General features: G+C 70.3%; 54 protein-coding genes and 1 pseudogene (1 of these 55 cut by a window edge). 41 read left to right on the forward strand and 14 right to left on the reverse strand.

Going from position 1 to position 56,949, the window contains the following annotated elements:
- On the reverse strand, positions 1-1,268 hold a 1,268-nt coding region (locus ACH492_RS21105; protein WP_398989205.1), incomplete at its 3' end, for a HAMP domain-containing protein.
- Positions 1,269-1,498: 230 nt separating this feature from the next.
- Between ACH492_RS21105 and ACH492_RS21110 the strand changes: the two genes are divergently transcribed.
- On the forward strand, positions 1,499-3,460 hold the full coding sequence (locus ACH492_RS21110) for a SpoIIE family protein phosphatase (RefSeq protein ID WP_398989207.1): 1,962 nt from the start codon (positions 1,499-1,501) through the stop codon (positions 3,458-3,460).
- Between the two features lie 40 nt (positions 3,461-3,500).
- Entirely contained in the window at positions 3,501-4,733 is a 1,233-nt protein-coding gene (gene hemW, locus ACH492_RS21115) for a radical SAM family heme chaperone HemW (protein WP_398988698.1), read from the forward strand.
- Between the two features lie 368 nt (positions 4,734-5,101).
- On the opposite strand, the gene ACH492_RS21120 is transcribed toward hemW, so the two are convergent.
- The gene (locus ACH492_RS21120; RefSeq protein ID WP_398988700.1) at positions 5,102-5,911 is read right to left on the reverse strand and encodes a DUF3097 domain-containing protein; all 810 of its coding nucleotides are present in this window, start codon (positions 5,909-5,911) and stop codon (positions 5,102-5,104) included.
- A 10-nt stretch (positions 5,912-5,921) separates the two neighbouring features.
- The gene (locus ACH492_RS21125) at positions 5,922-6,644 is read right to left on the reverse strand and encodes an MBL fold metallo-hydrolase (protein ID WP_398988702.1); all 723 of its coding nucleotides are present in this window, start codon (positions 6,642-6,644) and stop codon (positions 5,922-5,924) included.
- A 165-nt stretch (positions 6,645-6,809) separates the two neighbouring features.
- Between ACH492_RS21125 and hrcA the strand changes: the two genes are divergently transcribed.
- The 9 genes from hrcA to ACH492_RS21170 all read left to right on the forward strand — a co-directional run bounded on the left by hrcA (position 6,810) and on the right by ACH492_RS21170 (position 17,346).
- On the forward strand, positions 6,810-7,835 hold the full coding sequence (hrcA, locus tag ACH492_RS21130) for a heat-inducible transcriptional repressor HrcA (RefSeq protein ID WP_398988704.1): 1,026 nt from the start codon (positions 6,810-6,812) through the stop codon (positions 7,833-7,835).
- Positions 7,836-8,972 carry a molecular chaperone DnaJ gene (gene dnaJ / locus ACH492_RS21135; protein ID WP_398988706.1) on the forward strand — a complete coding sequence of 379 codons (1,137 nt, stop codon included), beginning with the start codon at positions 7,836-7,838 and terminating at the stop codon, positions 8,970-8,972.
- A gap of 150 nt (positions 8,973-9,122) precedes the next feature.
- Positions 9,123-10,193, forward strand: coding sequence for a nitronate monooxygenase (locus tag ACH492_RS21140; RefSeq protein ID WP_398988708.1), 1,071 nt, complete (start codon positions 9,123-9,125; stop codon positions 10,191-10,193).
- Positions 10,193-10,936, forward strand: a complete 744-nt coding sequence (locus ACH492_RS21145; protein ID WP_398988710.1) for a 16S rRNA (uracil(1498)-N(3))-methyltransferase — start codon at positions 10,193-10,195, stop codon at positions 10,934-10,936. Before ACH492_RS21140 ends, ACH492_RS21145 begins: the two co-directional genes overlap by 1 nt.
- Before the next feature lie 248 nt (positions 10,937-11,184).
- Positions 11,185-11,712 carry a hypothetical protein gene (locus ACH492_RS21150; protein WP_398988712.1) on the forward strand — a complete coding sequence of 176 codons (528 nt, stop codon included), beginning with the start codon at positions 11,185-11,187 and terminating at the stop codon, positions 11,710-11,712.
- Positions 11,713-11,758: 46 nt separating this feature from the next.
- Positions 11,759-14,956: a S41 family peptidase gene (locus ACH492_RS21155; protein ID WP_398988714.1), complete on the forward strand. Its 3,198-nt coding sequence runs from the start codon at positions 11,759-11,761 to the stop codon at positions 14,954-14,956.
- Between the two features lie 88 nt (positions 14,957-15,044).
- Entirely contained in the window at positions 15,045-15,404 is a 360-nt protein-coding gene (locus ACH492_RS21160) for a histidine triad nucleotide-binding protein (protein ID WP_307665979.1), read from the forward strand.
- A gap of 15 nt (positions 15,405-15,419) precedes the next feature.
- Positions 15,420-16,328: a ribonuclease Z gene (locus ACH492_RS21165; RefSeq protein WP_398988716.1), complete on the forward strand. Its 909-nt coding sequence runs from the start codon at positions 15,420-15,422 to the stop codon at positions 16,326-16,328.
- A gap of 16 nt (positions 16,329-16,344) precedes the next feature.
- The gene (locus ACH492_RS21170) at positions 16,345-17,346 is read left to right on the forward strand and encodes an adenosine deaminase (RefSeq protein ID WP_398989209.1); all 1,002 of its coding nucleotides are present in this window, start codon (positions 16,345-16,347) and stop codon (positions 17,344-17,346) included.
- A gap of 160 nt (positions 17,347-17,506) precedes the next feature.
- On the opposite strand, the pseudogene ACH492_RS21175 reads toward ACH492_RS21170, so the two are convergent.
- A pseudogene (locus tag ACH492_RS21175) lies at positions 17,507-17,692 on the reverse strand (transposase); the annotation flags it as partial.
- A 364-nt stretch (positions 17,693-18,056) separates the two neighbouring features.
- Between ACH492_RS21175 and ACH492_RS21180 the strand changes: the two are divergent.
- The 20 genes from ACH492_RS21180 (at position 18,057) to ACH492_RS21275 (ending at position 37,981) form a co-directional block, all read left to right on the forward strand.
- A complete protein-coding gene (locus tag ACH492_RS21180) occupies positions 18,057-18,830 on the forward strand; it encodes an IclR family transcriptional regulator (RefSeq protein ID WP_398988718.1) in 774 nt (257 codons plus the stop codon).
- Positions 18,827-20,050, forward strand: coding sequence for a CaiB/BaiF CoA transferase family protein (locus ACH492_RS21185; protein ID WP_398988720.1), 1,224 nt, complete (start codon positions 18,827-18,829; stop codon positions 20,048-20,050). Before ACH492_RS21180 ends, ACH492_RS21185 begins: the two co-directional genes overlap by 4 nt.
- Positions 20,051-20,052: 2 nt before the next feature.
- Positions 20,053-20,889: a citryl-CoA lyase gene (locus ACH492_RS21190; protein WP_398988722.1), complete on the forward strand. Its 837-nt coding sequence runs from the start codon at positions 20,053-20,055 to the stop codon at positions 20,887-20,889.
- On the forward strand, positions 20,886-21,854 hold the full coding sequence (locus ACH492_RS21195; protein ID WP_398988724.1) for a cyclase family protein: 969 nt from the start codon (positions 20,886-20,888) through the stop codon (positions 21,852-21,854). The genes ACH492_RS21190 and ACH492_RS21195 overlap by 4 nt, the downstream gene beginning before the upstream one ends.
- A 530-nt stretch (positions 21,855-22,384) precedes the next feature.
- A complete protein-coding gene (locus ACH492_RS21200) occupies positions 22,385-23,182 on the forward strand; it encodes an amino acid ABC transporter ATP-binding protein (RefSeq protein ID WP_398988726.1) in 798 nt (265 codons plus the stop codon).
- Positions 23,183-23,270: 88 nt separating this feature from the next.
- Positions 23,271-24,155 (forward strand): glutamate ABC transporter substrate-binding protein, encoded by an 885-nt coding sequence (locus ACH492_RS21205; RefSeq protein WP_398988728.1) that lies wholly within the window; start codon positions 23,271-23,273, stop codon positions 24,153-24,155.
- A gap of 95 nt (positions 24,156-24,250) precedes the next feature.
- Positions 24,251-24,898, forward strand: coding sequence for an amino acid ABC transporter permease (locus tag ACH492_RS21210; protein WP_398988729.1), 648 nt, complete (start codon positions 24,251-24,253; stop codon positions 24,896-24,898).
- A complete protein-coding gene (locus ACH492_RS21215; RefSeq protein WP_398988731.1) occupies positions 24,895-25,707 on the forward strand; it encodes an amino acid ABC transporter permease in 813 nt (270 codons plus the stop codon). The genes ACH492_RS21210 and ACH492_RS21215 overlap by 4 nt, the downstream gene beginning before the upstream one ends.
- 573 nt (positions 25,708-26,280) lie before the next feature.
- Positions 26,281-27,585, forward strand: coding sequence for a glucarate dehydratase family protein (locus ACH492_RS21220; RefSeq protein WP_398988733.1), 1,305 nt, complete (start codon positions 26,281-26,283; stop codon positions 27,583-27,585).
- A gap of 142 nt (positions 27,586-27,727) precedes the next feature.
- A complete protein-coding gene (locus ACH492_RS21225) occupies positions 27,728-28,837 on the forward strand; it encodes a carbohydrate kinase family protein (protein ID WP_398988735.1) in 1,110 nt (369 codons plus the stop codon).
- A 140-nt stretch (positions 28,838-28,977) separates the two neighbouring features.
- Positions 28,978-30,003: a PhoH family protein gene (locus ACH492_RS21230; RefSeq protein ID WP_398988737.1), complete on the forward strand. Its 1,026-nt coding sequence runs from the start codon at positions 28,978-28,980 to the stop codon at positions 30,001-30,003.
- A 12-nt stretch (positions 30,004-30,015) separates the two neighbouring features.
- Entirely contained in the window at positions 30,016-30,513 is a 498-nt protein-coding gene (gene ybeY, locus ACH492_RS21235; protein ID WP_398988739.1) for an rRNA maturation RNase YbeY, read from the forward strand.
- Entirely contained in the window at positions 30,510-31,793 is a 1,284-nt protein-coding gene (locus tag ACH492_RS21240; protein ID WP_398988741.1) for a hemolysin family protein, read from the forward strand. Before ybeY ends, ACH492_RS21240 begins: the two co-directional genes overlap by 4 nt.
- Complete coding sequence (locus tag ACH492_RS21245; RefSeq protein WP_398988743.1) at positions 31,790-32,143, forward strand: MmcQ/YjbR family DNA-binding protein; 354 nt, start codon at positions 31,790-31,792, stop codon at positions 32,141-32,143. The genes ACH492_RS21240 and ACH492_RS21245 overlap by 4 nt, the downstream gene beginning before the upstream one ends.
- A 406-nt stretch (positions 32,144-32,549) precedes the next feature.
- The gene (locus ACH492_RS21250; protein ID WP_398988744.1) at positions 32,550-33,251 is read left to right on the forward strand and encodes a hypothetical protein; all 702 of its coding nucleotides are present in this window, start codon (positions 32,550-32,552) and stop codon (positions 33,249-33,251) included.
- An 84-nt stretch (positions 33,252-33,335) separates the two neighbouring features.
- Positions 33,336-33,689, forward strand: a complete 354-nt coding sequence (locus ACH492_RS21255) for a cytidine deaminase (protein WP_356227654.1) — start codon at positions 33,336-33,338, stop codon at positions 33,687-33,689.
- A 194-nt stretch (positions 33,690-33,883) separates the two neighbouring features.
- Positions 33,884-35,254 (forward strand): beta-xylosidase, encoded by a 1,371-nt coding sequence (locus ACH492_RS21260; protein ID WP_398988746.1) that lies wholly within the window; start codon positions 33,884-33,886, stop codon positions 35,252-35,254.
- A gap of 77 nt (positions 35,255-35,331) precedes the next feature.
- Positions 35,332-36,318, forward strand: coding sequence for a WxL protein peptidoglycan domain-containing protein (locus tag ACH492_RS21265; RefSeq protein WP_398988748.1), 987 nt, complete (start codon positions 35,332-35,334; stop codon positions 36,316-36,318).
- 20 nt (positions 36,319-36,338) lie between these two features.
- The gene (era, locus tag ACH492_RS21270; protein WP_398988750.1) at positions 36,339-37,280 is read left to right on the forward strand and encodes a GTPase Era; all 942 of its coding nucleotides are present in this window, start codon (positions 36,339-36,341) and stop codon (positions 37,278-37,280) included.
- A 68-nt stretch (positions 37,281-37,348) separates the two neighbouring features.
- Entirely contained in the window at positions 37,349-37,981 is a 633-nt protein-coding gene (locus tag ACH492_RS21275) for a TetR/AcrR family transcriptional regulator (RefSeq protein WP_398988752.1), read from the forward strand.
- Here the strand turns inward: ACH492_RS21275 and ACH492_RS21280 are convergent.
- Together ACH492_RS21280 and ACH492_RS21285 are read right to left on the reverse strand one after the other, a co-directional pair.
- The gene (locus ACH492_RS21280; protein WP_398988754.1) at positions 37,965-38,231 is read right to left on the reverse strand and encodes a protealysin inhibitor emfourin; all 267 of its coding nucleotides are present in this window, start codon (positions 38,229-38,231) and stop codon (positions 37,965-37,967) included. The two genes, ACH492_RS21275 and ACH492_RS21280, sit on opposite strands and share 17 nt — an antisense overlap.
- A 25-nt stretch (positions 38,232-38,256) precedes the next feature.
- Positions 38,257-39,324: a M4 family metallopeptidase gene (locus ACH492_RS21285; RefSeq protein ID WP_398988756.1), complete on the reverse strand. Its 1,068-nt coding sequence runs from the start codon at positions 39,322-39,324 to the stop codon at positions 38,257-38,259.
- A gap of 296 nt (positions 39,325-39,620) precedes the next feature.
- Between ACH492_RS21285 and leuA the strand changes: the two genes are divergently transcribed.
- From leuA to ACH492_RS21305, 4 genes are all read left to right on the forward strand, one after another.
- Positions 39,621-41,381: a 2-isopropylmalate synthase gene (gene leuA / locus ACH492_RS21290; protein ID WP_398988758.1), complete on the forward strand. Its 1,761-nt coding sequence runs from the start codon at positions 39,621-39,623 to the stop codon at positions 41,379-41,381.
- 442 nt (positions 41,382-41,823) lie between these two features.
- The gene (locus tag ACH492_RS21295; protein WP_398988760.1) at positions 41,824-42,516 is read left to right on the forward strand and encodes a TerB family tellurite resistance protein; all 693 of its coding nucleotides are present in this window, start codon (positions 41,824-41,826) and stop codon (positions 42,514-42,516) included.
- Positions 42,517-42,796: 280 nt separating this feature from the next.
- Positions 42,797-44,014 carry a sensor histidine kinase gene (locus ACH492_RS21300; RefSeq protein WP_398988762.1) on the forward strand — a complete coding sequence of 406 codons (1,218 nt, stop codon included), beginning with the start codon at positions 42,797-42,799 and terminating at the stop codon, positions 44,012-44,014.
- On the forward strand, positions 44,011-44,679 hold the full coding sequence (locus ACH492_RS21305; protein WP_398988764.1) for a response regulator: 669 nt from the start codon (positions 44,011-44,013) through the stop codon (positions 44,677-44,679). Before ACH492_RS21300 ends, ACH492_RS21305 begins: the two co-directional genes overlap by 4 nt.
- Positions 44,680-45,082: 403 nt before the next feature.
- Here the strand turns inward: ACH492_RS21305 and ACH492_RS21310 are convergent, their stop codons facing one another.
- On the reverse strand, positions 45,083-46,444 hold the full coding sequence (locus tag ACH492_RS21310) for an FAD-dependent oxidoreductase (RefSeq protein ID WP_398988766.1): 1,362 nt from the start codon (positions 46,442-46,444) through the stop codon (positions 45,083-45,085).
- Between the two features lie 307 nt (positions 46,445-46,751).
- Here ACH492_RS21310 and ACH492_RS21315 point away from each other — a divergent pair, with 307 nt between their 5' ends.
- Positions 46,752-47,594: a hypothetical protein gene (locus ACH492_RS21315; RefSeq protein WP_398988768.1), complete on the forward strand. Its 843-nt coding sequence runs from the start codon at positions 46,752-46,754 to the stop codon at positions 47,592-47,594.
- Here ACH492_RS21315 and ACH492_RS21320 read toward each other — a convergent pair.
- Both ACH492_RS21320 and ACH492_RS21325 read right to left on the reverse strand, forming a co-directional pair.
- Positions 47,545-47,814 carry a DUF397 domain-containing protein gene (locus ACH492_RS21320; RefSeq protein ID WP_398988769.1) on the reverse strand — a complete coding sequence of 90 codons (270 nt, stop codon included), beginning with the start codon at positions 47,812-47,814 and terminating at the stop codon, positions 47,545-47,547. The genes ACH492_RS21315 and ACH492_RS21320 overlap by 50 nt on opposite strands.
- Positions 47,796-48,629, reverse strand: coding sequence for a Scr1 family TA system antitoxin-like transcriptional regulator (locus ACH492_RS21325; protein WP_398988771.1), 834 nt, complete (start codon positions 48,627-48,629; stop codon positions 47,796-47,798). The genes ACH492_RS21320 and ACH492_RS21325 overlap by 19 nt, the downstream gene beginning before the upstream one ends.
- Positions 48,630-48,743: 114 nt before the next feature.
- On the opposite strand from ACH492_RS21325, the gene ACH492_RS21330 reads away from it, so the two are divergent.
- Together ACH492_RS21330 and ACH492_RS21335 are read left to right on the forward strand one after the other, a co-directional pair.
- Positions 48,744-48,986, forward strand: a complete 243-nt coding sequence (locus ACH492_RS21330) for a hypothetical protein (RefSeq protein ID WP_398988773.1) — start codon at positions 48,744-48,746, stop codon at positions 48,984-48,986.
- On the forward strand, positions 48,983-49,198 hold the full coding sequence (locus ACH492_RS21335; RefSeq protein WP_398988775.1) for a hypothetical protein: 216 nt from the start codon (positions 48,983-48,985) through the stop codon (positions 49,196-49,198). Before ACH492_RS21330 ends, ACH492_RS21335 begins: the two co-directional genes overlap by 4 nt.
- A gap of 48 nt (positions 49,199-49,246) precedes the next feature.
- Here ACH492_RS21335 and ACH492_RS21340 read toward each other — a convergent pair whose 3' ends face one another.
- Entirely contained in the window at positions 49,247-51,772 is a 2,526-nt protein-coding gene (locus ACH492_RS21340) for a SpoIIE family protein phosphatase (RefSeq protein WP_398988777.1), read from the reverse strand.
- A 132-nt stretch (positions 51,773-51,904) separates the two neighbouring features.
- Between ACH492_RS21340 and ACH492_RS21345 the strand changes: the two genes are divergently transcribed.
- From ACH492_RS21345 to ACH492_RS21355, 3 genes are all read left to right on the forward strand, one after another.
- A complete protein-coding gene (locus ACH492_RS21345) occupies positions 51,905-52,174 on the forward strand; it encodes a DUF1905 domain-containing protein (RefSeq protein WP_398988779.1) in 270 nt (89 codons plus the stop codon).
- Positions 52,175-52,354: 180 nt separating this feature from the next.
- Positions 52,355-53,101, forward strand: coding sequence for a DNA repair protein RecO (gene recO / locus ACH492_RS21350; protein WP_307663621.1), 747 nt, complete (start codon positions 52,355-52,357; stop codon positions 53,099-53,101).
- 22 nt (positions 53,102-53,123) lie between these two features.
- The gene (locus ACH492_RS21355; protein ID WP_356233466.1) at positions 53,124-53,969 is read left to right on the forward strand and encodes an isoprenyl transferase; all 846 of its coding nucleotides are present in this window, start codon (positions 53,124-53,126) and stop codon (positions 53,967-53,969) included.
- Between the two features lie 256 nt (positions 53,970-54,225).
- Here ACH492_RS21355 and ACH492_RS21360 read toward each other — a convergent pair whose 3' ends face one another.
- The 4 genes in view from ACH492_RS21360 to ACH492_RS21375 are tightly spaced (at most 55 nt apart) and all read right to left on the reverse strand, a layout consistent with a single transcriptional unit that may run on beyond the window.
- Positions 54,226-54,660 carry a Fur family transcriptional regulator gene (locus ACH492_RS21360; RefSeq protein WP_398988781.1) on the reverse strand — a complete coding sequence of 145 codons (435 nt, stop codon included), beginning with the start codon at positions 54,658-54,660 and terminating at the stop codon, positions 54,226-54,228.
- Between the two features lie 55 nt (positions 54,661-54,715).
- Complete coding sequence (locus ACH492_RS21365) at positions 54,716-55,609, reverse strand: metal ABC transporter permease (RefSeq protein ID WP_398988783.1); 894 nt, start codon at positions 55,607-55,609, stop codon at positions 54,716-54,718.
- A gap of 2 nt (positions 55,610-55,611) precedes the next feature.
- A complete protein-coding gene (locus tag ACH492_RS21370; protein WP_398989211.1) occupies positions 55,612-56,394 on the reverse strand; it encodes a metal ABC transporter ATP-binding protein in 783 nt (260 codons plus the stop codon).
- Positions 56,394-56,949: the 3' portion of a metal ABC transporter substrate-binding protein gene (locus ACH492_RS21375; protein WP_398988785.1), read on the reverse strand. Its footprint extends 455 nt past the window's final position; 556 of the gene's 1,011 nt are visible here — the last part of the coding sequence; its start codon lies beyond the right edge, outside the window; the stop codon is at positions 56,394-56,396. Before ACH492_RS21375 ends, ACH492_RS21370 begins: the two co-directional genes overlap by 1 nt.

Genomic DNA, 56,949 nt, shown 5'->3' on the forward strand with positions numbered 1-56,949 from the left:
ACGACTTCGCGGGCGACCCTTGTCACCTCGTCGGCGAAGGCGGACAGCTGGTCGACCATGGTGTTGATGGTCGACTTGAGTTCGAGGATCTCGCCCTTCGCCTCGACCGTGATCTTCTTGCCGAGGTCGCCCTGGGCGACGGCCGTCGACACGAGCGCGATGTTCCGGACCTGCGAGGTCAGGTTGTCGGCCATGAAGTTGACGTTCTCGGTCAGGTCCTTCCAGACGCCGGACACGCCGCGGACCTGGGCGCGGCCGCCGAGGTTGCCTTCCGTGCCGACTTCGCGGGCGACCCTTGTCACCTCGTCGGCGAAGGCGGACAGCTGGTCGACCATGGTGTTGATGGTCGACTTGAGTTCGAGGATCTCGCCCTGCGCGTCGACCGTGATCTTCTGCGACAGATCGCCGTTGGCGACGGCGGTGGTGACCTGCGCGATATTGCGGACCTGGGACGTCAGGTTGGACGCCATGAAGTTGACGTTGTCCGTGAGGTCCTTCCAGACCCCCGACACGCCGCGGACCTGGGCGCGGCCGCCCAACTGGCCTTCCGTACCGACTTCGCGGGCGACCCTCGTCACCTCGTCGGCGAAGGCCGAGAGCTGGTCCACCATCGTGTTCACGGTGAGCTTCAGCTCAAGGAGCTCGCCGGTCGCCTCGACCGTGACCGTACGGGTCAGATCGCCGCGCGCCACGGCGGTGGTCACCGCGGCGATGTCCCGCACCTGGGCCGTCAGACGGGACGCCATCGTATTGACGGCCTCTGTCACATCCCGCCAACTCCCGGACAGGCCCTGCACCTTGGCCCGGCCGCCGAGCCGCCCCTCGGTGCCGGCCTCGCGAGCGACTCGCGTCACCTCACTCGTGAAGAGCGAGAGCTGGTCGACCATTTTGTTGACCGCGCGGCCCAGCCGGCGCAGATCGCCGCGCAACTGGCGGTTGCCGTCGTGCAGATCGACCCGCTGGGTCAGATCGCCGCCCGCCACCGCGTCCAGCACCCGGGCGGCGTTCGCCGCGGGCACCACCAAGGCGTCGAGCAGCGCGTTCGTACTGTTCACGTCGGTGGTCCAGGCGCCCTGGCCGGGGCTCGCCGCCAGCCGGTCGTCCAGCCTGCCGTGCCGAACCACCTCTCGGCCTACGCGTGTCAGTTCGTCCGCGAAGTGCTTGTTGCGCACGGCGATCTGGTTGAACATCGTGGCCAGTTCCGCGGACATGCCTTCATGGGTTTCCGCCACCCGTATCCGGAAGTCGCCGTCCCGTAATGCCGTCATCGCGGCCAGCAGCGGGCGGAGCTCCGAGACACGGATCCAGGCGCCGTCCGTGGGCGGCTGGGCAGGCAGCCGGGAGTCCGGCTGGGCGGGAGACAACGCAATATCTTTGTTCATATCCGCCCACTTCGGTGACTCGACGCTTATGGGCAGGCTCAGTCTGTCACTCTGTCGGTGTCATAAGCGGCGCATTGCCAGAACCGACCAGGAGCCGCACAGTGGGGCCCATTCCGATGCAGCGCGACACCGGCCAGCGCTCAACTGCGTTGTACCCACTACGGGACGACGCACGGTCGATTTCCCGCACCAGCCTGCCCGGCAACCCGCTCGCGCCGTCCGCCGCGCGCCGTTTCGTGCGCGCCGCACTCGCCGACTGGACCAACCTCGGGCTGCTCGCCACCTGCGCCTTCTGCGGGGGCAGCGCAGGGCCCGCGGGCTGCCGGCCGGGAAACCACAGTACGGACCGGCTCGCGGACGACGCCGTGCTGATCGTCAACGAACTCGTCACCAACGCCGTCGTACACGCGGGCACCACCGTCGAACTCCTCTGCCGCCTCGAGGAGTCGGCCGAAAGTGAACCCGCCGCGCTGGTGATCGAGGTCTCCGACCACCACCCCGCAAGGGCCGTACGGAACCAAACGCACGACGCGGACCACACCGGCACTCCCGAGTACGGCCGCGGTCTCCACCTCGTCGGCGCGCTCGCCGAGCGCTGGGGCATCACCTATCTCGCAGCCCTCAAGACCGTCTGGGCCCGGCTCCCCGTCGACGGCTGGGACACCTGCCCGCTGCCCGGCGCCGAACCCGCGCTGCAGCGCGGGCTGCGCGCCGCGGAGATCCTCGCCCCCGCGCCGCGGCGCGCCGTCCGCGAGGACCGGTCCGATCAGGGCATGGCGAGCCGCGGGGCGCTCTCCTTCCTCGCCGAAGCCTCCGACCTGCTCGCCGGGCAGCTCGACGAGGACATGGTCGCGGCCCTCGCCGGGCAGCTGCTGGTGCCGCGGCTCGCCGACTGGTGCGCGATCTGGCTGGACGGCGAGGCCGGGCGCTCGGGCTGGGGGACGGGCGGCTCGGCAGGGATGGCACCACGGCTCGCCCGGGTCTGGCACAGCGACGAGTCCCGTATGGAGATGCTGCGCGAGGCCCTGGAAAAGGAACCTCCGCGGCTGCCAGAGACCTCGGGCAACGGACCTGTGCCTATCCCCTGGCCCCGCGACGGCGAGCCGGGCGCGGGCGAGGGCACGGCCGTCGCCTACCGCCTCGTCGCGGGCGGACGCGGCCTGGGCACGCTGCTCGTGGCACGCCAGGGCCTGGCGCGCGTGCCCGACGAAGTGACCGCACTGATCGAGGACTTCGCGCGGCGGGTCGCCCTGGCGATCAGCGCGGCCCGGCAGTACACCCGGCAGGCCACGATCAGCAAGGTCCTCCAGCGCGGGCTGCTGCCCGGCAAGGTCGGCGAGATCCCGGGCGTCGACCGGTTCCTGGTCTACGAGCCGAGTGACGACGGCGTCGCGGGCGGCGACTTCTACGACATCTTTCCGGCCGGCTCCGGCGGCCGCTGGTGCTTCATGCTCGGCGACGTCCAGGGCAGCGGGCCCGAGGCCGCCGTCGTCACCGGCCTCGCCCGGCCGTGGCTGCGGCTGCTCGCCCGCGAGGGATACCAGGTGGGCGAGGTGCTCGACCGGCTGAACAAACTGCTGCTCGACGACGCGATGGAGGCGGCGGAGGCGGCCGCCCTGATGGTCGCGGCGGCGGGCGGGCAGGGCGTGCCCGATGGGCCGCAGGCGCGCTTCCTGTCCCTGCTCTACGGCGAGCTGGTGCGCTCGCCGCAGGGTGGCGTGCGATGCACCCTCGCGAGCGCGGGTCATCCGCTGCCGCTGCTGCTGCGCCCCGACGGCCGGGTGCGTACGGCGGCGGAGCCGCAGGTGCTGCTCGGGGTCGTCGACGACGTGGCGTACCTGAGCCAGACCTTCGACCTGGAGCCGGGCGACACGCTGCTCTGCGTCACGGACGGGGTGACCGAGCGTCGCTCGGGGCCGCGGATGTTCGACGACGGCGACGGGCTCGAGCGGGTGCTCGCCGGGTGCGCGGGGCTCACCGCGCAGGGAGTCGCGGAGCGGATCAGGCAGGCGGTGTACGAGTTCGCGGAGACGCCTCCGGAGGACGATCTGGCGCTTCTGGTGCTCCAGGCGCAGTAGCCGTTCGGGGTGACGGCCACGGTGACGGACAATGGGGGGCATGCCTTCCGTACTGCCCGATGGTGAGCCCATGCCCGAGGACGGGGCGCTGCCCGCGTCCGCGCTCCAGGGCGCCGCGGACCGGCCGCTCGCCTTTTACCTGCATGTGCCGTACTGCGCGACGCGCTGCGGCTACTGCGACTTCAACACCTACACGGCGACCGAGCTGCGCGGCTCGGGCGGCGTGCTGGCCTCCCGCGACAACTACGCCGAGATGGTGGCGGAGGAGATCCGGCTGGCCCGCAAGGTGCTGGGCGACGACCCGCGGCAGGTGCGGACGGTGTTCGTCGGGGGCGGTACGCCGACGCTGCTGGCCGCGGGAGATCTCGTACGGATGCTGGATGCCGTACGGGACGAATTCGGGCTCGCCGACGACGCGGAGATCACCACCGAGGCGAACCCGGAGTCGGTGGATCCGGAGTATCTCGCCCAGCTGCGCGCCGGGGGCTTCAACCGGATCTCCTTCGGGATGCAGAGCGCGCGGCAGCACGTACTGAAGGTGCTGGACCGTACGCATACCCCGGGCCGTCCGGAGGCGTGCGTCGCGGAGGCGCGGGAGGCGGGCTTCGGCCACGTGAACCTCGACCTGATCTACGGCACGCCGGGGGAGAGCGACGACGACTGGCGCGCGTCCCTGGCGGCGGCGGTGGCAGCCGGGCCCGACCACATCTCGGCGTACGCGCTGATCGTGGAGGAGGGCACGCAGCTGGCGCGCCGCATCCGCCGGGGCGAGGTGCCGATGACCGACGACGACGTCCACGCGGACCGGTATCTGATCGCGGACTCGGCGCTGCGGGAGGCGGGCTTCGACTGGTACGAGGTCTCCAACTGGTCGACCTCCGAGGCCGGCCGGTGCCTGCACAACGAGCTGTACTGGCGCGGCGCGGACTGGTGGGGCGCCGGCCCCGGCGCGCACAGCCATGTGGGCGGGGTGCGCTGGTGGAACGTGAAGCACCCGGGCGCGTACGCGGCGGCGCTTGCCGACTCCCGCTCGCCGGGTGCCGGGCGCGAACTGCTCTCCCCGGAGGACCGCCGGGTGGAGCGCGTCCTGCTGGAACTCCGCCTGAGCGAGGGCTGCCCGCTGGACCTGCTGCGCGCGGACGGCCTGGCGGCAGCGGGTCGGGCGTTGTCGGACGGTCTGCTGGAGCCGGGGCCGTACGCCGAGGGGCGTGCGGTGCTGACGCTGCGGGGGCGGCTGCTGGCGGACGCGGTGGTGCGGGACCTGGTGGACTGACGGGGCGGGGTGCCCTGCGGGGCCCGTTCCCCGACCCGCCCCCTCCCGCAACCGGGGGCAAGTCCTCCAGACCCGCCCCCCACGCCCTGCGGGCGTGGGGGGACCCTCAGTACGCCCATCAAGGCGTGTCCTGGGTCTCCCCCAGACTTCGTCCGGGGGAGACCCCAACGGGCTTTGATTTCCGCCGGTCGGCCTGAAAATTCAGGCCGACCGGCGGAAATCAAGCCTCGCGGCGATTGAGGCGCGGTCCCGGACGCGAAATCCAGCCCCGTGGGGCCCCGGACGAAGTCTGGGGGAGATTGAGGCGCGGGGTCCGGGGCGGAGCCCCGGTTACGGGAAGGGGCGGGGTGGGGAAAGAACCCCCCCGCTCACACCCCCGGCGCCGTCACGAAGTCGATCAGCTCCTCCACCCGCCCCAGCAGCTCCGGCTCCAGGTCCTTGTACGACCGCACCCCCGACAGGATCCGCTGCCACGCCGCCCCCGTGTTCTCCGGCCAGCCCAGAGCACGGCAGACGCCCGTCTTCCAGTCCTCGCCGCGCGGGACCGCCGGCCAGGCGCGGATGCCCACCGAGGACGGCTTCACCGCCTCCCACACGTCGATGTACGGGTGGCCCACCACCAGGGCGTGGGCGCTGGAGATCTCGGACGCGATGCGGGACTCCTTCGAGCCCGGGACCAGGTGGTCCACCAGTACACCCAGGCGCGCGTCCGGGCCCGGGGCGAAGTCCGTGACGATCGCGGGGAGGTCGTCGATGCCCTCCAGGTACTCCACCACCACCCCCTCGATCCGCAGATCGTCGCCCCAGACCTTCTCGACGAGCTCGGCGTCGTGGCGGCCCTCCACGTAGATGCGCCCGGCGCGCGCGACCCGCGCGCGGGCGCCGGGGACCGCGAGGGAGCCCGAGGCCGTACGGACCGGGCGGGCCGCGGACGGCGACGTCGGGCGGACCAGGGTGACGACGCGGCCTTCCAGCAGGAAGCCCCGCGGGGCCAGCGGGAACACCCGGTGTTTGCCGAAGCGGTCCTCCAGGGTCACAGTCCCCGCCTCGCAGCCGATCACCGCGCCGCAGAAGCCCGTGCCGACCTCCTCCACGACCAGGTCCGGGTCGGCGGGGACCTCGGGAGCCGGCTGCTGCTTCTTCCAAGGTGGCGTCAGATCGGGGCTGTAGCTGCGCATTCGGCAGACGCTACGACACCCCGAAGCGCGCCGCCAGCACGTCGCGTTGGGCGCGTACGAACGCCGCGTCGACGACCGCCCCGTGCCCCGGCACGTACACCGCGTCCTCGCCTCCCAGGGACAGCAGCCGGTCCAGCGCCGCCGGCCAGCGGGACGGGATCGCGTCCGGGCCCGCCTGGGGTTCGCCCGACTCCTCCACCAGGTCGCCGCAGAACACCACCTCCGGGCTGCCCGGCACCAGGACCGCCAGATCGTGGCCCGAATGTCCTGGGCCCACATTCGCCAGCAGCACCTGGCGGCCGCCCAGCTCCAGCGTCCACTCCCCGCTCACCATGTGGTGCGGCACCACCAGCACGTCGACCGCCTGGGCCGCGTCGTCTTCGGCTACCCCGTGGCGTACCGCCGAGCCGCGGATCCCGTCCCGCTCCCGCTTCATCAGATCGGCCACACCGACCGCGCCGTACACCTGAGCCCCCGCGAATGCCGCCGTCCCCAGCACATGGTCGAAGTGGGGGTGGCTCAGTGCGATATGCGTCACCCGGCGGCCGCCCAGCAGCCCCTGCGCCTGGGTGCGGAGCTCGGCGCCCTCGCGGAGTGTGGAGCCCGTGTCGTACATGAGGACACCGCTGTCACCGGCGATCAGACCCACAGTCGCGTCCCAGACCGGCATCCGTCGGCGGCCCACCCCGTCGGCCAGCCGCTCCCAGCCGAACTCTTCCCAACTGACGTCCATACCGGGACGCTATCGGCAACGACCAGGGATGTCGCACGGTAGCGTGGTCGGCCGCCCTTGCTAGGGGCGTACCCCACGGCCGTACACTGGCACGGTGAAAGGCTGGCACTCGTATGCATCGAGTGCCAAGCAGTCGCCCAGGGACCACAGCTGGAGGTGTGCGCGGTGCTCAGTGAACGCAGACTCGAGGTGCTGCGCGCCATCGTCCAGGACTATGTCGGCACCGAGGAGCCCGTCGGTTCCAAGGCGCTCACCGAGCGTCATAAGCTCGGCGTCTCGCCGGCCACTGTCCGCAACGACATGGCGGTGCTGGAGGAGGAAGGGTTCATCGCCCAGCCGCACACCAGCGCCGGACGCATCCCGACCGACAAGGGCTACCGGCTCTTCGTCGACAAGCTGGCGGGCGTCAAGCCGCTGTCGTCGCCCGAGCGCCGCGCCATCCAGAACTTCCTGGACGGAGCCGTCGACCTCGACGACGTCGTGGGCCGTACGGTACGGCTGCTGGCGCAGCTGACCCGGCAGGTCGCCGTCGTCCAGTACCCCTCGCTGACCCGGTCCACCGTCCGGCACGTGGAGCTCCTCCCGCTCGCGCCCGCCCGGCTGATGCTGGTGCTGATCACGGACACCGGACGGGTCGAGCAGCGCATGATCGACTGCGCGGCGCCGTTCGGTGACACCTCGCTCGCGGACCTGCGGGCCCGGCTCAACAGCCGGGTCGTCGGGCGCCGCTTCGCGGATGTGCCGCAGCTGGTGCAGGACCTTCCCGATTCCTTCGAGGCGGAGGACCGCGGGACCGTCTCCACGGTGCTCTCGACCCTGCTCGAAACCCTGGTCGAGGAGACCGAGGAGCGTCTGGTGATCGGCGGCACCGCCAACCTGACGCGCTTCGGGCACGACTTCCCGTTGACGATCAGGCCGGTGCTGGAGGCGCTCGAGGAGCATGTGGTGCTCCTCAAGCTGCTCGGCGAGGCCAAGGAATCGGGCGGTATGGGCATGACCGTACGGATCGGTCACGAGAACGCCCATGAAGGCCTCAACTCCACGTCCGTGGTCGCGGTCGGCTACGGTTCGGGCGACGAGGCAGTTGCCAAACTCGGCGTGGTCGGACCGACCCGCATGGACTACCCCGGAACGATGGGAGCGGTACGCGCAGTGGCACGTTACGTCGGACAGATCCTGGCGGAGTCGTAAGTGGCCACGGACTACTACGCCGTACTCGGCGTGCGCCGCGACGCATCGCAGGACGAGATCAAGAAGGCCTTCCGCCGCCTTGCGCGCGAACTCCACCCGGATGTGAATCCGGACCCGAAGACGCAGGAGCGCTTCAAGGAGATCAACGCCGCCTACGAGGTGCTGTCGGACCCGCAGAAGAAGCAGGTCTACGACCTCGGCGGGGACCCGCTTTCGCAGGCGGGCGGCGGAGGCGCGGGCGGCTTCGGAGCCGGTGGCTTCGGGAACTTCTCGGACATCATGGACGCGTTCTTCGGTACGGCGTCGCAGCGCGGGCCGAGGTCGCGTACGCGGCGCGGCCAGGACGCGATGATCCGGCTGGAGATCGACCTCAACGAGGCGGCCTTCGGTACGACCAAGGACATCCAGGTCGACACGGCAGTCGTCTGCACGACGTGCTCGGGCGAGGGCGCGGCGCCGGGTACCTCGGCGCAGACCTGCGACATGTGCCGCGGCCGCGGTGAGGTCTCGCAGGTGACGCGGTCCTTCCTGGGCCAGGTCATGACGTCGCGGCCGTGCCCGCAGTGCCAGGGCTTCGGCACGGTCGTTCCGACGCCGTGCCCGGAGTGCGCCGGCGACGGCCGTATCCGGTCCCGTCGCACGCTGACCGTGAAGATCCCGGCCGGCGTCGACAACGGCACGCGCATCCAGCTCGCCGGTGAGGGCGAGGTCGGCCCCGGCGGCGGCCCCGCGGGTGATCTGTACGTCGAGATCCACGAGCTGCCGCACCCGGTCTTCCAGCGGCGCGGCGACGATCTGCACTGCACGGTGACCATCCCGATGACGGCGGCGGCGCTGGGCACGAAGTGCCCGCTGGAGACGCTGGACGGCATGGAGGACGTCGACATCCGCCCGGGCACGCAGTCGGGGCAGTCGATCCCGCTGCACGGGCGCGGCATCACGCACCTGCGGGGCGGGGGCCGCGGCGACCTGATCGTGCACGTCGAGGTGATGACCCCGTCGAAGCTGGACGCGGATCAGGAGCGGCTGCTGCGGGACCTGGCGAAGCTGCGCGGGGAGGAGCGGCCGACGGGCCAGTTCCAGCCGGGCCAGCAAGGCCTGTTCTCCCGCCTGAAGGACGCGTTCAACGGCCGGTAAACGGAGTCACCGGGCTCGCGGTTGCCGTGGGCCGGGGGACGTTCGTGGTTGCTGTCGGTGGCGGGTTTCGCGGGCGAGCCCCCAAGCTGCCCGGTTAACGAACGGAACGCCGGATTCGGTGGTGCGGGAGTGACATGGCACCATGCCTGCATGTCCTCCGCACTGGCCGATCTTTGCCGTTATCCGATCGTGCAGGCCCCCATGGCGGGCGGCGCATCCTGCCCGCAGCTCGCCGCCGCCGTGTCCGAAGCCGGTGGGCTCGGGTTCCTGGCTGCCGGGTACAAGACCGCGGACGGCATGTACCAGGAGATCAAACAGGTCCGCGGGCTCACCGGGCAGCCCTTCGGCGTCAATCTCTTCATGCCGCAGCCCAACACCGCCGACCCCGCCGCCGTCGAGGTCTACCGGCATCAGCTCGCCGGTGAGGCCGCCTGGTACGAGACACCGCTCGGCGACCCCGACTCCGGGCGGGACGACGGATACGAGGCGAAGCTCGCCATCCTCCTCGACGATCCGGTTCCCGTTGTCTCCTTCACCTTCGGCTGTCCGACCCGCGATGTGCTCGACACCTTCGCCAAGGCCGGGACCTTCACCGTCGTCACCGTCACCACGCCCGAAGAGGCGCAGGCCGCGCAGTGGGCCGGGGCGGATGCCGTGTGCGTGCAGGGCGTCGAGGCCGGCGGACACCAGGGCACGCACCGGGACGACCCCGCGACCGACGGCTCCGGCATCGGGCTGCTCTCGCTCGTCGCGCTGGTCCGCGAGTCCGTGCAGCTGCCTGTCATCGCCGCGGGCGGCCTGATGCGCGGCGGCCAGATCGCCGGCGTGCTCGCGGCCGGCGCGGTCGCGGCGCAGCTCGGGACGGCCTTCCTGGTCTGCCCCGAGTCCGGCGCCAACGCGCTGCACAAGCAGGCCATGACCAACCCGCTGTTCGTACGCACCGAACTCACCCGCGCCTTCTCCGGGCGGCCCGCCCGCGGTCTCGTCAACCGCTTCATGCGCGAGCACGGCCCGTACGCCCCCGCCGCCTACCCCCAGGTGCACCATCTGACGAGCCCTCTGCGCAAGGCCGCCGCCAAGGCGGGCGATCCCCAGGGGATGGCGCTCTGGGCCGGGCAGGGCCACAAGATGGCGCGCGACCTGTCGGCCGGCCGGCTTGTCGAGGTACTCGTCGCCGAACTGGACTCCGCGCGCGCCGCACTGGCCCTGGGCCGTTCCTGATGACCGCGCCCGTATTCGTCGTCGACTCCCTGGAGGGCGTGGGACCGGGTGCGGTCCTCACCCTGGACGGGCCCGAGGGGCGGCACGCCGTCTCCGTACGCCGACTGCAGTCCGGCGAGGACATCGTGCTCACGGACGGCCGCGGTCGCGGTGCCGCGGGCGTCGTCCTGCGGACCGAGGGCAAGGACCGGCTGATCGTCGAGCCGTTCGAATTCCCCACGGAGCCCGAGCCGACGCCCCGTATCACCGTCGTCCAGGCGCTCCCCAAGGGCGACCGCGGCGAACTCGCCGTCGAGACCATGACGGAGACCGGCGTCGACGCGGTCGTACCGTGGGCGGCCGCGCGTTGCATCACACAGTGGAAGGGCGAGCGGGGCGCCAAGGCGCTCGCCAGGTGGCGGGCGACGGCTCGCGAGGCGGGCAAGCAGTCTCGCAGGCTCCGCTTCCCCGAGGTCGCGGACGCAGCAACGACCAAGCAGGTTGCGGCACTTCTCGCCAAAGCCGATTTCGCGGCGGTCCTGCATGAGGAGGGGGCCGAGCCGCTGGCCACCGCGGAGCTGCCGGCGGAGGGGTCGATCGTACTGGTGGTGGGGCCCGAAGGGGGCGTGTCGCCGGAGGAGTTGGCGGCGTTCGCGGACGCGGGTGCGAAGCCGTACCGGCTCGGCCGCAGTGTGCTGCGTACGTCGACCGCGGGCACAGCGGCGACGGCGCTGCTGCTGGGCCGCACGGGCCGCTGGTCCTGACGCTCCGCCTGCGGCGGGCGTTCCCCTTCCCGCCCGTACGCCCTGGCGGGCGGGGGCCCCACTTTGGGGCTTCGCCCCAGACCACGTACGCCCGCTGGGGGTCCGCCACCCCGTACGCCCTTCGGGCGCTGGAGCGGGGTACGGGGCGGAGCCCCGGGTTCGCGCCCGCCCGAACCGTGTCGATGCGTGGCGGCAAGCGGTCTACCGCAGCCCGGGGCCGCAGTGGGAGCCTGCCCCTCATGAGGGCCATGAGACGAATACGCTACCCGCGCACCCTCGCCGCAATCGGCGCTGCCGGCACGGCAGTCGTGGGTGTCACGGCCTGTGAGCCGACAACCGGTGGACTGAGTTCCGTCGCCGTCGCGATCACCACCGACAAGACGGGGACCAGCACACTCGAACGCCTCGGCTTCGATGTGCGCTGGCTCAGCTGTACGGCGACGATCAACGGCGGCAAAGCCGGTACCGGAGCGACCAAGTCGCCCTCCCCGTCGCGCGGCGCCGCGGTCGACTGCCAGGGCGAGACCAACTCGGAACAGGACATCACGCTCAAGGGCAAGGTGACGGAGGAGCGTTCGGGAAAGTGCGTGCGCGGCGACCTGATCGCGAAGGTCGACCGCAAGGTCGTCTTCCAGGCCACCGTGCTCGGCAACTGCTCCGGCGCTCCCACCCGTTCCCCCACCCGTTTGCCCAGCCACTCGCCGAGCGGGACCCCGGGTGCCACCGCCACCGTCACCGTGACCGTCACCGCGACGCCCGATCCGCCGCGCAAGTGATCCGAAAGCCGTGACCGGGCGGCGGCCGCCTGCCTAGGGTGACGGTGTGACGCACCCTGCCTATCTCCGGTATCCGCATGTCCACGGCGAGTTGATCGCCTTCACCGCAGAGGACGACGTCTGGGTCGCCCCGCTGGACGGCGGCCGGGCCTGGCGCGTCAGCGCCGACAACGTTCCGGTGAATCACCCCAGGATCTCGCCCGACGGCACGCACATCGCCTGGTCGTCGCAGCTGGCCGGCGCGCCCGAGGTGCACCTCGCGCCCATCGACGGCGGGCCCGCGGACCGGCTGACGTACTGGGGCAGCGGAAGGACGTCCGTCCGCGGCTGGACCCCGGACGGCGAGGTTCTCGCGATCAGTACGTACGGCCAGGCCTCGCTGCGCCGCAGCTGGGCGCGGGCGGTGCCGCTCGACGGCGGGCCCGCGACCGTCCTGCCGTACGGGCCCGTGGGCGATGTGGCGTACGGGCCGCACACAGTGCTGCTCTCCGCCACCATGGGGCGCGAGGCCGCCGCCTGGAAGCGCTACCGGGGCGGTACGGCGGGCAAGTTGTGGATCGACCGGGCGGGCGACGGGGAGTTCGTACGCCTGCATGAGGAGCTCGACGGGAACATCGAGTACCCGCTGTGGGCGGGGGGCCGGATCGCCTTCCTCTCCGACCACGAGGGTGTGGGAGCGGTGTACTCGTCCCTGGCCGACGGGTCCGATCTGCGGCGGCACACCGGAGTTGACGGCTTTTACGCCCGCCACGCCGCCACCGACGGCACCCGGGTCGCCTACGCCTCGGCCGGTGAACTGTGGCTCCTCGACGACCTCGACGGCGCCGAGCCCCGCAGGCTCGACATCCGGCTCGGCGGCCAGCGCACCGATCTGCGGCCCCGCCCCGTCAAGGCCGACTACTACCTGGGCACCGCCACGCCCGACCACACGGGCCGCGGCAGCGCGGTGGAGATCCGTGGCGGCGTCCACTGGGTCACGCACCGGGAAGGGCCCGCGCGGGCGCTCGCCGTGGAGCCCGGCGTACGGGCGAGGCTGCCCCGCACCTTCCGGGTCGACGGCGAGGAGCACGTCGTCTGGGTCACCGACGCCGAGGGGGACGACGCCCTCGAATTCGCCCCGGCCACCGGCAAGGCGCCCGGCGCGACGCCGCGCAGACTCGGCGCGGGACGGCTCGGCCGGGTCCTGAGCCTGGCGGTCGCCCCCGACGGCAGCCGTGCCGCCGTCGCCTCGCACGACGGCCGCGTACTGCTCGTCGAACGCGAGTCGGGCGAGGTCCGCGAGGTCGACCGCAGCGAGCACGGCGAGGCCACGGGTCTGGCCTTCTCGCCGGACTCCGGCTGGCTCGCCTGGTCGCACGCGGGGCCCGACCCGCTGCGCCAGCTCAAGCTCGCCAACACCGCCGATCTCTCGGTGTCCGAGGCGACCCCGCTGCGCTTCTGCGACTTCCAGCCCGCTTTCACGCTCGACGGCAAGCACCTCGCGTTCCTCTCCGAGCGTGCCTTCGACCCGGTCTACGACACGCATGTCTTCGACCTCGCCTTCGTCGGCGGCTGCCGCCCGCACCTGATCACGCTCGCGGCCACGACGCCGTCGCCGTTCGGACCGCAGCGCCACGGGCGGGCCTTCGAGGCGGACAAGGACCAGCGGCAGCAGGACGGCGAGGAGAGCGGCGTCCCGGTCACCCGTATCGACCTCGAAGGACTCGCCGACCGGATAGTGCCGTTCCCCGTCGAGGCCGCCCGCTACTCCACGCTGCGCGCCGCCAAGGAGGGGCTGCTGTGGCTGCACCACCCGCTGCGCGGCGTCCTCGGCACGACCCGCGCCACGCCCGACGACCCGGGGCCCAAGACCGCGCTGGAGCGGTACGACCTGGACCAGCAGCAGATCGAGGAACTCTCCTCGGACGCCACGAACTTCCAGGTCAGCGGCGACGGAAAGCGGGTGCTGCTGTACACGGACGGCAAGCTCAAAGTGGTGCCGAGCGACCGCAGGGCCTCGCGCGACGAGGACAGCGACACCAACATCACCGTCGACCTCTCGCGCGTACGCGGCAGTGTCGACCCGGCTGCCGAGTGGCGGCAGATGTACGACGAGGCCGGCCGGCTGATGCGCGACAACTTCTGGCGCGCGGACCTCGGCGGCGTCGACTGGGACGGTGCACTCGACCGCTACCGCCCGGTGCTGAAGCGCGTGGCCACCCACGACGATCTGATGGACCTTCTGTGGGAGGTACAGGGCGAACTCGGCACCTCGCACGCCTACGTCACGCCGCGCTGGGGGTACGGGAACAGCTCGACGCGGCAGGGGCTGCTGGGCGCGGACATCTCCCGGGCGGCGGACGGCGCGTGGCGCATCGACCGCATCCTGCCGTCCGAGACGTCCGACCCGAAGGCCCACTCGCCCCTCGCCGCGCCGGGCGTCGCGGTGCGCGCGGGCGACGCGATCCTCGCGGTGGACGGCCGCCCGGTGGACCCCGTCGCCGGGCCGGGGCCGCTGCTGGTCGGCGCGGCGGGCAAGCCCGTCGAACTGACCATCTCCCCGGCGGGCGGCGGCGATCCGCGGCACGCGGTCGTCGTCCCGCTCGCCGACGAGGAGCCGCTGCGCTACCACGCGTGGGTGTCCGGCCGGCGTGCGTACGTCCACGAGAAGTCCGGTGGCCGGCTGGGCTATCTGCACGTCCCCGACATGCAGGCGCCGGGCTGGGCGCAGATCCACCGGGACCTGCGGGTCGAGGTGGCGCGCGAGGGACTGGTCGTGGACGTACGGGAGAACCGCGGCGGGCATACGTCCCAGCTCGTCGTGGAGAAACTGGCGCGCCGGATCGTGGGCTGGGACCTGCCGCGCGGGATGCAGCCCTTCAGCTACCCCCAGGACGCGCCGCGCGGCCCGGTCGTCGCGGTGGCGAACGAGTTCTCCGGCTCGGACGGCGACATCGTCAACGCGGCGATCAAGGCGCTGGGCATCGGCCCGGTGGTGGGCACGCGGACCTGGGGCGGCGTGGTGGGCATCGACAGCAGGTACTCACTGGTGGACGGGACGCTGGTGACGCAGCCCAAGTACGCGTTCTGGCTCGAGGGGTACGGCTGGGGCGTGGAGAACCATGGCGTGGACCCGGACGTGGAGGTGGTGATGTCTCCCCAGGACCACGCGTCGGGCCGTGATCCGCAACTGGACGAGGCGGTCCGGATGGCGCTGGCGGTGCTGACGGAGAACCCGGCGAAGTCGCCTCCGGAGCTCCCGTAGGCGGGCGGGTCGCCGTCCCACAGCACCACGAACCCGATCACTCGATACGATGCCGGTCGTAGTGGACTCACTCGAGGAGGACCCAGGCATGGCGGGAGAACCGCAGGCTGACTGCCTGTTCTGCAAGATCGTCGCGGGGGAGGTGCCGGCCACAGTCGTACGGGAGACCGAGACCGTCGTCGCCTTCCGCGACATCAACCCCCAGGCCCCCACCCACGTCCTGGTCATCCCCAGGGCGCACTACCGGGACGCCGCCACCCTCGCCGCCGCCGAGCCGCAGCTCGTCGCCGATCTGCTGCGGGAGGCCGGTGAGGTGGCGGCCGAGGAGAAGGTCGACGGCGCCGGGTACCGGATCGTCTTCAACACCGGTACCGGCGCGGGACAGACCGTCTTCCACGCCCACGCCCACCTGCTGGGCGGCCGCGGCCTCGAGTGGCCCCCCGGATGACGGAGCCGACTCACCTTGTCCGTACGTGAACTCGTCGTGCTCGGGACCGCCAGCCAGGTCCCGACGCGGCACCGCAACCACAACGGCTACCTGCTGCGCTGGGACGGCGAGGGCATCCTCTTCGACCCCGGTGAGGGCACCCAGCGCCAGATGCTGCGTGCCGGGGTCGCCGCGCACGACATCAACCGGATCTGCGTCACGCACTTCCACGGCGACCACTCACTCGGCCTGGCCGGGGTGATCCAGCGGATCAACCTCGACCGGGTCCCGCACGAGGTGTCCGCGCACTATCCGGCCGACGGGCAGCGCTACTTCGACCGGCTGCGGTACGCGACTGCCTACCGCGAGACGGTCGAGCTGATCGCGTCTCCGGTCGCCGCCGACGGCGTCCTGGCCGAGTCCGCGTCGTACACCATCGAGGCCCGCAGACTCTCGCACCCCGTCGAGTCGTACGGCTACCGCCTCGTCGAGCCGGACGGCCGCCGGATGCTGCCCGAGAAGCTCGCCGCGTACGGCATCAAGGGGCCGGACGTCGGCCGGCTCCAGCGCGAGGGCGAGGTGGGCGGCGTTCCGTTGAACGCGGTCAGCGAACTCCGCAAAGGGCAGCGCTTCGCCTTCGTCATGGACACCCGGCTCTGCGAAGGCGTGCACGCGCTCGCGGACGGCTGCGACATGCTCGTCATCGAGTCGACCTTCCTCGACGGGGACGAGCATCTCGCCGAGGACCACGGCCACTTGACCGCCGGGCAGGCGGCCCGGGCGGCCCGTGACGCGGGCGTGCGGCATCTGGTCCTGACGCACTTCTCGCAGCGGTACAACGAACCCGAGGAATTCGAGCGGCAGGCGCGGGCGGCCGGTTTCGAGGGGGAACTGACCGTCGCTCACGACCTGCTGCGTGTCCCTTTCCCCAAACGTCACCCGTAACCGAGACGAGAGCGTCGTGCCCCTCCCCAAGGCCGAACTGCACCTCCACATCGAAGGCACCCTCGAACCCGAGCTCGCCTTCGCGCTCGCCGCGCGCAACAACGTCGAGCTGCCGTACAAGGACACCGAAGAGCTGCGCCGCGCCTACCTCTTCGAGGATCTGCAGTCCTTCCTCGACGTCTACTACAGCCTGATGGCCGTCCTGCGCACCGAGGACGACTTCGCCGAGCTCACCGACGCCTATCTGGCGCGCGCCGCGGCCCAGGGCGTACGCCACGCGGAGATCTTCTTCGACCCGCAGGCGCACACCTCCCGTGGCGTCCCGGTCGCCACGGTGATCGAGGGCCTGGCCCGCGCGCTCGGCCGCAGCGAGGAGCGGCACGGCATCTCGACCCGGCTGATCATGTGCTTCCTGCGGGACGAGTCCGCCGAGTCGGCGATGGAGACGCTCCAGGCCGCGAAGCCGTATCTGCACCGGATTGCCGGGGTCGGCCTGGACTCGGCGGAGGTCGGGCACCCGCCGTCGAAATTCCGCGAGGTGTACGAGGCGGCTGCAGTGCTCGGCCTGCGCAAGGTCGCACACGTCGGCGAGGAGGGCCCGCCGGCGTACATCCGTGAGGCCCTGGACGTCCTCGGCGTGGAGCGCATCGACCACGGTCTGCGCTGCATGGAGGACCCGGAGCTGGTCGAGCGGCTCGCACGGGAGCGGATTCCGCTGACGCTGTGCCCGCTGTCGAACGTACGGCTGCGGGTCGTCGACACGCTGGAAGAGCACCCGCTGGCGCGGATGATGGACGCTGGCCTGCTGTGCACGGTCAACTCGGATGATCCCGCGTACTTCGGCGGCTACGTCGGGGACACGTTCCACGCGGTGCACGAGGCGCTGGGGCTGGGCGACGAGCAGCTGCGTGAGCTGGCGCGCAACTCGTTTGTGGCGTCGTTCCTGGAGGACGACGAGGAGCGGAGGGGGCGGTTGATCGCGGAGGTCGAGGCGTACGAGTTCGGCGGCGCGGAGTAGGCGGGGGCGGTGCGGTGCGCCTGCGGCGGGCCCACGCGGCGGAGCCGCAAGATCGGATACAGCCCCCACCCCGCCCCTTCCCGAACTGAGGGCAAGCCCCCAGACCCCGGTACGCCCTTCTGTGGTCCCCCCACGCCCTCCGGGCGTAGGGGGAGTGTCCTCAATCTCCGCCAGACTTCGTCGGGGGACCCCCAACGGGCTTGAATTCAGCCCGATGGGCCGGAACTTCAAGTCCGTCCGGGCGAAAATCACGCCTCGCCCGTGTTTTCGCGATCACACGGGCATCACGGGCGTCGGTCTTCGCCTCGTCGGGGTAGAGGTCGGCGATCCGCCGCATCGCCAGGCATCGGGTCCGCGCCGGGCTCCGGGCCCTTCCACCGCGCAGCGCCGTAGAGCGCCGTCCGATCAGACTCGCCTGTGGCGCGATGAGAAGTTCTGCCCCCGGAGAAGCGGGGCGTCAAAGGCGTCCCAGGGCGCCTGCACTTTCGGCTTCGCGATCACCGGCGAAGCCGTTTGAGGCCGCCTGCCACCCCCTACCCCCTCACAGTGTCATCTGATGGTACATTTGTTTCGCTAGACGGTACCGATGTTGCTGGATGCTACGTACCCGCCAGGCCGCCCGTACAAGCTGCGGACCGCCGGACACCGCCGGGTCCCCTGCTGAGGCAGGCTTGGCAGAAATTTGTGGCTCCGAGCGGGAGGAATGACCGATGCAGAACGCGGTTGGGGAGGGCGGCGCCGAGGGAGTGCGCAGCGTGTTGCGTGCTCTGGACCTGCTGGCGCTGTTCGATGACACGCACCGCTCGCGCAGCGTGCGGGAGCTGACCGACGCCACTGGTCTGGCCAAGTCCACCGTCGTCCGTCTGGTCGGCACGCTTGAGCAGAGCGGCCTGCTGTGGACTCGCGGAGACGGCCGGGTGACCCCCGGGCCCGGCTTGCTGCGCTGGGCCCGCCTCGCCCAGGACGCGTGGCAGCTGCCGCCCCAGGCGGTGGAGTGCCTGCGGCGGCTTTCGGTCGAATCCGGAGGCGAGTCGGCGCGCATTTACATTCGACAGGGCACGTCCAGGGTCTGTATCGCCCAGCACGAGGGCACTCAACAGCTGCGCCATGTGGTGCGCGTGGGTGAGGAAATGCCGCTGTGGACCGGCGCCTCTGGCCATGTTCTGCTCACGGCGGCCTCACCGCAGCAGCTCGATCGCACTGTAGCGGCCGCCGCGCTCGGCCCGGACTTCGGCGCCGTGCTGGTGGAGCGCGTACGCCGCGCGGAGGCCCAGGGCTGGGCGGTCAGTCACGGCGAGCGCGCGGAAGGCGTCTCGGCCGTGGCGGCACCGATCACCGACGCGAATGGCCAGGTCGTCGCCGCAGTCGGCCTGGGAGGCCCCACCTACCGCTTCACGGACGCGCGAGTCACCGCGTTCGTCCCTGTCCTGACCGAAGCCGCCAAGCGGCTCTCAGCCCTGCAATTCATCGGAGGAACTACGTGAGTGGACTTCCCCCCGCCGCAGCGGGGCTGCTCGCCGGCGTCCGCGTCCTCGACCTGACCAACGTGCTGGCCGGCCCCTTCGCCGCGTACCAACTGGCGCTGCTCGGCGCCGACGTGGTCAAGATCGAGATACCGGGCGTCGGCGACCTGGCCAGGCAGCTGGGCGCAGACCGGGAGCTGAACGAGGCCCGGCTGGGCACTTCGTTCCTGGCGCAGAACAGCGGAAAACGCTCGCTGACCGTCAATCTGAAGTCTGAGCGCGGCCGGGAAGTCCTTCTGCGCGCGGTCGAGCAGGCGGACGTGCTGGTCGAGAACTTCCGGCCCGGGGTCATGGACCGGCTCGGCGTGGGCTGGGACGTCCTCCACGGCGCGAACCCGCGACTGGTCTACTGCGCCATCTCCGGCTTCGGCCAGGACGGCCCCCTGCGCGACCGGCCCGCGTACGACCAGATCGTGCAGGGCCTTTCGGGAATGATGAGCGTCACCGGCACCCCTGGCACCGGTCCGCTACGCGCCGGTTATCCCGTCGCCGACACGCTCGGCGGGATGGCCGCCGCCTTCGCCATCGCCTCCGCGGTGGTGCACCGGGACCGTACGGGCGAGGGCGTGCGCCTGGACGTGTCGATGCTCGAGGCAGCGCTCACCGCCATGGGCTGGGTGGTCTCCAATCACCTGATCGCCGGGCAGCACCCGGTCCCCATGGGCAACGACAACTTCACCGCCGCCCCCTCGGGGACCTTCACGACCGCCGAGGGCATGCTGAACATCGCCGCCAACGAGCAGCGCCAGTTCACGGCCCTGTGCCAGGCTCTCGGCCGCCCCGAGCTCGCGGAGGACGAGCGCTTCGCAGAAAGATCCGCTCGCAAGACGCATCGCGCCGCCCTCACCGAGGAGCTGGAGAAGGCACTCGCCGAGCGCACGGCCGAGGAATGGGAGTGGCTGCTGGCCGAGGCCGGCGTACCGGCCGCCCGCGTGCTGACCGTGCCCGACGCGCTCCGCCAGGAGCAGATCGCCTTCCGCGGCTTCGTCCACAGCCCGCCCTTCCCTGGAGGCCACGAACGCTCACTGCGGGTGCTGGGCAGCCCGGCCACCGTCGGGGGCGTCGCTCTGGGGCCCCGTTCCGGACCGCCACTGCTCGGCGAGCACACCAACCAACTCCTCAGCGAGCTGGGATACGCCGCTGAGGAGATCAGCGCACTGCGTGAAGAGGGAGCCGTATGAGCATGGCAGCCTTCGATTCCGTCGAGGAGTACGAGGAGAGAGTCACCGGCTGGTGGCGCACCGGGATCAGCCGGATCCGTCCGGGCGAGATCCTGCTGCGCGGCTACCCCGTTGAGCAGGTGATCGGCGAGGTGTCCTTCGTCGAGGTGATCTGGCTGATGTTGCGCAGCAACCTGCCGACCCGCGCCGAGAGCCGCCTGCTGGAGGCCGCCCTGGTCGCCGCCGTCGACCACGGCCCGCAGGCGCCGTCCATCGCGGCCGCGCGCATGGCCGCCACCTGCGGCCTGGGCCTGAACAACGCCATGGCCACCGGCGTGAACCTGCTCGGCGACGTGCACGGCGGCGCCGGACAGCAGTGCATGGAGCTGCTGTCCGACCTGAACCGGGCCGGTACGGACGTGGAGGGCGCCGCCCGCGATGTCGTCGCCCGCTACCGCTTCGAGGGGCGCCGCATCCCCGGCTTCGGCCACCGCTTCCACCCACGCGATCCGCGCCGTGACCCCCTGCTCCGCCTGGTCGGAGAAGCCGTGGACGCCGGGGAGACGCCGGGCTGGGCGCTGAGCGCCGGCACCGCCCTGGAACGCGCCCTGGCCGAGGGCCGCAGCCACTCTGTCCCGATGAACATCGACGGCGCCACCGCCATCGTCTACAGCGAGCTCGGCTTCCCGCCCGAGCTGGGCCGCGGCCTGTTCGTGCTGTCCCGCAGCGTTGGCATCCTCGCCCACGCCTGGGAGGAGAAGTCCGGCGGTCGGCGCATCAAGGGCCCCATCCCCCGCCCGCTGCTTCCCGCCTACGACGGCGCCGCCCCCCGTGACCTAAAGCCCCGGGACACTGGATGACCGACCTGCCCGCCTACGCCGAGCTGCTGAGCCGCACCGACGCGCCGCCCGGGTCCAGTTGGGGCCTGTTCGGGGCCGGCGACCAGGTCGGAACGCTCAACCTGGCAGGCCCCGAGGAGACCAGGGCGTCGGCCGCCTGCGTCCGCACCGGCGAGGTCTTCACCCTGGACTACCCGCTCAACGCATTCGACCCCCCGCTCTCCCCGACCCGCAGCGTCCCCAAGCACCGCATGTTCAGCCGACACCCCGACCATCGCGACGATGTCATCGACGGCCTCTGCCCGCAGGCCGCCACCCATCTCGACGGCCTGCGGCACCGCCGCCATCACGTTCACGGCTTCTACAACGCCACTCCCGACGCCGAAGTCGCCGTCGACAGCGACTCCTTGGGCATCCAGCACTGGGCCGAACGCGGCATCGTCACCCGCGGCCTGGTTCTCGACGTCGCAGCTTCCCGCAACGCCGACGGTCATCCCATCGACCATGCTCGCGGTGAGCACCTGCGCGCCGCCGACCTGCAGTCCGTCCTCGACCACCAGGGCGAACAGCCCCGCCCCGGCGACGTACTCCTGCTGCACACCGGCTGGGCCTCCTGGTACCTCGGCGCCTGTCCGGCCGACCGGCAGCACATCCGTGCCGAACGCCGTTTCACCGGCCTCGACCAGAGCCACGAGGTCCTCGCATGGCTGTGGGACCATCGCTTCGCCGCCGTCGTTTCCGACACATACGCCCTTGAAGCGCTGCCCGCTCGCCCGGATTCACCGTTCGGCCGAGAGACCGATCACGGCATGATGCATCAACAGCTCATCGCCCTGCTCGGCTTCGCCCTCGGCGAGTTGTGGCGGCTCCGGTCGCTGGCCGCGGCCTGCACCCGGGACCGGCGCTGGACCTGCATGCTCACCGTCAAGCCCCTCAACCTGCACGGTGGCGTCGGCTCACCCGCGAACGCCATCGCCATTCGCTGACCAGCGCTCCGGAGCGGCGCCACGGCGCAGACCCGCACGCTGTGCCGCTGCCTTCCCCCTGCCGGACCGGCCAGGAGAGTTCGGCTCGTGCGCTGCCTCCTACTGGCCAGGAGCACGCCTGAAGCGCCGGGAGCCGCCCGTCCCGGCCCTCCGCGGCCGCGCTTTTCGTACACCTCGCACCGCCGCCACGCCCGCTTCCGCGCCCGCCGACGAGTGACTTGGCACCGCCTCCGTCGTGCTTCCCGTATGTGCGCCCTCCCCCGGAAGGGGAGCCCCTCCGAAGCCACCGGTGGGCGGCTTTGCAAGGGAACAGTGCCGTTGCCGCAACTGCGGGCGCAGCGAGAGGCGCGCAACCCCTTGCCAGCGATGTGCGGCAGACGTAGCATCCCGGCAGTTGTTGTGCTGCCTAGCGGAACGATTGGACCACCTGGTGGACCTACTAGGCAGGGAAGGTCCCCTCCGTATAGAGACGGCGCCGCGGGCGCCGCGCCCGAAACGGTCGAAATCGCAAAGAAGCGATGGAGGTTCCGATGAACAATACAAAACTGGTCAAGCCGGTCGAGCCGACGACAAAAGGTCAACAACGTACTGACGGCGAACTCGTCGTCCTGCGGGGGGTCGACAAGCATTTCGGCGCCCTGCACGTCCTGCGGGATGTGAACCTCACCGTCCGGCAGGGAGAGGTGGTCGTCGTCATCGGCCCCTCCGGGTCCGGCAAGTCCACACTGTGCCGGACGATCAACCGTCTGGAGACCATCGACGGCGGCACCATCACCCTGGACGGGCGCCTACTGCCGCAGGAAGGACGGGAACTCGCACGGCTGCGCTCCCGCGTCGGCATGGTCTTTCAGTCCTTCAATCTCTTCGCCCACAAGACGGTGCTGCAGAACGTCGCCCTGGGCCCGGTAAAGGTCCTCCGCCGGAACAGGGCTCAGGCCGAGCAGCAGGCCCGCGAGCTGCTGGACCGGGTCGGCGTCGCCGACCAGGCGGACAAGTACCCCGCGCAACTGTCCGGTGGTCAGCAGCAGCGCGTCGCCATCGCCAGGGCCCTGGCCATGGAACCGAAGGTGATGCTCTTCGACGAACCGACCTCCGCGCTCGACCCCGAGATGATCAACGAAGTGCTCGAGGTCATGACCAGCTTGGCCGCCGAGGGAATGACCATGATCGTCGTCACCCACGAGATGGGCTTCGCTCGCCGGGCCGCCCACCGCATGGTCTTCATGGACGCCGGCCGGATCCTCGAGGAAGCCACACCCGAGGCGTTCTTCACCCAGCCACGCACCGAGCGCGCCCACGAGTTCCTGTCGAAGATCCTCACCCACTGAATCGGTTACAGCCGGCCTGAATCGGTCAACTGCCGACCGGCCCAGGCACCGGAGTCCACCCCATCACACACGATCGGAACACATTCCCATGAGCATCTCCCGCAGAGTCCCCGCCCTCATCGCGACCGCGGCCGTGGCGCTGTTCGCATCGGCCTGCAATGGCGCCAAGCCGACCGCAAGCGGGGCCCCCGCACCAGTGGCGCAGCCGTCCTTCGCCGCAGGAACCACCATGGCCAATGTGGCGAAGGCCGGAAAACTGCGCGTCGGTGTCAAGTTCGACCATCCCCTGCTCTCCCAGAAGACCCTCAAGGGCGACCTGGAAGGCTTCGAGGCCGACATGATCCGCTACACGGCCGCGAAGCTCGGACTGAAGCCAAGCCAGATCCAGTTCATCGAAACGTCGGGCACGAATCGCGAGCAGTTCCTCCGGCAGAACAAGGTCGACATGGTCGTGGCGACGATGTCCATCACCGACAAGCGCAAGCAGGTGATCAGCTTTGCCGGTCCCTATCTCTCCGTCCGGCAGGACCTCGTGGTCAAGAAGGGCAACCCGGACGGGCTCAAGAGCCCGCAGGACCCGATAGGCAAGAAGATCTGCTCCACTCTGGGCGGCGCCGTCTCCCAGAACACCCGGGCCACGTACCCGAAGGCCAAGCTCGTCGAGTTCGATGTGTCGTCGAAGTGTGTCGAGGCGCTGAAGGACGGCTCCGTCGACGCACTGGCCACGCAGGACCTGATCGGCGCGAGCTACGTCTCCCAGGATCCCGACAAGCTCGTCCTGCTCGGCAAGGCGTACGGCTCCGAACAGTGGGGTGTGGGCATCAGCAAGGGCAATACCGCGTTCTGCGAGTTTCTCAACAAGACACTCGCCGAATTCTCCAAAGACGGGTCGTACAAGAAGGCCTGGGACGCCGGCGTCGGCAAGTTCGCCGCCACTGAGCAGAGCCTCCCTGCACCCGCCCCCTGCTCGTGACCGCCGACCGCACCTGACCCGCCGCTCCGACCCGGCGCTCGGCCCGTCCTCCCTGCGGGGACGGCCCGACTCTCCCGCCTCCGAGGAGGTGTCCAGTGTCCGCCGTATTCACGAACCTGGGCGTGTTCTGGTCCGGCTTCCAGATCACCCTGATCCTGACATTCCTATCGTCGGCCCTGGCGCTGGCCCTCGGGACGGTGCTCGCCGCGATGCGGGTGTCACCCCTGCCCATCCTCCGAGCCGCCGGCACCGCCTATGTCGGGACTGTGCGCAACGTTCCGGCCGTCGTTGTGTTCTTCTTCATCCTGTTCGGGCTCCCGCAGGTCGGCATCCACCTGTCCTTCATGACGTCCGCGGTGACAGCCCTCAGCGTTTACTACGCCGCGTTCTTCTGCGAGGCGGTGCGGTCCGGCATCAATGCGGTCCAGGTCGGCCAGGCAGAGGCCGCCCGGGCCGTGGGCCTGACCTTCGGCGCCTCACTCCGGCTGATCATCCTGCCGCAGGCGTTCCGCAGTGCGATCCCGCCGCTGATAAATGTCTTCATCGCCCTGACCAAGACATCCGCGATAGCCAGCGCCTTCGGCGTCGCAGAACTGCTGAACGTCATGCAGCGCCTGGCCAACAGCGAAAGCCACGCAGTGGTCCCCGTCCTGATCACCACCGGCGTGCTGTACCTGGCCATCACCATTCCCGCGGGACTCGTCGCCCACCGCATCGAACGAAAGGTGGCGATCGCGCGATGACCACCATCCTTTACGACGCCCTGGGGCCGCGCGCGCGCCGCAGGATGGGTGTCGGCACCACCGTCGGCGCGGTGCTGCTGGCTGGGCTCCTCTCCCTGGCACTCCTCAGACTCAGCGACCACGGCCAGCTGTCCGGGGAGCTGTGGAGCGTGCTGCTCAACGCCGACCTGCGGCAACTGCTCGTGGACGGCCTCGTCGCGACGCTGAGAGTGGCCGGAGTCTCCCTGCTGCTGTCCCTGGGCTTCGGCATGGTGCTCGCCGTCGGGCGACTGGCGCGGCAACCGTGGCTGCGCGTGCCAGTGCGCATCTGGGTGGAAGTCTTCCGCGGGCTCCCACTGCTCCTGCTGATCTTCTTCATCTTCCTCGGAGCCCCGGCAGTCGGCGTGAACGTGTCGACGTTCTGGGCACTCACCATCGGGATCTCGCTGTACAACAGCGCGGTCATATCCGAGATCATCCGGGCGGGCATCCTGTCGCTGCCCCGCGGGCAGACCGAGGCCGCCTACGCGATCGGCCTCAGCGGCGCCGCCACGATGCGGCTGATCATCCTGCCCCAGGCGGTACGGCTCATGCTCCCGGCGCTGATCAGCCAGATGGTGGTACTCCTGAAGGAAACGTCGCTGGGCTTCATCATCGGCTACACCGAACTGCTGCGAAATGGCCGCATCGCGGTGGAATACCTCGGTGGCTCGTACGCCATCGCGGTCTACACCGAGATCGCTTTTGTCTACCTCGCGGTGAACCTACTCCTGTCGTGGGCCGCTAGCACCGTGGACCGACGGATGACGCGCGGACCGGCTACGAAATGACGGTGAAGGCTGGGCATCCCGTTCCATCGACGCAGTACGGGACCTCGCTCGTCAGCCGCTGAGCCGCATCGAACTCCGCGCCGTCGTCGGGGCGGCGGACAATCCGCTCGCGAGCGCGGAGGGCGGTTGCCGCGCTGCGCAGCATGCGTAGCGGCGTGGCTGGCCCTCGGCGAGCGTTCGTCACCGGCCAACTGCCCGCCCGCGTCAGCTGGATCCGCCCGGCTGGGGCGTGTTTTCGAAGTCCCTCCCCCAGAGCTTCGCCTGGGAGGTGCCCCCAGCCCCACGACGCCTGGCACGCATTCCCCCGGCTACAGCGCGCTCGACGGTGCGGTGCGCCTGCGGCGGGCCTGTTCCCCACCCCGTCTCTCTCCGCTGTATCGATTTGCCGCTCCGCCGCGTGGGGGGCTTCGCCCCGGCTCGGCGAGCAGCGCCTTGCCGAGCGCGCACCCGCATGCGTGGGCAGCCGTCGGCCCACCCGGCTGAAGGCGCGCGCAACCCTGCCCATTGACGGCCTCTGTTCGCGTATCTAGTCTCGATTCTCATCCGTGCACGTCGTCTATGTAGGGAGACAGCATGGAGTCGGCCCAGGGCCTGACGATCAACGAGGTGCGGCTCACCCCGATCCTCGTCGCCGACCCGCCGCTGCTCAACACGCAGGGCGTGCACCAGCCGTACACCCCCCGCCTCATCGTGGAGGTGGTCACGGCGGGCGGCGTCACCGGCGTCGGCGAGACCTACGGCGACACCAAGTACCTCGATCTGGCAGCCCCGCTGGCGGACGCGCTGCCCGGCTGCCGGGTCAGCGATGTGAACGGGCTGCACCGGCTCGCGGCCCTGGTGTGCGGCGACTCGCCCGAGGCCACCGGCGCGGACGCCGTCGACGTCGGTGGGCTGCGTGGCGTGCAGACCGCGGACAAGCTGCGGCTCTCGGTCGTCTCCGGCTTCGAGGTCGCCTGCCTCGACGCGCTCGGCAAGGCATTCGGGCTGCCCGTGCACGCGCTGCTCGGCGGCAAGGTGCGCGACGCCGTCGACTACAGCGCGTATCTCTTCTACCGCTGGGCGGGACACCCGGGCGGGGCGGGGGAACCCGACGACTGGGGCGCTGCGGTCGACCCGGCGGGCATCGTCGCCCAGGCCAGGCGCTTCGCCCGTGACTACGGCTTCGCCTCCTTCAAGCTCAAGGGCGGCGTCTTCGAGCCGGAGGAGGAGATCGCGGCGGTCCGCGCGCTGGCGGAGGCGTTCCCGGGGCAGCCGCTGCGGCTGGACCCCAACGGCGCGTGGTCGGTGGAGACTTCGCTGCGGGTCGCGGAGGAGCTGGCCGACGTACTGGAGTATCTGGAGGACCCGGCGTCCACGACGGCCCGGATGGCGGAGGTCGCGGCGGGGACGGACGTGCCGCTGGCCACGAACATGTGCGTCACGACCTTCGCCGAGCTACCGGACGCTTTCGCCCGGGGTGCCGTGCAGGTCGTCCTCTCCGACCACCACTACTGGGGCGGCCTGCGCAACACGCGTGAACTGGCCGCGATCTGCCGGACGTTCGGCGTCGGCCTGTCCATGCACTCCAACACCCACCTGGGCATCAGCCTCGCCGCGATGACCCATGTCGCCGCGGTCGTCCCCAACCTCGACTACGCCTGCGACAGCCACTACCCCTGGCAGGCCGAGGACGTCATCACCGAGCGCCTCGAATTCAAGGACGGCCGGCTGACTGTCTCCGATCTGCCGGGCCTCGGCGTCGAACTCGACCGCGGACGGCTGGCCCGCCTCCACCGGCGCTGGCTCGACGACGACGGCACGATGCGCGACCGTGACGACGCCGCGGCGATGCGGGTCGCCGAGCCGGGCTGGGTGGCGCCGCGGGTCCCCCGCTGGTAACCGCCGGGGCTCCGCCCCGGACCCGCGCCGCAATTCCCCCGGACTTCGTCCGGGGGGACCCCCACGGGGCTGCATTTTCGGCCCCGCCCGGCGACCATCAGGCAGACTGGCCTGATCTGAACCACGTACCGGGAGCGGCACGGTGACCACTCGACACGGAGAGCAACTGGACCACACTGCCGCCTGCCTGGACCCGCTTGCGGCGCTGCGGACCCCAGCCGACCCCGACTGTGACGTCTACCTCACCGGCAGCGTCGTCCTCGACATCATCTTCACCGGCCTCGACTCCGCCCCCGTCCGCGGCACCGAGTCCTGGGCCCGTGGCATGGGGTCCAGCCCCGGCGGCGTCGCCAATATGGCCACCGCGCTCGCCCGGCTCGGGCTGCGGACCTCGCTCGCCGCCGCCTTCGGGGACGATCACTACGGCGAGTACTGCTGGGACGCCCTCGAACAGGGCGAAGGCATCGACCTCTCCCTCTCCCGCACCGTCCCCGGCTGGCACTCGCCCGTCACCGTCTCCATGGCGTACGAGGGCGAGCGCACCATGGTCTCGCACGGCCACGAGGCCCCGCCGGCCGAGTCCGCGCCCGACTGCCCACCGCCCGCCCGCGCCGCCATCGCCTCGCTGACCCCCGGGCGCGACGAGTGGATCGCCCAGGCCGCGCGCAAGGGCACCCGGGTCTTCGCCGATGTCGGATGGGACGAGTCCGGCCGCTGGGACCCGGCCGACCTGGCCGACCTGGAGCACTGCGAGGCCTTCCTGCCCAATGCCGAGGAGGCGATGCGCTACACCCGCACCGACTGCCCGCGCGCAGCGGCCCACGCCCTCACCGGCCGGGTGCGCCTCGCCGTCGTCACCCTCGGCGCGGACGGCGCGTACGCCGTGGACGGCGCGACCGGCGAGAGCGCCCAGGTCCCGGCGATCGCGGTGGAGGCGCTCGACCCGACCGGCGCCGGGGACGTCTTCGTGGCCGGGTTCGTCACCGGCACCCTCGCCGGCTGGCCGCTCGCCGACCGCCTCGCCTTCGCCGGGCTGACCGCCGCCCTGTCGGTGCAGGAGTTCGGCGGATCGCTCTCCGCGCCCGGCTGGTCCGAGATCGCGGCCTGGTGGCAGTACGTCCAGGGCTGCGACGACCAGGACCCCGCGGCCCTGCGCCGGTACGCCTTCCTCGAGGCGCTGCTGCCCGCCCCGACCAGGCCCTGGCCGCTGCGCAGGGCCGTGCCGACCATCGGTTTCGGCCGTTCGGCCTGAGCCGCGGCGCGGTTCGCCCGGCACCCCGCCGGAAAAGCCCTCGGTCTTGTCAGTGCCAGGTCGTAGGCTTGGTGTCCCAGAGGTTGTCGAGCAGCGAGAACCCTGCAACGGGAGGTATGTGCAGGCCACAGAGCCGGCCCATGACTCAGACACCCACAGCCCAGACCCCAGCGCAGGGGCAGGCGCGAGCCCACTTCACCGTCCCCGCCAAGCATCCGATGGTGACGGTCCTGGGTTCGGGTGATGCCCTGCTGCGCGTGATCGAGAAGGCCTTCCCGGCGGCCGACATCCATGTCCGGGGCAATCAGGTCAGCGCGGTCGGCGACGCGACGGAAGTCGCTCTGATCCAGCGCCTGTTCGACGAGATGATGCTCGTGCTCCGCACCGGGCAGCCGATGACGGAGGACGCAGTGGAACGCTCGATCGCCATGCTCAGAGCCAGTGAGAGCGGCAATGGCGAGGTCGAGACACCGGCCGAGGTGCTCACCCAGAACATCCTCTCCAGCCGCGGCCGGACCATCCGCCCCAAGACCCTCAACCAGAAGCGGTACGTCGACGCGATCGACAAGCACACGGTCGTGTTCGGCATCGGCCCCGCCGGTACCGGCAAGACGTATCTCGCCATGGCCAAGGCGGTCCAGGCCCTGCAGTCCAAGCAGGTCAACCGCATCATCCTGACCCGTCCGGCGGTGGAGGCGGGCGAGCGGCTCGGCTTCCTGCCCGGCACGCTGTACGAGAAGATCGACCCGTATCTGCGGCCGCTGTACGACGCGCTGCACGACATGCTCGACCCCGACTCGATCCCGCGGCTGATGGCGGCGGGCACGATCGAGGTCGCGCCGCTGGCGTACATGCGCGGCAGGACGCTCAACGACGCGTTCATCATCCTCGACGAGGCGCAGAACACCAGCGCCGAGCAGATGAAGATGTTCCTGACCCGGCTCGGCTTCGACTCGAAGATCGTCGTCACCGGTGACGTCACCCAGGTCGACCTGCCGAACGGCACGAAGAGCGGACTGCGTCAGGTCCAGGAAATCCTGGAGGGCGTCGCGGACGTCCACTTCTCCCGGCTCACAAGTCAGGATGTCGTCCGGCACAAGCTCGTCGGCCGTATCGTCGACGCGTACGAGAAGTACGACGGTCAAAACGGTCAAAACGGGAAGTAGTCAGAGCGCGCCATGTCGATCGACGTCAACAACGAGTCCGGAACCGAGGTCGACGAGCAGGCGATCCTCGATGTCGCCCGCTATGCGCTCGCGCGGATGCGCATCCACCCGCTCTCCGAGCTCTCGGTGATCGTCGTGGACGCCGCGGCCATGGAGCAACTGCACATCCAGTGGATGGACCTGCCCGGTCCAACCGATGTCATGTCCTTCCCGATGGACGAGCTGCGCCCGCCGGTCAAGGACGACGAGGAGCCCCCGCAGGGGCTCCTCGGTGACATCGTGCTCTGCCCCGAAGTCGCCCAGAAGCAGGGCGAAGAGGCTCCGACGCAGCACTCCATGGACGAGGAGCTCCAGCTCCTGGCCGTCCATGGGGTGCTGCATCTGCTCGGATACGATCATGAAGAGCCGAACGAGAAGGCCGAGATGTTCGGTCTCCAGGCGGCGATCATCGACGGCTGGCGGGCGGAGAAGGGCCTAACCGGTCCGTCCCCGGCGCCGACCGTCTCATGACCGGCCAACTGCTCTTCGGCGCGATTCTGCTGGTTGTCGTCGCCTGGCTGGCGGCCTGCGCGGAGGCGGGCATCGCGCGCGTCTCCAGCTTCCGCGCCGCCGAGGCCGTACGCTCCGGGCGGCGCGGCTCCGAAAAGCTGGCGCAGGTCGCCGCCGACCCGACCCGCTACCTCAATGTCGCCCTGTTGGTGCGGGTGGCGTGCGAGATGGCGGCCGGAGTGCTGGTCACCTACGTCTGCCTGCAGGAGTTCGGCGCGACCTGGACGGCGCTGCTTTTCGCGATCGGCGTGATGGTGCTCGTCTCGTATGTCGCGGTGGGCGTCTCGCCGCGCACCATCGGCCGTCAGCACCCGCTGAACACCGCCACGGCCTCGGCGTACGTCCTGCTCCCGCTCGCCAGCGTCATGGGCCCCATCCCGCAGCTGCTGATCCTCATCGGCAACGCGCTCACGCCCGGAAAGGGCTTCCGCAAGGGCCCGTTCGCGAGCGAGGCCGAGCTGCGGGCGATGGTGGACCTGGCCGAGCAGGAGTCGCTGATCGAGGACGACGAGCGCCGCATGGTGCACTCCGTCTTCGAGCTCGGCGACACTCTCGTACGCGAAGTGATGGTCCCCCGTACCGACCTGGTCTGCATCGAGCGCTACAAGACCATCCGGCAGGCGCTCACACTCGCGCTGCGCTCCGGCTTCTCGCGCATCCCTGTCACCGGCGAGAACGAGGACGACGTCGTCGGTGTCGTCTACCTCAAGGACCTGGTCCGCAAGACGCACATCAACCGCGAGTCGGAGGCCGATCTGGTCTCCACGGCCATGCGGCCCGCGATGTTCGTGCCCGACACCAAGAACGCGGGCGATCTGCTGCGTGAGATGCAGCAGGAGCGCAACCATGTCGCCGTCGTCATCGACGAGTACGGCGGCACGGCCGGCATCGTCACCATCGAGGACATCCTGGAGGAGATCGTCGGCGAGATCACGGACGAGTACGACCGTGAACTGCCGCCGGTCGAGGACCTCGGCGACGGGCGCTTCCGGGTCACCGCCCGGCTCGACATCGGTGACCTCGGCGAGCTGTACGGCCTCGACGAACTCGACGACGAGGACGTGGAGACGGTCGGCGGCCTGCTGGCGAAGGCGCTCGGCCGGGTGCCGATCGCGGGGGCTTCCGCGCCGGTGGACCTGCCGGACGGACGCACGTTGCGGCTGACGGCGGAGTCGCCGGCCGGCCGCCGGAACAAGATCGTCACGGTGCTGTCGGAGCCGGAGGAGAGGAAGTCCACGTGACCCCGCAGGAACTCAGGGCGTTCTGCCTGGAATTCAACGCGGCGGTGGAGGAGTTCCCGTTCGGGCCCGAGACATCAGTCTTCAAGGTTCTCGGCAAACTCTTCGCCCTCAGCGCGCTGGACGCGGAGCCGCTGAGGGTGAACCTGAAGTGCGAGCCGGAGATTGCGGTCCAGCTGCGAGCGGACCATCCGGCGGTTGTCCCCGGGTATCACATGAACAAGCGGCACTGGAACACCGTGACGGTCGGTGAGCTGCCGGACCGGATGGTCCGGGAGCTTGTCGAGGACTCGTACGACTTGGTGGTGGCGGGTTTGCCGAGGGCGGAACGGCTGCGGCTGAGCCGGCCTTGACTGGGGCTCTGCCCCGGGCCCCGCGCCTCGATCGCCGGCGGGGCTTGGTTTCGGGGCTCCGCCCCGGACCCCGCGCCTCAAACGCCGGCGAGGCTGAATTCGCGTCCCGGACCGCGCCTTAACGGCCGACGAGGCTTGGTTTCGCGTCCGGGACCGGCGAGTGTCCGGTCCGGCGGATATTTCAAGCCCGTTGAGGATCCCCACCGGACGAAGTCTGGGGGAGGTTGAGGACAACTCCCCCTACGCCCTGAGGCGTGGGGGGCCCCAGAAGGGCGTGCGGGGGTCCGAGGGCTTGCCCCTAGGGTCCAGCGGTGGGCTGAGCTGGGCCTATGTATATCCTCTGCCCGTTACCGGGGAGGGGGGAAGCTCCCCACGAGCCATTCCGATTCAGGGGAGTCACCACCTCATGCGTATCCGTATGCGCCGCGGCGCCGCCGCCGCCCTCGCCGTCTCCGCGCTGTGCTTCACCGCGGCCTGCGGCGGGGCCGCCGACCAGAAGCAGGACAAGGCCAACGACAAGGCCAAGGAGGCGCCGGCGCCCGCCCCGCTGACCGCCGCGCAGATGAAGGCCGCGACGCTGGAGCTCAAGGACCTGCCGGCCGGCTGGAAGGTCACCAAGCCCGAGCCCTCGAACGAAGACCCGAAGGCGGACAAGCCCGAGTGTCAGCCGATCGCCGGCACCTTCGCCGACAAGGTCGCCGGGGCGACGGTCGGCGGGGACCAGGAGTTCGAGGGCGGCGAGAGGTCGCTCGCCCAGCAGGTCTTCACCTATCAGGACAGCAGCGGCGCCACCGACTTCGTGAAGGCGATCTCCACCGCGCTCGACACCTGTAAGGGCTTCTCCTTCGAGATGGAGGGCATGAAGGCCGACGTCAAGACCGAGAAGATCACGGCGCCGAAGGCCGGCGAGGAGTCCCTTGCCTTCCGGGTGAAGATGGTGTTCCCGGAGATGGCCGAGGTGAAGTTCGAGATAAACCTCATGGTGGCTCGCCAGGGCACCGGCGTGACTCGGGTCGCGCACGTTCCGGCCGACGCCTCGGGCCACAAGGACTTCGACGCGCTGGCCAAGCTGGCGGGCGACAAGTTCACCAAGGGCGCGCAGAGCTGACCTCGGCAGCACGGCAAGCGGCGAGGGTCCCGGCTCCGGGGCCCTCGCCGTTTCGGTCCGCGTCCGTCGATCTATGCTCGGGGCATGACGCAGAGCACCGACCTCGGCCCCGAGGACCGCAAGATCATCACGCTGGCGCGCAGCGCCCGGGCCCGTAACGGTGTGCCTGAGGGCGCTGCGGTACGGGACGAGACCGGGCGTACGTACGTCGCGGGGACCGTGGCGCTGGACTCGCTGAAGCTGAGCGCGCTGCAGACCGCCGTCGCCATGGCCGTGGCCAGCGGCGCGAAGTCCCTGGAGGCCGCGGCCGTCGTCTCCGAGGCCGATGCCGCTTCCGACGAGGACCGCGCCGCGGTACGTGACCTGGGCGGGCCCGCGACGCCGGTCCTGCTCGCCGGCCCGGACGGGGAGCTCAAGGCGTCGGTCGCCGCGGGCTGAGGCCCTGGCGTGACAGCACCGTTGTAACAGGGATCGGCGTCACCTTTCCGGTGGCGCCGATTCCCCTTCCGGTCTGCGAAAACGCGGATCTTGACAGAATCTGATGGGTCATCAGATGGTGCATTTCGATTCCATTGACTTCTTCCGGCCGTACCACGTCAATGGCCCCCGGCATTCCTCAGAAGGGGGCAATCATGGCTACAGCCACCCGAAGATCCGCTGATCGAAGATCCGTCCCTCGGAAACCTGCCGGCCGCGGGCGGCGCTGGGCCGCCGCGCTGGGAGCGGTCGCCCTTGTCGCCGGTACGGCGGCACTCGCCGGGCCCGCGCACGCATTGGCCGCCGCCTCCGCACCGGTGGACTTCGCGACCCACTGCGTACCGCCGCCCATCGCCGGCATCCCGCCCATCGACGGCACCACGACCGCCCAGATCACCGTCGACAACGCCGTCCCCAAGGTCGGCGACACCGTCACGGTCACCTACACCGTCACCAAACCGGCCGCCAGCAACCCGGTCGACATCGCGCTCCCGGCCGACATCATGACGCCCAGTGGCAAGGTCGCCCTCGGCGGCGCCCAGGCCGGCAGCGTCACCGTCACCGGACCCAAGAAGAATCCGCCGGTCCCCGGCAAGGGCGCGTTCCCGCCGTTCTCGATGACCGGCACCTTCACGGTCACCGCGCCCGGCTCGATCACCCTCTCGCCCGGCGACTACAACATCCACACCAGCTACATCATGGAGCTGGACACCCCCTGCACGGTCATCACTCCGCCCGCGCCCGTCTCCGAGACGATCGTCGCGACGGACCAGCCCGGGGCCAATGAGCGCTCCATCCAGCTGGCCGCGGCCTCCGGCAAGCCCGGCGACCAGGTCACCGTCACCGGCGCCAAGTTCACTCCGCTCGCCGACATCACCGTCGTCGGACGGGCCGGAGCCGCGGAGACCGCCGACAGGGCGACCTTCAAGTCCGACGCCAACGGCGGCTTCACCGCACACCTCAAGATCAACGACAAGGCGACCACCGGCATCGTCGCGTACGAGGGCGCAGCCTGGTCCACGGAGAAGGGCGCGGGCCCGGCGGCGTACACCGTCATCGACGACACCCCGCTGCCCGGCAACAGCCAGAAGCTCAACTCCTCCGTCGCGGCAGGCACGTTGTCCATGTCCCAGGCCGGTGACACCGTCGCTCTCTCGGCGGTCGACTTCGGCACGGGCGGGGCGTCCACCGGCGATCTGAAGACGGTGACGGTCAAGGACTTCCGCGGCGGCCCCGCGGGCTGGTCCCTGACCGGCAAGGTCACCGACTTCACCGGGCCCGGCGGAAAGATCGACGCCGGCAAGCTCGGCTGGACGCCGGCCTGCACCACCAAGCAGGGCAGTCCCAGCACCTGTGTTGCCGGTTCGGCGGGAGCCGTCGGCAGCGCGGGCGCGACCCTGGCCTCCACCCCCAACGGGGCGCTCACCGGAGGTGAGTTCACCGTGGACGCGAAGGTCTCGCTGAATGTCCCGGCGTACACCGCCCCGGGCGCGTACTCCGGCGTACTGACCCTCACGCTCACCTGACCGCGGCGAACCGAGCCACAAGCAGAAACAGCGGGCCGGGCGCGCACCCGGTCGGCCCGCCCACCCCGGGGGGCTTCATGCGCAAGCTGCACCTCATCCTGCTGCCGGTCCTGATCGTGCTGCTGCACGGATACGGCGCCGTCGCGGCCGCGAACGCCGCCGACAACGGCAACTGGTCCGTCTATCCCGCCTCTCCCCCTCGCTCCGCTGGGGGGACCCCCACCGAGCTGGGCAGGCGGCCGTACTTCTACCTCTCCGCCGATCCCGGCACGACCCTCACCGACCAGGTGACCGTCACCAACAAGACCGCGGCCCCGCGGACCTTCCAGCTGTACGCGGCCGACGCGTACAACACCGAGCGGGACGGCGGCTTCGCCGTACGCGCGCGAAACGAGAAGCAGCGCGGCGTCGGCGCCTGGGCCACGCTCGACCGCGAGCGGGTCACCGTCCCGGCGAACAGCTCGGTCACCGTGCCGTACACCCTCGCGGTCCCCGAAGGGGCCGAGCCCGGCGACCACCCCGGCGCACTGGTCGCCCTCGACGAACGCGTCCGCCCCTCTACGGCATCGGTCGTCGTCGGCATCCAGCAGGCCGTCGGCGCGCGCGTCTATCTGCGGGTGGGCGGCCCCACCGTGCCCGCGCTCTCCGTCGAGAACGTCGAACTCACCCGTCAGCAGCCCCTGGTGCCGGGCACCGGCGAGAGCAGCGCGCTGATCTCGTACACGCTCCACAACCGCGGCAATGTGACCCTCAACCCCAAGGTCGCGCTCAAGGCGGAGGGCCTTTTCGGCCGCGATCTGCTGAGCCGCGAGCTGACGAAGATCCCGTCCGAACTGCTGCCGCGTCAGAAGATCCGCCTCACCGAACGCTGGTCGGGCGCGCCCCAGCTCGAATGGGGCGAGGTCCGGCTCACGGCCAGCGCGCGGGACGTCCGCGAGTCGGCTGGAGCGTCCTTCTTCGCGCTGCCGTGGCTGGTCGCGGTGGTGCTCGCGGCGGCTCTCGCGGGGGCGGGTGCGTGGGCGCGGCTGCGGCGCCGGCGGCCGCGCGTACTCGGGGGCGCATGACATCAGGGAGAATGGGCGCCATGAGCGCTCGTACTGATGAGAACAACGGCCCCCACCGGGCCGGCTTCGCCTGCTTCGTAGGCCGCCCCAACGCGGGCAAGTCCACCCTCACGAACGCTCTTGTCGGCCAGAAGGTGGCGATCACCTCCAACCGGCCGCAGACGACCCGGCACACGGTGCGCGGCATCGTGCACCGTCCCGAAGCACAGCTGATCCTGGTCGACACCCCAGGCCTGCACAAGCCGCGCACGCTGCTCGGTGAGCGCCTCAACGACGTCGTACGGACGACGTGGGCCGAGGTCGACGTGATCGGCTTCTGCCTGCCGGCGAACGAGAAGCTCGGCCCCGGCGACCGCTTCATCGCCAAGGAGCTCGCGGGGATCAAGAAGACCCCGAAGGTCGCGATCGTCACCAAGACCGACCTGGTCGACTCCAGGACCCTCGCCGAGCAGCTGATCGCGATCGACCGGCTCGGCAAGGAGCTGGGCATGGAGTGGGCGGAGATCGTCCCGGTCTCGGCGGTCGGCGGAAAGCAGGTCCAGCTGGTGGCCGACCTGCTGATCCCGCTGCTCCCGGAGAGCCCCGCGCTCTACCCGGAGGGCGACCTCACCGACGAGCCCGAGCAGGTCATGGTCGCGGAGCTGATCCGCGAGGCCGCGCTGGAAGGCGTACGGGACGAGCTGCCCCACTCGATCGCGGTGGTGGTGGAGGAGATGCTGCCGCGCGAGGACCGCCCTGCGGACAAGCCGCTGCTGGACATCCACGCGAACCTCTACATCGAGCGCCCGAGCCAGAAGGGCATCATCATCGGCCCGAAGGGCAAGCGCCTGAAGGAGGTCGGCATGAAGTCGCGCAAGCACATCGAGGCGCTGCTGGGCACGCCGGTCTTCCTGGACCTGCATGTGAAGGTCGCCAAGGACTGGCAGCGGGACCCGAAGCAGCTGCGCAAGCTGGGGTTCTGACACGCGCAAGCGGGGTCTGGCCCGCGCAGGCCGAGGTGCGGGCTCAATAACGGCGTTATCCTGCTGCCGTGTCACCCGCTGATTCCGTACGCCGCGGACTTCTCGACGAGGCTGCCCGCGTCCTCGCCGAACAGGGCCCCGCCGCGCTGAGTGCACGGCGCCTGGTCAAAGAGGTCGGCGCGTCGACCATGGCCGTCTACACCCACTTCGGCTCGATGCCGGGGCTCGTCCGCGAAGTGATGCGCGAAGGCTTCGAGCGCTTCAAGGCCCGCACCGATGTCGTACAGCTCAGCGACGACCCGGTCGCCGACCTGTACGCGATCTGCCGCGTCCACCAGGAGTTCGCCCGCGCCGAACCGCATGTCTACGCCGTCATGTTCGGCGGATCCCAGCCGGCCGGCTTCGAGCTGACGGACGAGGACCGCGAGATGGGCACCGGCATGCTGCGTGTCCCGCAGGGCGTCATCCGCCGCTGCACCGCCGCCGGCCGCTTCTGGGACGGCGACGACTCACTGCGCGCCTGGCAGCTGTGGTGCCAGCTGCACGGCCTCGCGCAGCTGGAGCGGGCCGGGTACTTCACCGGCCCGCGTACCCCGGACGAGACCCTGTCGGCCCTCGTCCGGGACTTCGCGATCGCTCAGGGGGACGGCGCGGAAGCCGCTTCGGCGTCGGCGCCCGTGCCCCTCAGGAGCCTTCCTTGAGGACGCGCGAGATCAGTTGCCGCTGTGCCTCGGACAGCCGGGGGTCGGAGCAGTACACCGTCCGCCCGTCGACCGTGATCTGGTAGCTGAACCCGTCCGGCACCCCGACCGGCGGCGTGTCCCGGCCGTCGGCCATCGCCTGCTCGGCCAGGGCATGCCACTCGCTCGCATCGGTCTGCCCCGAGGTGTCGACCTCGGCGAACCGCTCGATGCCGGCGAATCCTCCCGTGCGCCTTACCTGGATACGCATGAGTCCTGTCTAGTACGAGAACGGCTCAGTTGGTAGGCACCCCGACCTGAGACCACGCTTTCAGCAGAGCCTCGTGCTCCGCGCCCTCGCCGTAGCGCGAGCGCGCGGCGGCCACCGTCAGGGCCGCGAAGTCGGTGAACTGCGCCGTCGTCGCGAGCTCACCGCCGGTGAGCACGTCGTACCAGATCTGGCCCGCCCGCTCCCACGCGCTGCCGCCCAGTGCGGTGGCGACCAGGTAGAAGGCGTGGTTCGGGATCCCCGAGTTGATGTGGACGCCGCCGTTGTCGCGACCGGTCTTGACGTAGTCCTCCATCGTCGCGGGCTGCGGGTCCTTGCCGAGGACATCATCGTCGTATGCCGTACCCGGCTCCTTCATCGAGCGCAGTGCGACCCCCGTGACGTTCGGGCCCAGCAGGCCCGCACCGATCAGCCAGTCGGCCTGGTCGGCGCTCTGGCCGAGGGAGTACTGCTTGATCAGCGAGCCGAAGACGTCCGACATGGACTCGTTCAGGGCGCCGGACTGGCTGAAGTACTCCAGGTTCGCCGTGTACTGCGTGACACCGTGCGTGAGCTCGTGCCCGATCACGTCCACCGGCAGCGTGAAGTCCAGGAACAGATCGTCGTCGCCGTCGCCGAAGACCATCCGCTCGCCGTCCCAGAAGGCGTTTCCGTACTTCTCGCCGTAGTGGACGGTCGCGTTCAGCGGCAGGCCGGAGTCGTCGATGGAGCGGCGGCCGTACGCCGAGAGAAACAGTTCGAAGGTCGCGCCGAGGCCCGCGTGGGCGCGGTTGACCGTGGCGTCCTTGGTGGGCTGGTCGCTCTCCGAGTGCACCTTCCTGCCCGGTACGGTCTCGCGGTGCTCGGCGTCGTAGATCGTGCGGTTCGGCTTGTCCGAGGCGATGCCGCTCACGCTCGGAGCCAGGCCGCGGACCGTGGTGATCCGGCGCCGGGTGCGCTGGAGGGCGTCGTGCTCGAGCGTTCGGGCGGCGGGCTCGGCGATCGCGGGGTTCTCGGCGCGGGCCAGTTTGTCGAGGACATGTGGCGGCACGATGGTGCAGAAGACCGGGTTGACCCGGCGGGCGTTGGTGTCCATGCGGGCGACTGTGGCACTGGGTCATGAAGCTGTCACTAGTTGCCACCATGATTGACGAAATGGAGTGATGGATCACCGTTTACCCGTAACCGAAGCGAGTCCCGCATACTGATACGGGACGTCCGCTCGTCGCGAGCCTCAGCTATGGTGATCTGCATCATGCGTTTCGGGCTGCTTCTCCTTAGCTGCCGCGGCGAGGGCCTGTAGTCGTAGGCCGACCCCCTCCCCGCGGGATCTGGTGCTGCTTCGACTCAGTCGGCCGTCCAACTTGATGGACCCCGAGGAGCCCTACGCAAATGTCTGACAACTCTGTCGGTCGCCCCACGCCCGTCACCAACGCGACCCACACCCAGAAGCCGTCCGGGATGCCGATCCACAAGTACGGCACGTACGACGCCGTGGACATCCCCGACCGCACCTGGCCCGAGAAGCGGATCACCAAGGCCCCCCGGTGGCTGTCGACCGATCTGCGCGACGGCAACCAGGCCCTGATCGACCCGATGTCGCCGGCCCGCAAGCGCGAGATGTTCGACCTGCTCGTACGCATGGGCTACAAGGAGATCGAGGTCGGCTTCCCGTCCTCCGGCGAGACCGACTTCGCGTTCGTACGCTCCATCATCGAAGAGGGCGCGATCCCCGAGGACGTGACGATCTCCGTCCTGACCCAGGCGCGCGAGGAGCTGATCGAGCGCACCGTCGAGTCACTGCGCGGCGCGCACCGGGCCACCGTCCACCTGTACAACGCCACCGCGCCCACCTTCCGCCGGGTCGTCTTCCGCGGCTCGAAGGAGCAGGTCAAGCAGATCGCCGTGGACGGCACGCGGCTGGTGATGGAGTACGCCGAGAAGATCCTGACCGACGAGACGATCTTCGGCTACCAGTACAGCCCGGAGATCTTCACCGACACCGAGCTGGACTTCGCGCTGGAGGTCTGTGAGGCCGTCTGTGACGTCTGGCAGCCGGAGGCCGGACGCGAGATCATCCTCAACCTGCCGGCCACGGTGGAGCGTTCGACTCCGTCCACGCACGCCGACCGCTTCGAGTGGATGTCGCGCAATCTGTCGCGCCGTGAGTACGTCTGCCTGTCCGTGCACCCGCACAACGACCGCGGCACCGCCGTCGCCGCCGCCGAGCTGGCGATCATGGCGGGCGCGGACCGGATCGAGGGCTGTCTGTTCGGGCAGGGCGAGCGCACCGGCAATGTCGACCTGGTGACGCTGGGCATGAACCTGTTCTCGCAGGGCGTCGACCCGCAGATCGACTTCTCGCAGATCGACGAGATCCGCCGTACGAGCGAGTACTGCAACCAGATGGAGATCCACCCGCGCCACCCCTACGCGGGCGATCTGGTCTACACCGCCTTCTCCGGCTCCCACCAGGACGCCATCAAGAAGGGCTTCGACGCGCTGGAGGCCGACGCGGCCGCCCAGGGCAAGACGGTCGATGACATCGAGTGGGCCGTGCCGTATCTGCCGATCGACCCGAAGGACGTCGGCCGCTCCTACGAGGCGGTCATCCGGGTCAACTCGCAGTCCGGCAAGGGCGGTATCGCGTACGTCCTGAAGAACGACCACAAGCTGGACCTGCCGCGCCGGATGCAGATCGAGTTCTCGAAGATCATCCAGGCGAAGACGGACACCGAGGGCGGCGAGGTCACGCCGAAGGCGATCTGGTCGGTCTTCCAGGACGAGTACCTGCCGAACCCGGACAATGCGTGGGGCCGTATCCAGCTGCGCTCCGGACAGACCACCACCGACACCGACGGCATCGACACGCTGACCGTCGAGGCGGTCGTGGACGGCGTGGAGACCGTGCTGACCGGCTCCGGCAACGGCCCGATCTCGGCGTTCTTCGAGGCGCTGAGCGCGGTGGGCGTGGACGCCAGGCTGCTGGACTACCAGGAGCACACGATGAGCGAGGGTGCGTCGGCGCAGGCGGCGTCGTACATCGAGTGCGCCATCGACGGGAAGGTGCTGTGGGGGATGGGCATCGACGCGAATACGACGCGGGCGTCGCTGAAGGCGGTCGTCTCCGCGGTGAACCGGGCCGCGCGCTAGGACGCGGGGCGCGGCCGACGGCTGACCGCCGCCTGGCGGCCGGTTCGTCCCGAATTGCCGGATGGGCTTGGAACTTAAGCCCGTCCGGCGAATCGTGGGGCGAATCGTCCGGGCGAATCACGGCCCCTCGAAGGGGCGGTCTCCGGGACGAATTCCACTCAGTGCTGCTTGGTTTCGCATGTGCGTTTGAAGGGGCTGCCGGGCACCTGGGGGTGTGAGGCGCTGGGGCGACAGGGCAGGCCAATGGGGTACTGACGCACAGGACAACGTTGCCGGTTGCCGGGCTCCCCGCGAGGGCGAGGATCGGCCATGTCCGGCCGTACTGCTTCCCGGGTGCTGACGCCGCATCATCGCTGTGGCTAACATCACGTCAACGCGGCAATGTTGCCGTGGGGGCGCCCCCGTGCCCGAAGGGCTTACGGGGGAGTTACGGAGGTGGGACGTGCAGCCAGCCCGAGGACTATTCGGCCGAAAAGTGCTGGTCTGCGGCGTTCATACCTCCTGGAACACCGTGGGCGACGGTGAGTTCTTCTGTCCCGCTTGCGGAGGCGATCGCAACTACCGCCGGCGCACCGGCCGCCGCCGCTTCACCGTCCTCGGTGTGCCCCTGCTGCCGCGCGGCTCGGCGGGCCCGATCGTCGAATGCGCCGCCTGCCACAGCCACTTCGGCATGGACAGCCTCGACCACCCCACCACCGCCCGCTTCTCCGCGATGCTCCGTGACGCCGTCCACACGGTCGCCCTCGCCGTCCTCGCCTCCGGCGGCACCTCCTCCCGCTCGGTCCGCGAGACCGCCGTCGCCACCGTCCGCGCGGCCGGCCTCGACGACTGCACGGAGGACCAGCTCATGGGCCTGATCGAGGCGCTCGCCGCGGACACCGGCCGCTTCGTCACCGACACCGGGCCCTATGGTGCCGCGCTCGCCATCGAGCTCCACGAGGCTCTGGAACCGCTCGCGCCGCATCTGGCCCCCGCGGGCCGCGAGTCGATCCTGCTGCAGGGGGCGCGGATCGCCCTCGCGGACGGGCCGTACAGCCCGGCGGAGCGGGACGTGCTGACGACGGTGGGTGCGGCGCTGCGGCTGTGCGCGGACGATACGGCGCGGCTGCTGGCGGCGGCGCGTACGCCGTTCTAGCGGAGGCCCTCCGGCGGTCGGGTTTCTACTCCCGGGGGAGTAGAGACCACCCCGTGTCACCCTCTGCAGTAGCGCTCAACTAGGCCCTGCGCGCGAGGAATCCGCCCCTCCCCCACGGGAGTCTGGACACGACCCCGACGCCCCTGCCGGAGAGAGGCCGTGATGGCGGCCGCATCCACCACCGCGACGGCGGGCCGACCGCCGCGGAGGCCGTAGGGCCCCAGAAGGGCGTACGGGGTCTGGGGCGGAGCCCCCAGGACATCTACCGGAGGATGGACCCGTGCAGCAGCCACAGACAGCCGTCCCGCGGCCAAGGCTCGGGGAGCGCGTCCTCACCGCCGTCAGCCGCGATCCCCTCACATCGCCTCACCGCGCACGCAATGACGCCGTCCTCGCCGCCGCCATCGGTGTCCTCGCCGTCGTGCTCGCGCTCACAGTCGTCCACGAAGGCCGCCGGCCAGACGCGCTCGGGTGGGTACTCCTGGCCGGCAGCGTCGTCGCCCTCGCCTGGCGGCGCAGCAGACCCATGGTCGTCCTGCTCGCCGTCCTCGTCTGCATCGTCCCGTACCACGCCGCCGACAACACCCACCTCGCGCCCGTCCCCGGCTCCCTTCTCGCCCTCTACACGGTCGCCGCCGTCGCCCGGCCCCTGCACACCTTCCTCATAGGCACCGCCGTCATCGGCACGGCCGTGACCGTGATGTTCCGGATCGACGCCCACCAGGGGGAGGTGACGCTGCTCACCTCCGGCTGGATCCTCGCCGTGCTCGTCCTCGGCGTGGACGTACGCACCTACCGCCGCTACATCGCCTCCGTCGTCGGCCGCGCCGAGCGGGCCGAACGCACCCGCGAGGAAGAGGCCGCCCGCCGCGTCGCCGAGGAGCGCCTGCGTATCGCACGCGACCTGCACGACCTCCTCGCCCACTCCATCACCCTCATCGGCGTGCAGACCTCCGTCGCCTCCCACATCCTGACCGTCGACCCCGACCGGCTCGACCATGCCGCCGTCGCCAAGGCGCTCGACGACATCACCGACACCTGCCGCACCGCCCGCGGCGAGCTGCGCACCACCCTGGAGGTCCTTCGGGCGGACGGCCCGGACGCCGCCGGACCGCTGCCGGATCTGACCGCGCTGCCCGGTCTCGTACGCGCCGCACAGGCCGATCTCGACGTGCGCACCGAGGAGGCGCACATCCCGCCCGCCGTCGAGGCCGCCGCCTACCGCATCGTGCAGGAGTCGCTGACCAATGCCGTACGCCACGGCGGCCCCGGCGTCCGCATACGCGTCGCGGTCGAGGCGGCAGACGGCCACCTGCGCGTCACCATCACCGACGACGGCACCGCCCCGGGCGCCACCGAAGGCTCCGGCTACGGCATCGTCGGGATGCGCGAGCGTGCCCGTAGCGTCGGAGGGACACTGGTGGCCGGCCCGCGCGACGGCGGCGGGTTCGAGGTCGCCGCGGCCCTGCCGCTCCAGCAATCGGAGGCCCTCGCATGAGCGTGATCCGCGTACTGCTCGCCGACGACCAGACACTCGTGCGCGCCGCGTTCGCGATGCTCGTCGAGTCCGCCCGCGACATGGAGGTCGTCGGCCAGGCGGGCACCGGCGCGGAAGCCGTCGAACTGGCCCGCAGCGAACGCGCGGACCTCGTCGTCATGGACATCCGCATGCCCGAACTCGACGGCATCGAGGCGACCCGCCTGATCGCCGCCGACGACGACCTCGCCGGGGTCAAGGTCCTGGTCCTCACCACGTACGACACCGACGAGCACATCCTCGAAGCGCTGCGCGCCGGCGCGTCCGGCTTCCTGGTGAAGGACACCAAACCGGCCGACCTGCTGGCCGCGATCAGGACGGTCGCGGCGGGGGAGGCCCTACTCTCGCCCGGCCCGACGTCCCGCCTGATCGCCCGCGTCCTGCGCATCCCGGACGACCCCCCCGCCACCGGCGGCCCGGACGGCCTCTCGGACCGCGAACGCCAGGTGCTCGCGCTGGTGGCCCGGGGCCTGAACAACACCGAGATCGCCGAGAGGCTCGGCCTGAGCCCGCTCACGGCGAAGACGCATGTCAGCCGGATCATGGGGAAGTTGGGGGCGCGGGACCGGGCGCAGCTGGTGATTGTGGCGTACGAGTCGGGGCTGGTGGTCCCGCGCGACGCGTAGCCGCCTGAGGGGGGCCTATTCCCCTGCCCTCCCCCCTACGCCCTGGCGGGCGTGGGGGGACCCCCACTTCCCGAACTGGGGGCAAGCCCCCAGACCCCGGTACGCCCTTCGGGCGTTGTCCTCAATCTCCCCCAGACTTCGTCCGGGGGGACCCCCAACGGGCTTGAATTTCCGCCCGTCCGGCCGAAACTTGAAGCCCGCCCGGGCAAATCCAGCCTCTCCGGCGATTGAGGAGCGGGGTCCGGGGCGGAGCCCCGAATCAAGCCTCGTGGGGGTCCCCCGGACGAAGTCTGGGGGCGTTTGAGGCGCGGGGCGGAGCCCCGGTCAGGGCCGAATGCTCAGCCCCGCCGGCATACGAGGCGTGGGGGTCCGGGGGGCGAGCCCCAGGCACCGCCCCGCCGGGTCAGGCGCCGCTCGCCCGCAGCATCGCCTCGCGCTCGACGATCTTCACCCGCTCACGCCCCTCCGCCGCACCCAGCTCCCGCTCCGCCGCGTCCAGCCGGTGCCACCCCTCCCACGTGGTGTAGGAAACGCCCTTGGCCTCAAGGAAGTTGACGACGGCCTCCTCGCCGGGCGCGGCAGGCGCGTGCAGGCGGCCATTGCCGTGGTCGTCCAGCAGGTTGGCGACCGTCTCGTTCGCGTCGCCCTTGGTGTGGCCGATCAGGCCGACCGGGCCGCGCTTGATCCAGCCCGTGACGTACGTCGACTGCAGGTGCTCGCCGGCCTCCACGACCCGCCCGCCCTCGTGCGGGACCGTACCGGTGAGGAAGTCGAAGGGCAGCTTGGGCAGTTCGTCGGAGAGATAGCCGACCGCACGGTAGACGGACTGCACGTCCCACGTACGGAACTCGCCCGTGCCCGTGACATTGCCCGAGCCGTCCAGCCGCGTCCGCTCCGTACGCAGCCCCACCACGCGGCCGTCCTCGCCGACGACCTCGGTCGGCGACTCGAAGAAGTGCAGGAACAGCTTGTGTGGCCGGCCGCCGGCATCCCGGATCGCCCAGTTCTCCAGCGTCTTCGCGACCATGTCCGCCTGCTTGTTGGCCCGGCGCGTGGCGATGCTGCCGTCGTCGTAGTCGATGTCCTCGGGATCGACGATCACCTCGATGTTCGGGGAGTGGTCGAGCTCCCGCAGTTCCATCGGGCTGAACTTGGCCTGCGCGGGGCCGCGCCGCCCGAAGACATGCACCTCGAGGGCCTTGTTGGCGGCCAGGCCGTCGTACACATTCGGAGGGATCTCGGTCGGCAGCAGCTCGTCCGCGGTCTTCGCCAGGATGCGGGCCACGTCCAGGGCGACGTTGCCGACGCCGAGCACTGCCACCTTCTCGGCCTCCAGCGGCCAGGTGCGCGGCACATCCGGGTGGCCGTCGTACCAGGACACGAAGTCCGCGGCGCCGTACGAGCCGGCCAGCTCGATGCCGGGGATGTCGAGCGCCCGGTCCGCGTCCGCGCCTGTGGAGAAGATCACCGCGTCGTAGAACTCACGCAGATCGTCCAGGCCGATGTCGCTCGGGTAGTCGACATTTCCGAAGAGGCGTATCTGCGGTTTGTCGAGCACTTGGTGGAGGGCGGTGATGATGCCCTTGATCCGCGGGTGGTCGGGCGCGACGCCGTACCGGATCAGCCCGAACGGCGCGGGCATCCGCTCGAAGAGGTCGATGGAGACGCCGGGCTCGACGGCGGCCTCGGACTTCAGCAGTGCGTCGGCGGCGTAGATTCCGGCGGGGCCGGCACCGACGATCGCGATCCGCAGAGGGCGGGGCATGAATGGTTCCCTTCGAACGAGGTCCACGGGCGTGACCCGGCGAGTGAGACGGCCTGGCGCGTGCGGAGGGAGCCGACTCTCGTACGCCACCCTGGCAACGGCGCTCCCACCGCGGTACCCACCCTGTACCTATGAACCCATAAGCCTGATCTATGACCCGCACCCGGGAGGGGCGGGGTAAGGACACCCTAACCTCCAGCCCTCGGGCAGCCCGCGGGGCCCCGCCCCCGGCCTCCTATCGCGCCGCCGGGCAACACGCGGGAAGCTGGGAACCAGGAGGATCTGCCCGGGCGAAGGGGCCCCCGCGATGAACGCTGTCGAAAACACGGCACCCGGTGGCCGCCTTGCCGCCGCGCTCGAGAGCCCGATCGTCGGGATGTCCCCGTGGATCATCTTCTCGGTCGTCGTCGGCCCGGGCCGCTTCGGAGTGGCGGTGGGCCTCGCCCTCGCCATGTCGGTGGCGCTCTTGGTCACGGCGCGGATGCTCTACCGCGGCACCTCGCTCAAGATCCTGGAAGTGCTGGACGTCCTCTTCTTCGCCGCGCTCGCCGGAATCGGAGCAACCTCGTCGCCAGGCACCCAAAGATGGCTGGAGACGTACGCGGGCGAGATCTCCAACCTTGCGCTGGTGGTCATCGCCTTCGGCTCGATGGCCGTACGGGTGCCCTTCACGGTGCAGTACGGACGGGAACGCGTCGGCCCGGAGTACTGGAAGTCGCCCGAGTTCCTCCACGCCAACCAAGTGATCACCGGCGTCTGGGGCGCGGCGTTCCTCGTGGCGGCCATCGCGGGCGGCTTCGGCGACCTTGTCCTGCACAACCCGAACAACCTCTGGACCGCGTGGATCATCCAGATCGCGGCGATCGTCACCGCGCTGAGCTTCACCGAGTGGTACCCACAGGTCGTCCGCAGCCGGAACCGCACCGGTGAGCCCCCGCCGCCGGTGCGCAACTTCCTGATCCCGCTGGCGGGCCTGATCATCCCGGTGGGCGTCGTCTCCCTGATCTTCGACGCCGCGGCGTCCTGGTTCGGCGTCGGGCTGATCCTCATCGGGGTGATCCTGGCCCGCGCCATCAACAAGGACACGGAGATGGAGCGCTCTAGCGGCGGACACCCTCGACGAAAGCGGTCCAACTGGCGGCTCCGATGACGAGGGCGGGACCGTCGGGGTTCTTGCTGTCGCGGACGGGGACGACGCCGGGGACGTTGTCGAGGACTTCGACGCAGTCGCCGCCGTGGCCGTCGCTGTGCGTGCTCTTGCGCCAGGCGGCGCCGGGGAAGTCGTACGCCACCTCGACGCAGCTGCCGCCGCTCCCGTCGCTGTAGGTGCTCTTACGCCACCGGGCGGTGCTCAGGTCGTACTCGCGCATCGTCTGTAGTCCTCCGCCGCCGACTCGACCAGGGAGAGGGACGCCTCCGGCGACAACGCGGCGGCCCTGAGCAGATCGTAGGTCGCTTGTACGCGCTTCACCACAGCCGGATTGTCCAGCAGATTCCCCGAAAACACCCCCTCTGTATAGGCGGTTGGCGGGGCGTCCTCGAACTCCATGAGCGTCAGCATCTTGCCCATGAGCGGGTACGCCCCCGCCGCGTACGGAAGCACCTGCACCAGGATCGTCCGCTCGCGGGCGAGGGCCGCGATGTGCTCCAGCTGCCCGGCCATGGCTGCCGGGCCGCCTACTGGGATGCGGAGCACGGATTCATGCAGGATCGCCCAATGGACGGGCCGTGTAGCGTCCTTGAGGATGTGCGCTCGGTCCATGCGCGCTCGAACGGTCTCCTCGATGTACTCGTCTGCTGCGAACGGATTCTCCGCGACCGTGATCGCCCGGGCGTACGCAGCCGTCTGCAGCAGCCCTGGCGCCAGTGTCGGCGCGAACTCGCAGATGTTGGTCGCGAGCGCCTCAAGCTCAGCCGCGGCCGCGAAGTAGTCCGCGTACCGCGAACTGTTGATCAGCTTCCGGCACATCCGCTCGAAAAAGCCTCCGGTTTGCAGCGTCTCATCGATCCGCTGTGCCACATCCAATTGCGGCTTCCGAATGGCCTGTTCGAATTGGCCGATGTATCCGCCTGACACGAAAACCCGCGCGCCCAGCGCTGCCTGAGTGAATCCCGCCTCCTCCCGGAGTCGCTTCAACTCGGTCCCGAAGAACTCCCAAGCCGCCTGCCGTGAACCGTTGGCCATGGATCAAACCCCTTGTGCAGCTGCCCAGTTGTAGTGCGCATACCCCTGTCGAGAGTAGCTGCGGGCCGTCACCGTTGTAATGCGAAACGTGAAATCGGATGGGGAAGGGAAGTCATGGCGCGCAAGGAAAACCCGCGGCACTCGATGGAATGCATCGAAGAGGCGGAGGAAGCTGTGAACAAATTGCGTACGGCCCTGGAGCGGTCCGGCATTACCCTGCCGTCGCTGCGCCTGGAGCCCGCTTCGTACGCACGCGACGTGCCTTGTCCCCTGGTCGAATTGGGGCGCTGCACCGTCGACATCGTCCGCATGCTCACGGCAGTACTGCCGAAGGAAGAAGGAGGAGTGGCACGTTGACGCCGCCCGTCGGGTCCTACGTCGTCGACATCCGCACCGGCCAGGTGGGCCGGCTCATGGGGGAGGCGGGCGCGCGGCTGCTGTTGAGACCGATCGGCGGGGGCCGGGAGTGGGAGTGCGAGCCGGAGGCGGTGCGGCCCGCGACCGCGGCGGAGCGGATCAGCGCGACGACGGCGTATGTGAACGCCCGCAGCCGGGGCGAGGTGACCTGACACCGGCCGTCCGGCGCCCGCTTCTGCTCACCCGGCGCCCGCTTCTGCTCACCCGCCGGTGGCGGGCGTAGGCGGCGAGGCATGGGCGTATCTGGTGAGTAGCAGCGCGATGTCGTCCACTCGGTTCGGGGACTGGAGGGCGTCCCGCAGGAGTGCGTCGGCCAGTTCTTCCAGGGACCCCACACGAGCATGGGCCAGCGAGGTCCGCAGCCGGTCCATGCCCAGACCGATGTCGGACCCGCGTGTCTCGATCAGTCCGTCCGTGTAGAGGGCCAGTACCGAGCCGGGCAGGAGATTCAGCTCCGATTCCGGGTAGTCGACGATGCGCTCCACTCCGAGTAGCGGGCCGCCCGGCAGATCCAGGATCTCGGTGTGCCCGTCGGGCCGGCGCAGCAGGGGCGGGCAGTGGCCCGCGCGGACCACGTGCGCGACTCCCCGACCCGGTTCGATGAGGACGTAGCAGCAGCTGGCGAGGAGCCCGGGGGCGAGGTCGAGGAGCAGCCGGTTGGTACTGGCGATCACATCGCTCGGACGGTGGCCCGCGGAGGCGAAGGCCCGTACCGCGCTGCGCACCTGGCCCATGGTGGCTGCGGCGGCGACATTGTGGCCCTCGACGTCTCCGATGACCAGCACGACGCCGCGGTCGGTGAGGATCGCGTCGTACCAGTCGCCGCCGATGTCCATCCCGCGGGTACCGGGCAGGTACCGGCCGGCGACGCGGACGCCCGGCATTGTGGGCAGCAGATGCGGAAGCAGCGCGTTCTGCAGGCCCCGGGCGAGGGTGAATTCGGCGTCGTAGAGCCTGGCACGTTCCAGTGCTTGGGCGATCAGACCGCTCAGCGCGGTGAGGAGGCTCCGTTCGTCGTTGGAGAACCGGTGGACCTCGTCGAAGCCCAGGACGCAGGCACCCACTGGGCGGCTGGAGGCGATCAGGGGCAGGAACGCAAAGGAGCTGGACTCGGCGTGGAGCTCGGGATAGGCCCCCCGGAACTCTTCCCTCGATTCGATGAACAGCGGGACCCCGGAGGTCAGCGACCCGGTCACGGGCCCCCCTTGATGCAGCGGCCTGCCCTCGAACCGCTCCAGGAAGCTCTCGCGGTAGCCACGCTGCGACATCAGACGCATGTGCCGCTCTTGCACCACGTATATCGCCAGTCGGTGACCGCCGACGGCGGGCAGGAGCTGATCGGCGACGACATCGCCCACTTCGCGCGCGGTGACCGCCTCGGTCAGGGCGCTGCTCATCTGAAGGACGCGATAGATGGCGCCCAGGCGCGTCGGTGCGGGAAGCGAGGACGCGGCGGCCCCTCCTGCCTCCGCGGGCGGTGATCCGGGCTCGGTCCCGGCCGGGACCGGTTGGCCGGTCGGCGCTGCCCAGCCGGTCATGCCCTGCGCATCCGGGCGGAGGGAGAACACGAGCCACTGGTCGGGGGATTGGGCCAGGAAGGAGACGGGCTGCTGGGAGACCCTGGCGGCCCGGAAATGGTCTTCGTAGGCGGGATGGGCCAGCCACGGCAGGACGTCCCAGAGGCGTCGGCCCACCAGATCCTCCCGGCGTACGCGCATCAGCCGCACCAGGCTGTGGTTGGCGTAGGTCACACACCCCTCTCGGTCGAGCGAGAAGAAGCCCTCCGTGAGCCGTTCGATCGCCGTGACGGCGGCCATACCGGACCCGAGGTCCAGGACTCCGCCCACCAGGTGGGGCCGCGCCTCCCCGTCGGCGGCGGCCTCGGGTACCCGGCCCCACAGCTCGACGGTGCGGTGACCTCCGCCCTTCTCCGGCACGCGCATGCATTGGGCGAGGATGCGGCCCTCCTCGACTCCAGTACGGGCGGCAGCCTGGAATCCGGGACGGTCCGCGGGGTGCACCTTGGCCGCCAGCGTGGCCGCTTGTCCGTCGTACTCGTCCGGGGCGAGGCCGAAGATCGAACACAACGTGGCATCCGCTTCAAGGGCTCCGGTGGCGAGGTTCCAGTCGAACAGGCCTACCCGCACCGCCGAGGCGGAAGGTACCGGGACCTCCACCGGAACGGTCTCCATGTCGCACTCGACGTCGGCGCCGCGCGCGCTCAGCTCGGCGAGCGATGCGCCGAGGCGGCCGGCCGCGGTGCGCAAATGCCGTCGCTGCGCCTTGGACAGCCCTTGCCCTCCGGACTTGGAGGCCCACACCACGGCCATGGACCCGAAGGTCTCCTGCCCCGCCGTGACCGGTACGGAGGCGGAGCCGAAAGGGTAGGGCAATGCCACTGCGAGCTGGGGAAATCGCCGCATGGTCTCTTCGGCGTCGACCAGATGGACCGTCCGCCTGGAGCGGAACGCCTCCGCGACTGGGATGGGACTGCTCACAGGAATCCGCCGCCAGCCGCCGAGCAGGGAAGGCGGCATTCCAGCCGCTGCGGCCAGTACCAGCGTGTGACGGTTGCGCGAGATGAGGAACACACTCGCCGCATGGGCCCCGGTCGCCTCGACGGCTTTGAGGACGGCATCAGTCAGCGCGTTGTCACGCTCCGCCGTGCCTTCGGCGCTCGTAGTGCCGAAGGGGTGCGTACTCAACCTGGTATCGGTGGACGACACGCTGGCCCCGATCGTTGCGATGGTGGCGTGGCCTGCTTGTCAGGGGTGTTTGTCCAATTCTCGTATGGAATGGTCCATCGCGAAACCCGGAGGGGAGCGATGAGTTTGCCCGCCCCTCGCCGTCCTACCTGAATGGACAAACAATTCAGCGCAACGCTGCAGAAGAGCCCTGCGAAGGGCGGCTGGACCTATGTCATGTGGCCCGAGTCGGTCGAGTACTTCGGCACTCGGGGTCTGGTCAAGGTCCGGGGGACGATCGACGGGCATCCGTTCCAGAGCTCGTTCATGGCCCTGGGGGACGGCACGCACAAGCTGCCCGTGAAGGCCGACGTACGCAAGGCGATCGGCAAGGAGGCGGGGGACAGCGTGACGGTCCGCCTGGAGGAGAGGGTGAGCGACTGACTGCTGACCGGTCCCGGTCAACCGACAGCTGTCCGTACGGGACAATGGCCGCATGAGCCTGTTCCGTGATGACGGCGTCGTCCTGCGCACCCAGAAGCTGGGTGAGGCCGACCGCATCATGCTGTGCTCGCCCGGGGGGCAACCCCCGGCCCCCCGGCCCCACACCCGTGGGGGCGTGCGATGAGTCTTTTTCGTGACGACGGCGTGGTCCTGCGCACCCAGAAGCTGGGTGAGGCCGACCGCATCATCACGCTGCTCACGCGCGGGCACGGGCGTGTCCGCGCGGTCGCCCGTGGCGTGCGGCGGACCAAGTCCAAGTTCGGGGCGCGGCTCGAGCCCTTCTCCCATGTCGACGTGCAGTTCTTCGCCCGCGGCAGCGAACTCGTCGGCCGCGGGCTCCCCCTGTGCACCCAGAGCGAGACCATCGCTCCGTACGGTGGCGGCATCGTCACCGACTACGCCCGCTACACCGCCGGCACCGCCATGCTGGAGACCGCCGAGCGGTTCACCGACCACGAGGGCGAGCCCGCCGTCCAGCAGTACCTCCTCCTCGTCGGCGCCCTGCGCACCCTCGCCCGCGGCGAGCACGCGCCACATCTCATCCTCGACGCGTTCCTGCTGCGCTCCCTCGCCGTCAACGGCTACGCGCCCAGCTTCGACGACTGCGCGAAATGCGGCATGCACGGGCCCAACCGTTTCTTCTCCGTCGCCGCCGGCGGCGTCATATGCGGCGACTGCCGGGTGCCCGGCAGCGTCGTACCCTCTGCGGAGGCCATCGGTCTGCTCAGCGCGCTGCTGACCGGCGACTGGCCCACGGCGGACGCGTGCGAGGCGCGCCACGTCAGGGAGGGCAGCGGGCTCGTGTCCGCCTATCTGCACTGGCACTTGGAGCGCGGCCTGCGCTCGCTGAGGTACGTCGAGAAGTAGAGAAATAGGAGATGTGAACCGCATGGCACGACGCGGAATCCTGGGCCGGTCCCGCCGCGAGTACAAGGTCCCCGAGCCGCACCCCTCCGGCGCGCGCCCGCCGAAGATCCCCGGCGAGCTGGTGCCGAACCATGTGGCGTGCGTCATGGACGGCAACGGCCGCTGGGCCAAGGAGCGCGGGCTGCCGCGCACCGAGGGCCACAAGGTCGGCGAGGGCGTCGTCCTCGACGTCCTCAAGGGCTGCATCGAGATGGGCGTCAAGAACCTCTCCCTGTACGCCTTCTCCACCGAGAACTGGAAGCGCTCGCCCGACGAGGTGCGCTTCCTGATGAACTTCAACCGCGACGTCATCCGCCGCCGCCGTGACGAGATGGACGAGCTCGGTATCCGTATCCGCTGGGTGGGCCGGATGCCGAAGATGTGGAAGTCCGTCGTCCAGGAGCTCCAGGTCGCGCAGGAGCAGACCAAGAACAACGACGCGATGACGCTGTACTTCTGCGTCAACTACGGTGGCCGCGCCGAGATCGCCGACGCCGCGGCAGCCATAGCGGCGGACGTGAAGGCCGGCAAGCTCGACCCGTCGAAGGTCTCCGAGAAGACGATCCAGAAGTACCTGTACTACCCGGACATGCCGGACGTCGACCTGTTCCTGCGCCCGAGCGGCGAGCAGCGCACCTCCAACTACCTGATCTGGCAGAGCAGTTACGCCGAGATGGTCTTCCAGGACGTGCTGTGGCCGGATTTCGACCGGCGGGACTTGTGGCGGGCGTGCCTGGAGTACGCGCAGCGGGACCGGCGGTTCGGCGGGGCGATCCCGAACGAGGAGCTGGAAGCGATGCGGGGGCGGCCCGAGGGCACGTCTGCGTGAGCGGGGGGTGAGTTTCCCCCACCCCGCCCCTTCCCGAAACCCTGACGGGACGTCTGGGGGGTTGACGCCCCCAGACCCGCTGAGCGGCAGCTTCGCGTCGCGCACCCGTCATGGGCCGGACCGGGTTCTGTCCTCAATCGGCGGACGGGCCTGATTTTCAAGCCCGTTGGGGGTGCCCCCGGACGAAGTCTGGGGGAGACTGAGGACCGGGGGTTCCCCCACGCCTGCAGGGGGCAGGTCCGGGGCGGAGCCCCGGTTACTTGGCGGCCGCCGCCGCGCACTCCGCGCACGTGCCGAAGATCTCGACCGTGTGCGCCACATTCACATAACCGTGCTGCGCCGCGATCGTCTCCGCCCACTGCTCCACCGCCGGCCCCTCGACCTCGACCGCCTTGCCGCACACCCGGCACACCAGATGGTGGTGATGGTCGTCCGTCGAGCAGCGCCGGTAGACGGACTCGCCGTCGGACGTGCGCAGCACATCCACCTCGCCCGCGTCCGCGAGCGACTGCAACGTGCGGTAGACCGTGGTCAGACCCACCGAGTCGCCGCGATGCTTGAGCATGTCGTGCAGATCCTGCGCACTGCGGAACTCATCCACCTCGTCGAGCGCCGCAGCCACCGCGGCACGCTGCCGGGTCGACCGGCCTCGCACTGGGGCGGTGTTTCCGCCGATTGGCGCCGTCGTCACAGGTGCCTCCTCGCTTTGCCCGCACACGTGTCGGGCCATTCTGCCAGGCCCGGGGTCAGACCTTGACGTCGTCACTCGGCCGTCGTGCGCCCGGCCCCTCCATGGTGCACTCGGCCTCGCTCGCCTCCAAAGCTCGCGCACGCCGCCTCGCCAGGGGCGTCGCCAGCGCGGTCAGCGTCACGAAGATCGCTATGGCCAGCAGGACGATCGTCGCGCCGGGCGGTACGTCCTGGTAGTACGAGGTGGCGGTTCCGGCCAGCGTCACGGCGATGCCGATACCCACCGCCACCGTGAACGTCGCTCTGAACGAGCGCGAAATCTGCTGGGCCGCGGCCACCGGTACCACCATCAGCGCGCTGACCAGCAGCAGCCCGACCACCCGCATCGCCACACTGACCGTGACCGCCGCGGTCACGGCGATCAGCAGGTTCAGCGCACGCACCGGCAGACCGGTCACCCGCGCGAACTCCTCGTCCTGGCTGACCGCGAACAGCTGCCTGCGCAGGCCCAGCGAGACCAGCACCACAAAGGCGGCGAGCAGCGCGATCGCGGTGAGGTCCTCGTCGGAGACCGTGGACAGCGAGCCGAACAGGTACGAGCTCAGATTCGCGGTGGACCCGGCGTCCGAGATGTTGATCAGCAGGACACCGCCCGCCATGCCGCCGTAGAAGAGCATCGCCAGCGCGATGTCGCCGCGGGTGCGTCCGTACGCCCGGATCAGCTCCATCGTGATCGCGCCGACGACCGAGACTATCGTCGCCATCCACACCGGGTTGGTCGACAGCAGAAAGCCGAGACCGACGCCGGTCATCGCGACATGGCCGATGCCGTCGCCCATCAGCGCCTGCCGGCGCTGCACCAGATAGATGCCTACGGCCGGCGCGGTGACGCCGACCAGCACGGCCGCGATGAGCGCCCGCTGCATAAAGGCCGTCTCGAGGATTTCCATGATCAGGTCAGCAGTCCCGTGCGGAGCGGCTCGTCGGCCGCATGCGGATGTACGTGGTCGTGGCCGGGCAGCGCGTGCTGGCCCACAGCCTCCGGCGGCGGCCCGTCATGGACCACACAGCCGTCGCGCAGCACCACCGCGCGGTCGATCAAGGGCTCGAGCGCGCCCAGCTCGTGCAGCACCAGCAGCACGGTCGTCCCGGCGGCGACCTGCTCGCGCAGCGTGCCGGCCAGGATCTCCTGGCTGACCAGGTCCACGCCCGCCATCGGCTCGTCCATGATCAGCAGTTCCGGGTCGGAGGCCAGCGCACGCGCGATCAGCACTCGCTGGTGCTGGCCGCCGGAAAGGGCGTCCACCGAGTCCTTGGCTCGGTCGGCGAGCCCGACGAGCTCTATGGCGCGCTGCACGGCCGCCCGGTCGGCCTTCGACAGCCGGCCCAGCCTCGTACGCGACAGACGCCCCGAGGAGACGACCTCACGCACCGTCGCGGGCACACCGCTCGACGCGGTGGTGCGCTGCGGTACGTAACCGACGCGCGACCATGCGCGAAAGCGCCGCAGCTGGGTGCCGAACAGGGCGATCTCGCCGCCGGTGAGCGGCACTTGGCCGATAAGGGAGCGCACGGCGGTGGACTTGCCCGAGCCATTGGCCCCGAGCAGCGCGACGACCTCACCGCGCTGGACGGTGAGGTCGATGCCGCGCAGCACGGGCCGCGAGCCGAGCGTGGCCTGAGCCCCGCGGATGGATATGACGGGCTCGCTCACGGATGCCTCCGATGCAGATATCACTTCGCGCCGAGAGCCTTCTGCAGCGCGTCGAGGTTGGACTGCATCACCTCGACGTAGTCGCGGCCCTTGGACTTGTCCGTGATCCCCTCGAGCGGATCGAGGACGTCCGTCTTCAGTCCGGCGTCCTTGGCGAGGGTCTTGGCGGTCTTGTCGCTGGCGAGCGTCTCGAAGAAGACTGTGGTGACCTTGTCCTTCTTGGCGACGTCCTGCAGTTCCCTGATACGGGCCGGGCTCGGCTCGGACTCGGGGTCGAGGCCCGCGATGCCCTCCTGGTCCAGGCCGTACCGTTCGGCGAGGTAGCCGAAGGCGGAGTGGGTGGTGATGAAGGTCTTGGTCGTGGTGTTCTTCAGGCCCTGCTGGAACGCGGTGTTCAGCCCGTTCAGCTTGCCGACCAGCGACTCGGTGTTCTTCTTGTAGTCCGCGGCGTGGTCCGGGTCGGCCTTCTCCAGGGAGGCTCCCACGCCCTTGGCGACCTCGGCGTACTTCACCGGGTCGAGCCAGATGTGCGGGTCGGCGCCGGCCTCGCCCTCGCCCTCGTGGGCGTGCTCGTCG

This window comes from Streptomyces sp. NPDC019443, assembly GCF_044389785.1.
Lineage (GTDB): Bacteria > Actinomycetota > Actinomycetes > Streptomycetales > Streptomycetaceae > Streptomyces.

What these genes read in the sequence shown, in the direction of transcription:
- ACH492_RS21110 (WP_398989207.1), top strand. Translation starts at nt 1,499, where the DNA reads ATGCAGCGCGACACCGGCCAGCGCTCAACTGCGTTGTACCCACTACGG.
- hemW (WP_398988698.1), top strand. Translation starts at nt 3,501, where the DNA reads ATGCCTTCCGTACTGCCCGATGGTGAGCCCATGCCCGAGGACGGGGCG.
- ACH492_RS21120 (WP_398988700.1), bottom strand. Translation starts at nt 5,911, where the DNA reads ATGCGCAGCTACAGCCCCGATCTGACGCCACCTTGGAAGAAGCAGCAG.
- ACH492_RS21125 (WP_398988702.1), bottom strand. Translation starts at nt 6,644, where the DNA reads ATGGACGTCAGTTGGGAAGAGTTCGGCTGGGAGCGGCTGGCCGACGGG.
- ACH492_RS21140 (WP_398988708.1), top strand. Translation starts at nt 9,123, where the DNA reads ATGTCCTCCGCACTGGCCGATCTTTGCCGTTATCCGATCGTGCAGGCC.
- ACH492_RS21145 (WP_398988710.1), top strand. Translation starts at nt 10,193, where the DNA reads ATGACCGCGCCCGTATTCGTCGTCGACTCCCTGGAGGGCGTGGGACCG.
- ACH492_RS21150 (WP_398988712.1), top strand. Translation starts at nt 11,185, where the DNA reads ATGAGACGAATACGCTACCCGCGCACCCTCGCCGCAATCGGCGCTGCC.
- ACH492_RS21160 (WP_307665979.1), top strand. Translation starts at nt 15,045, where the DNA reads ATGGCGGGAGAACCGCAGGCTGACTGCCTGTTCTGCAAGATCGTCGCG.
- ACH492_RS21180 (WP_398988718.1), top strand. Translation starts at nt 18,057, where the DNA reads ATGCAGAACGCGGTTGGGGAGGGCGGCGCCGAGGGAGTGCGCAGCGTG.
- ACH492_RS21190 (WP_398988722.1), top strand. Translation starts at nt 20,053, where the DNA reads ATGGCAGCCTTCGATTCCGTCGAGGAGTACGAGGAGAGAGTCACCGGC.
- ACH492_RS21195 (WP_398988724.1), top strand. Translation starts at nt 20,886, where the DNA reads ATGACCGACCTGCCCGCCTACGCCGAGCTGCTGAGCCGCACCGACGCG.
- ACH492_RS21200 (WP_398988726.1), top strand. Translation starts at nt 22,385, where the DNA reads ATGAACAATACAAAACTGGTCAAGCCGGTCGAGCCGACGACAAAAGGT.
- ACH492_RS21205 (WP_398988728.1), top strand. Translation starts at nt 23,271, where the DNA reads ATGAGCATCTCCCGCAGAGTCCCCGCCCTCATCGCGACCGCGGCCGTG.
- ACH492_RS21215 (WP_398988731.1), top strand. Translation starts at nt 24,895, where the DNA reads ATGACCACCATCCTTTACGACGCCCTGGGGCCGCGCGCGCGCCGCAGG.
- ACH492_RS21220 (WP_398988733.1), top strand. Translation starts at nt 26,281, where the DNA reads ATGGAGTCGGCCCAGGGCCTGACGATCAACGAGGTGCGGCTCACCCCG.
- ACH492_RS21230 (WP_398988737.1), top strand. Translation starts at nt 28,978, where the DNA reads ATGACTCAGACACCCACAGCCCAGACCCCAGCGCAGGGGCAGGCGCGA.
- ybeY (WP_398988739.1), top strand. Translation starts at nt 30,016, where the DNA reads ATGTCGATCGACGTCAACAACGAGTCCGGAACCGAGGTCGACGAGCAG.
- ACH492_RS21240 (WP_398988741.1), top strand. Translation starts at nt 30,510, where the DNA reads ATGACCGGCCAACTGCTCTTCGGCGCGATTCTGCTGGTTGTCGTCGCC.
- ACH492_RS21250 (WP_398988744.1), top strand. Translation starts at nt 32,550, where the DNA reads ATGCGTATCCGTATGCGCCGCGGCGCCGCCGCCGCCCTCGCCGTCTCC.
- ACH492_RS21255 (WP_356227654.1), top strand. Translation starts at nt 33,336, where the DNA reads ATGACGCAGAGCACCGACCTCGGCCCCGAGGACCGCAAGATCATCACG.
- ACH492_RS21260 (WP_398988746.1), top strand. Translation starts at nt 33,884, where the DNA reads ATGGCTACAGCCACCCGAAGATCCGCTGATCGAAGATCCGTCCCTCGG.
- ACH492_RS21265 (WP_398988748.1), top strand. Translation starts at nt 35,332, where the DNA reads ATGCGCAAGCTGCACCTCATCCTGCTGCCGGTCCTGATCGTGCTGCTG.
- era (WP_398988750.1), top strand. Translation starts at nt 36,339, where the DNA reads ATGAGCGCTCGTACTGATGAGAACAACGGCCCCCACCGGGCCGGCTTC.
- ACH492_RS21280 (WP_398988754.1), bottom strand. Translation starts at nt 38,231, where the DNA reads ATGCGTATCCAGGTAAGGCGCACGGGAGGATTCGCCGGCATCGAGCGG.
- ACH492_RS21285 (WP_398988756.1), bottom strand. Translation starts at nt 39,324, where the DNA reads ATGGACACCAACGCCCGCCGGGTCAACCCGGTCTTCTGCACCATCGTG.
- leuA (WP_398988758.1), top strand. Translation starts at nt 39,621, where the DNA reads ATGTCTGACAACTCTGTCGGTCGCCCCACGCCCGTCACCAACGCGACC.
- ACH492_RS21305 (WP_398988764.1), top strand. Translation starts at nt 44,011, where the DNA reads ATGAGCGTGATCCGCGTACTGCTCGCCGACGACCAGACACTCGTGCGC.
- ACH492_RS21310 (WP_398988766.1), bottom strand. Translation starts at nt 46,444, where the DNA reads ATGCCCCGCCCTCTGCGGATCGCGATCGTCGGTGCCGGCCCCGCCGGA.
- ACH492_RS21315 (WP_398988768.1), top strand. Translation starts at nt 46,752, where the DNA reads ATGAACGCTGTCGAAAACACGGCACCCGGTGGCCGCCTTGCCGCCGCG.
- ACH492_RS21320 (WP_398988769.1), bottom strand. Translation starts at nt 47,814, where the DNA reads ATGCGCGAGTACGACCTGAGCACCGCCCGGTGGCGTAAGAGCACCTAC.
- ACH492_RS21325 (WP_398988771.1), bottom strand. Translation starts at nt 48,629, where the DNA reads ATGGCCAACGGTTCACGGCAGGCGGCTTGGGAGTTCTTCGGGACCGAG.
- ACH492_RS21330 (WP_398988773.1), top strand. Translation starts at nt 48,744, where the DNA reads ATGGCGCGCAAGGAAAACCCGCGGCACTCGATGGAATGCATCGAAGAG.
- ACH492_RS21345 (WP_398988779.1), top strand. Translation starts at nt 51,905, where the DNA reads ATGGACAAACAATTCAGCGCAACGCTGCAGAAGAGCCCTGCGAAGGGC.
- recO (WP_307663621.1), top strand. Translation starts at nt 52,355, where the DNA reads ATGAGTCTTTTTCGTGACGACGGCGTGGTCCTGCGCACCCAGAAGCTG.
- ACH492_RS21355 (WP_356233466.1), top strand. Translation starts at nt 53,124, where the DNA reads ATGGCACGACGCGGAATCCTGGGCCGGTCCCGCCGCGAGTACAAGGTC.
- ACH492_RS21365 (WP_398988783.1), bottom strand. Translation starts at nt 55,609, where the DNA reads ATGGAAATCCTCGAGACGGCCTTTATGCAGCGGGCGCTCATCGCGGCC.